The sequence below is a fragment of the Lysobacter panacisoli genome, assembly GCF_009765165.1.
In the GTDB taxonomy this organism is placed as follows: domain Bacteria; phylum Pseudomonadota; class Gammaproteobacteria; order Xanthomonadales; family Xanthomonadaceae; genus Lysobacter_J; species Lysobacter_J panacisoli.
The window spans coordinates 2,724,671-2,780,855 of sequence record NZ_VLNU01000001.1; the positions used below are offsets into that span (position 1 = coordinate 2,724,671).

Genomic DNA, 56,185 nt, shown 5'->3' on the forward strand with positions numbered 1-56,185 from the left:
GGCCCAGTCGGCGCCCGCGGCGGCGGCCTGGAAGCTCTGCGCGTTGGGCTGCACCCAGTTGCCCGCGGCGTTCTGCAGCGATGCGTAGGCCATCTTGTTCTGCAGCGCGTAGGCCAGTTCGACGTAACCGACCGAACCCTTGATCTGCTTCACGTACGAAGCCACGCCTTCGTTGCCCTTGCCGCCGACGCCGCCCGGCCACTGCACCGACGTGCCTTCGCCGACCTTCGCCTTCCAGTCGGCGCTGACCTTGGACAGGTAGTTGGTGAAGTTGAACGTCGTGCCCGAACCGTCGGAGCGATGCACGATGTTGATCTTGGTCGACGGCAGCGCCACGCCCGGATTCACCGCGGCGATGGCGGCGTCGTTCCAGGTGGTGACCTTGCCCATGAAGATGTCGGCCAGCAGCGGACCGGTGAGGCGCAGCTTGCCCGCCTCGATGCCTTCCACGTTGATCACCGGCACCACGCCGCCGATCGCGGACGGGAACTGGCCCAGGCCCGCGCTCGCCAGCTCGTCGGACGGCAGCGGCTTGTCGGAGGAACCGAAGTCGACCGTGCCGGCCTTGATCTGCGCGATGCCGCCGCCGGAACCGATCGACTGGTAGTTGACCTTGGCGCCGGTGGCCTTGTTGTAGTCGTCCGACCACTTCGAGATCAGCGGATAGATGAACGTCGCGCCGGCGCCGGTGATCTGCGCGGCGACCTTGTCGCCGGCCGGAGCGGCAGCGGTGGACGCGGTGTCGCCTGCGGGCGCCTGTGCGTTTTCGCCTGCAGGCTTGCAGGCGGCGACACTCAAGGCGATGGCGAAGGCGAGGGCGGCGATACGGGCCGTCGGGTTCATGCGCAACTCCGGTGGGAGACGTGTGTGGGGATCCAGGCTCGCGGCCCGGGCTGCGCCATTTGATGATCTTTTTGTTACAGCCCAATGACATCTGGCCGTCACATTTCTGTAGCTATCGACGTGCGGGGCTCTTCCGCGCGCCCAGTTATGATGCGAAGGCCTCGTAGCCCGGGTAAGCGAAGCGCACCCGGGAGCCGCCGCCGCTGTTCCCGGGTGCGGCCTGCGGCCTTACCTGGGCTACGGGGCGGGAATCCGGGCGCCACGCTCGATGCTCCGGGCCCGGAGCCCGGCGATCCGTATACCGAGCCCGGTCTTTGGCGTGTCCAGCTCGACATTCCGGGCGCCTGGACTCGGCGTTCCGAGCTCTAAGCCCGGTGAGCCGAGCAATGAGCCCGGCGCTCCGGGTTCCATGCTCGACGCTTCGGACGTCGTGCCCCGCGCTCCGCGCTGCGGGCCCGGTGCCCGGAGCACCGGAACTCGACACGCCGAGCACATGGCTCGGCGATCCGGCCTACGCGCGCGGTGCTCCGGGCTTCCGATGCCGCGTCCGGAGTCCCCGAGCCCGAGGCTCCGAGCGTTGCGCCCGACGCGTCGGGCCGCAGGCGTGACGGGTGGCGTTCCGAGCCCGGCGAACGGCGCGCCCAAACGAAAAAGGCGGGCCCGGAGGCCCGCCTTTCGTAAGACGCGATCCGCGGAGGGATCAGTACTTCATGTTCGCCGACCAGTAGGTCTCGATCTGCTGCACCAGCGCGTCCGGCAGCGGGACGTAGTCCAGCGCCTTGGCCTGCGTGTCGCCGTTGGTGTAGACCCAGCGGAAGAAGTCCTTGGCGTTCTTGGCGCCGGTGGCGTCCTTGGGCTGCTTGTACATCAGGATGAAGTTGGTGGCGGTGATCGGCCACGAATTCGCACCCGGAGCGTTGGTCATCACCAGGTAGAAGTCCTTGGCGTTGGCCCAGTCGGCGCTGGCGGCGGCGGCCGAGAAGCTCTCGTCGGACGGCAGCACGAAGTTGCCGGCGGCGTTCTTCAGGCGCGAGTAGGCCATCTTGTTCTGCAGCGCGTAGGACAGCTCGACGTAGCCGATGCCGCCGACGATCTGCTTGACGTACGCGGCGACGCCTTCGTTGCCCTTGCCACCGATGCCGACCGGCCACTTCACGGCGGTGCCTTCACCGACCTTGGTCTTCCACTCCGGGCTGACCTTCGAGAGGTAGTTGACGAAGTTGAAGGTGGTGCCCGAACCGTCCGAACGGTGCACGACGGTGATCTTGCGCTCCGGCAGCTTCACGCCGCCGTTGAGGGCGACGATCGCCGGGTCGTTCCACATCTTGATCTTGCCGAGGAAGATGTTGGCGAGCGTGTCGCCGTCCAGCTTCAGCGCGCCCGAGGCCACGCCCGGCACGTTGACGACCGGCACCACGCCGCCGATCACCGACGGGAACTGGGCCAGGCCGTGCTGGGCCAGCTCTTCCGGCTTCAGCGGGGCGTCGGACGAACCGAAGTCCACCGTCGCGGCCTTGATCTGGGCGATGCCGCCGCCGGAACCGATCGACTGGTAGTTGACCTTCTTGCCGTTGGCCTTGGCGTAATCGGCCGACCACTTCGACATCACGGGATAGACGAACGACGCGCCGGCGCCGGTGACGTCGGCGGCCTGCGCGTTGACCGCGAAGGCGCCGGCCAGCGCGATCGTGGCGAGGCGGAACTGGATGGACTTGAACACGTTGCTCTCCTGGAGTGACGACGGGCCTGGCCCGTACGCCGGGCATTTGATAACCGTTGGATGACAGCGCCGGGACGGATACATGACAGCGGTGTTACGGCGCAGGGCTTCGGACGGGCGGCAGGTAAAAAAATGGGCGCGACCTGGTGGTCGCGCCCGAGGGGGGAGGAAGCGGATGCAGCGTCGCGATTACCAGTACAGCTGGACGCGGGCTTCGATGATGTTCGGGTTGTCGTCGACCTTGCGGTTGACCAGCACGTTGTTGTTGGCCGGGTTGTCCGCGTACGGCGCGGCCGGGGTGCGCACGAAGTAGCGCGAGCTGTCGACCATCACGTAGTTCAGCATGAACTTGAAGTTCGAGCGCCAGTACCAGTTCACGCCCACCGTCCATGCATCCATCTGGCCGCCAAGCGCACCGTCCACGGCCGAAGCGGCGATCGGGGTCGCGCCCGGGATGACGGTGCCGTCGTCCAGGTCGATCGAGTCGAAGCGCGCACCGACCTGCCACAGGCCGCTGGCGGGCTGGTCGGGGAGCGGGGTGGTCGGCACGCCGTCCTTGTAGCCCCAGGTCTCGCCGGTGATGTTCCACAGGCCGCTGACGTACCAGGCGCTGCTGTCGAAGTCCTTCGACTGGCGCGGGTTGCCGTTGTTATAGCGGTCGAGCGAGTTCTGCATGTACTCGCCCTGCAGCTTGAACGGACCGGTGACCCACATCACTTCGCCGCCGATGGTCTGCTGGCGATCGACGTTGGTCATGTTGCCGGCATCGACGATGCGCTGGCCGGCCAGGTCGGCCTGCGGACGGGCGCGCACGCGCACCGTGTCCTGGAAGGTGTCGAAGTCCATGTACGACAGGCCGAAGTGCAGGATGCTGCCCTTGTCGTTGATCGGCGCCCAGTTGCCGCGCACACCGAAGCCCGGGCCGTGCGGCGTCGGAGCCGGATGCTCGGTCAGCTCATGGGTGAAGTAGCTGGCGGTCAGGCCCCAGTCGTTGGTGCCGTAGTGGTAGGCCGCGCCGAGGCGACGTGCCACGCCGTAGGTGTTGGTGACGGCGGCCTTGGAGATGAAGTCGTTGTTCTTGGTCGACGACAGCTCTTCCAGGCTGTTGGGCTGCTTGAACTGGCCCAGCTGGAAGTAGTGGTTCGCATCGCCGCCCAGCTTGTACTTGGCGTTGACGTCCAGCCACTTGTCGGCCTTGGCGTCGTAACCGACGACCCAGTCGATGTTGCCCGGGCCCTTGCCCTTCAGCACCAGCTCGGCGCGGCGCAGCTCGTTGTCGCTGTCCTGGCCGTCCGGCAGATCGGAGTTGAGGTTGGCGAAGTCGCTGTCGAAGTAGTTGTAGTCGGCCTGGACCAGGCCTTCGAACGAAACCTCGGAGTTGCCGATCACATCGAGGGCGATTTCGGCATGCGCGGCGGGCGCGACGAGAGCGGCGAGCAGCGCGACGGAAAGGGTGCTGCGGGACAGTTTCATGGACATAGCCCTGAGGCAGTGAGAAGACGCTGCGCAGGCTATGGTGTGAAGGTTGCGTAAATGTGACAGCGCTGACTTATTTCTGCCCGATGACGCAAACGTGACGCTGCTCCGACGAACGGTCACATGGCGACGGGTTCGGGTTCGCCGGGCGTCTTGTCGGGAAAACGGCACAGGTCGCGCAGCACGCAGTGGGGGCAATCGGGCTTGCGCGCCTTGCACACGTAGCGGCCGTGCAGGATCAGCCAGTGGTGGGCGTCGTGCAGGTAGGCCGGTGGAACCACCCGCAGCAGTTCGTCCTCGACCGCCCGCACCGTCTTGCCCGGGGCCAGTCCGGTCCGGTTGGCGACACGGAAGATATGCGTGTCCACCGCCATCGTCGGTTCGCCGAAGGCGGTGTTGAGGACCACGTTGGCGGTCTTGCGGCCGACGCCGGGGAGGGCTTCGAGCGCTTCGCGGTCGCGCGGGACCTCGCCGCCGTGATGTTCGATCAGCTGTTGCGCCATCGCCACCACGTTGGCGGCCTTGGTGTTGTACAGGCCGATCGTCGAGATGTAGGGCTTGAGTCCCTCCACGCCGAGTTTGGCGATCGCCTGTGGCGTGTTGGCGACGGGAAAGAGTTTGCGCGTGGCCTTGTTGACGCCGACGTCGGTCGCCTGCGCGGACAGCGTCACTGCGACGAGCAGTTCGTACGGCGTGCGGTATTCCAGTTCGGTGACCGGCTTTGGATTGAGCGCCTTGAGCCGCGCGAACATCGTCTCGACCTCGGCGGGCGTCAGGCGCGCGTTGCGACGCGTGCGCTTGGCCGCGGTCTTCTTCTTCGTCGTGGCGGTCATGGCTTGTGTCGTTCGGCCGCTTTCGCGCGTGCACGGGCGAGGGCGGCCGCAGCGGCCGAAGGCAAGGCCGGTGTAGCGGGAACGCTCGCGGAGGCGGCTGCCGGTGCGACCGGCGCGGCGCGTTGTGCGGAGCGTTCCTCCGCACGACGTTGCAGTCGCGCATTGCGATGGCGGTAGCGTTCGCGTGCGTCGAGCGCGCGCTGGCGCTGGTCGCGCGCGGCATGCACGAAGGCGCGGCATTCGTCCGTGCACTGCGCGCATTCGTGTGCATCGAACAGGCCGCGTTCGATCGCCGCATCGATGTCGTCGCGCATCAACGCGCCGACGACGACATGCACGGGCGCATCCGCGTTGCATGCGCAACGCGGGCAGGGCGTGGTCACGACAGGCGCGCTCATGCGGTGTTGCGGGATCAGGCGCCGGTGAACTGCGGCTTGCGGCGTTCGAGGAACGCGCCGGTGCCTTCGCGCATGTCGTCGGTGGAGAACATCAGGCCGAACTGCGCGGTCTCGTACTCCAGTCCTTCCTCGATGCCGCACTCGCCGCCGACGTTGACGCAATCGAGGATGCCGCGCAGCGCGAGCGGCGCGGAATTCGCCAGTTGCTCGGCGAGCTTCATCGTTTCCGCTTCCAGTTCGGCCGCCGGCACGACGCGATTGACGACGCCGAGTTCGCGCGCACGCGCGGCGTCGATCGGCGAACCGACCAGGCACAGCTCCATCGTCGCGGCGCGGCCGGCCAGGCGCAGCAGGCGCTGGGTGCCGCCGAAGCCGGGGATGAGGCCGAGGTTGATTTCCGGCTGGCCGACCTTCGCGGTATCGGCGGCGATGCGCAGGTGGCAGCCCATCGCCAGTTCCAGGCCGCCGCCGAGGGCGAAGCCGTTGATCATGCCGATCACGGGCTTGGGCATCTTCTCGACGCGACGCATCAGCTTCTGGCCGCGCAGCGAGAAGTCGCGACCCTGCACCGGTGTCAGTCCGTTCATCTCCGCGATGTCGGCGCCGGCGACGAATGCCTTCGGTCCGGCACCGGTCAGGACCACGCAGCGCACCGCCGGATCGGCGGCGGCCGCCTCGAAAGCCACCAGCAGCGCGTCCAGGGTCGCCGCGTTGAGCGCATTCAGCTTGTCGGGCCGGTTCACGGTGATCAGGCGGACCGCGCCGCGGTCGGCGGTCAGGACGGGCGTTTCGGACATGGGCGGGCGATCCGGGAAGGGGGTTGAGGGTAGAAAAAGGGTGGGTCCGGGCCACGGAACTTCGGTGCGGACAGGGTGTCTGAGCGTGAACGGCGTTCAGTGGCGATCAGGCACCGGCACCGTTATCCTAGCGCGTCCATCCGGGTCCATTCGACCGGTGCGGGCTTTACCTAAGGAGCGGTAGTCCCGCCCCGATCCATCACGGAGATTCCACCGAATGAAGTTGCGTTTGATCGCTGCCGCCGTCGCGGCCCTGGCTCTGACCGCCGGCAACGCCGTCGCGCAGGACACTTCGACCGAGAAGGGCAAGCTCAGCTACGCCCTCGGCTACGACCTGGGCCGCAACGCCGTGGAGAGCGGCGAGCAGGTCGATGTGAACACCATCATCAAGGGCCTGCAGGACGGCTACGGCAAGAAGGCGCCGACCGTGCCGGTCGACCAGCTGCGTACTGCCGTGCAGAACATGCAGCAGCGCCAGCAGGCGAAGGCCAAGGCCGCGTGGGACAAGGCCGCCGCCGAGAACAAGACCAAGAGCGACCAGTTCCTGGCTGCCAACAAGGCCAAGGCCGGCGTGAAGTCGCTGCCCAGCGGCGTCCAGTACCGCGAGATCGAGAAGGGCACCGGCGCCAAGCCGACGCAGGCCAGCACGGTTGCGCTGGAAGTCGCCGGTCCGTACGGCTGGGGTGAGCGTCCGGCGCAGGCGCGTCCGGCGCAGAACATCCAGGCCATCAAGGTCAGCGAGATCGAAATGCCGGCGATGCGCGAAGCGCTGCTGCAGATGCAGGCCGGTTCGAAGTGGGAAGTCACCCTGCCGCCGGACAAGGCCTACGGTGCCGACCCGCGCACGCCGTTCCCGCCGAACGTCGCCGTGCAGTTCGAAGTCAAGCTCGTCAGCGTGAAGTGATCTGCGAATCGCTCGCGCATCGCGCGAGCGGTTTCGCAAGCGTCATCACCGCGAATGCAACACCGTCGAGCCGGCCCTGCCGGCTCGATCTTTTTGCGCGACCGCCACGCAGAACGCGCAGCGGTCGGTTGAAACCCCTGCAGGCCCGCTTTACGGTTGTGCTTCGATGAACACCTTCTTTCGCGCCGTGCTCAGTCCCTGCATCGGCGTTTGCGCTCTGGACGACAACGGCCTGTGCCGCGGCTGCTACCGCACCGGCGCCGAGATCGCACGCTGGCCGCAGATGAACGACGACGAGCGTCTGCGCATGATGGAAACCGTCCTGCCCGAACGCGAGTCGCAACTGCGGTGAACCCGCCGCTCGCCCGGCCTGCGTTGCGCGATTGCCCCGGCCTGGAGGATGCGCTGTATCCGCTGGCCACGCCGCCGCAGGGGCCCGGGTGGAACCTCGCCGAACTGCATGACCTGGTCCCCGACGTCGCCGCATCCGTGCCGGCCGCGGTGCTGGTGCCGCTGGTGCCGCGCGCGCAGGGCACGCAGGTGCTGCTCACGCGCCGCACCGACGCGCTGCGCCAGCACGCGGGGCAGGTGAGTTTCCCCGGCGGGCGCATCGAACTCGACGACATCGACGCGGTCGCCGCCGCATTGCGCGAAACCCACGAGGAGATCGGACTGGGCCTGCGCCAGATCCAGCCGCTCGGCTTCCTCGATCCGCTCGCGACGATCACCGGTTATCGCGTGCAGCCCGTGGTCGCACTGCTCGAGGTCGACTACGTCGCGCATCCCGATCCGAACGAAGTCGCGGATGTGTTCGAAGTGCCGCTGTCGTTCCTGCTCGATCCGGCCAACCTGGCCACGCACACGCTCGACTTCCGCGGACGCCCGCGCGAAGTGTTCGAGTTCCGATACCCCGCGCAACGCATCTGGGGCGCGACCGCCTCGATGCTGTTCAACCTGCGCCAGCGCCTGGAGGCGATCCGATGAGCGATACCAAGTCCTGGACCACGCTGGTGTTGGCGGAGGAACTCGCCGGCGCGCTCGGTCGCGACGATCTGGTCGTGTTCGACACGCGCCACAGCCTTGCCGAGCCCGAAGCGGGCGAGGCGGCATGGCGCAAGGCGCACATCCCCGGTGCGTTCTACGCGCACCTGGATCGTGAACTGTCGGACCATCGCAAGGCGCATGCCGGGCGCCATCCGTGGCCGGACGCGGAGGACTTCACCGCGGCGCTCGGACGCTGGGGCGTGACGCCACAGCATCAGGTGGTCGTCTACGACGCCGCCGATGGCGCACTCGCCGCCGCGCGCCTGTGGTACATGCTGCGCACGCTGGGCCATACCCGCGTCGCGGTGCTCGATGGCGGCCTGCAGCGCTGGCAGGCGCTCGGCCTGCCGCTCGATGCGAACGATCCCGTCGCCGTGCCCGCGCCGTCGTACCCGGCGACGTTCGACGCGCATCGCCTGCTCGATGCGCGCCAGGTGCAGGCGCATGTCGCGGCGGGTGGCGTGCTGCTCGATGCGCGTGCGGCCGAACGCTTCCGTGGCGACATCGAACCGATCGACCGCGTCGCCGGGCACGTGCCCGGCGCGCGCAATCGTCCGTATGCGTCGAGCATGCGCGACGGCGTGTTCCGTCCGGCCGGCGAGTTGGCGGACGAGTTCGCCCCGCTGATCCAGGGCCACGCGGGCGGCGACGTCGTGGCGATGTGCGGCTCCGGCGTGACCGCCTGCCACCTGCTGCTCGCGCTGGAACACGCCGGCGTGGACGGCGCACGACTGTTCACCGGGTCGTGGAGCGGCTGGATCGACGACCCGTCGAGACCCATCGTCCGCGGCGACTGATGTGCCGCATCGGCCGGCTGCGACGCCAGATGACAAAGCCGCGCCGACCGTAACCATTCCGTCATCCACGACCCCGATCCTTGCGCCATTTCGCATAGGGGGCGTGCGCGATGTCACGCGTCGTTGGTTTCATCCTGTCATTTGGCCTGTTGCTCGCGTGCACGCAGGCGAAAGCACAAGTGGACGCCGAGCGCGTCCGCATCCACGGTTCGCAGACGATGGCGGCACGGCTGGTGCCCGCCGTCGCGGAGTCCTGGCTCAAGGACATCGGCTACGAAGGCATCCGCCGGGTGCAGGCCGGACCTTCGACCACGGAGATCCACGCCAGCCGCGACGGCCAGCCGCTGATCGTGGAGATCGTCGGCAACAGTTCCGCGCAGGGATTCCAGGATCTCGTCGACGGCAACGCGCACATCGCGATGATGACGCGCAGGCCGGATGCGGCCGAACTCGACGCCGGCTGGCAGCTCGGCGACCTGGCCTCGCACGACCAGGAGTTCGTGCTCGCGCTCGACGGCGTGGCGGTGGTGGTGAATCGCGAGAACCCGCTCGCGCGCATGGACCTGCGCCAGCTGCGTCGCGTGTTGTCGGGACAGGTGCGCGACTGGCGCGAGGTCGGAGGGCGCGGCGCGGTGCACCTGCACGCGGTGGCCGGTCCGAATTCGGCGCGCGACATGATCGACGAACGCGTCATGCAGGGCACGCCGCACGCGATCGCGCAGATGCATCCCGATGGGACTTCGCTGGTGCGCGCGATCGCGAACGATCCGGGTGGCATCGGCTTCGTCACGCTGCGCCAGCCCTGGGGCGCGAACGTGCGTCCGCTCGCGCTCGCCGACGGCGGTCGTGCGGTTGCGCCGACACGTTTGGCCGTGCAGAGCGAGGACTATCCGCTGGCACGCCGCTTCACGATGTACGGCAGCCAGATGATGGGCGCGCTGAGCCGCAGCTTCGCGCTGTACGCGATGGGCCAGCGCGGACAGGACGCTGTCACGCAGGCGGGACACGCCGCGGTGACGCTGCGTCCCGGCTATGCGCCGTCGAGCGTGCTCGGTCCGCGCGAATACCGCGAGCTGGTGGCCAACGCATCGCGCCTGCCGCTGAGCCTGCGCTTCAACTTCAACAGCAACAACGACAGTGGCGTCGCCAGCAGCGTGTACGACAGCCGCGCGGTGCGCGATCTCGATCGCCTCGAAGCGTTCATGCGCCTGCCGGTGAACCGCGGCCGGCGGTTGCTGGTGGTCGGCTTCGCCGACGTCGCCGCGGGCAGTTCGGTCGCTGCGACGATGATGAGCAACGACCGCGCCGACCTCGTCGCGCACGAGTTGATGGCGCGCGGCCTGCCGGTCATGCACGCGCGCGGCATGGGTTCGCAGGTGCCGCTCGCGCCGACGGGTGCGGCGGGAGCGCGCTACCGTAATGAGCGTGTCGAGATCTGGATGCTGTGATCGCGACGGCGCGGCTTACTTGCCCAGCCGCGCCAACAGCGCCTGCAGGGCCGCCTGCGTGGACGGATCGCTCCACGCATCGATGAAACGTGGCAGCTGGATCTGTTCCGGCTGCATCGCCGCGATCACGTCGGCGCGCGCGATCGCGCGCGTCTGGCGCATCACCGGCTGTGGCAGGCGCAGCAACTGCGACAGCCATTCGCGTGCGCGCGCGCTGACGTGTTCGGCGTCGACCAGTTCGTCGACCAGGCCGATGCGCTCGGCGCGTTCGGCTTCGACCATGTCGCCCGCGACGACCAGCCGTTCGGCGCGGTACACGCCGACCACGCGCTGCATCAGGCGCAGGATGCCGATCGGCACGACCAGTCCGACCTGGGTTTCGTTGAGGCCGATGCGGTACGGCTTGGCCGGATCCTCGCTGCGCGCCATCACGCGGTAATCGCAGCACAGCGCAAGCACGCAGCCGCCGGCGGGCGCATGGCCGCCGATCGCGGCCACCACCGGCACCGGCGATTCGGCGATCGCGAGTGCGGCGTTGAAGAACGCTTCCCATGCGGCCATCAGCGCGGCGCGGTCGTCGCCGAGCGAGACCAGGTAGGGCACGTCCAGTCCGGCCGAGAACACCTTGGTGCCGCCACTGAGCACGATGCCCTGCGCGCCGCCCGCGATCGCGGCCGCGAGCGCCGTGCGCAGGTCGCCGCACAGCGCCGGATTGAGCGCGTTGACCGGCGCGCGCGCCAGCTTCAGTTCGACGATGCCGTCGGCGGCGTGGGTTTCGACAAGGCTCATGGCGTCGGTCCTGTAGGAATGGTGAGGCGCGTGGCGCCGGTCGGCTGGCGTTCGGCGATCCGCACGGTGTCGGGCGTTATCATAGGCCCATGAACATCCAACGCATCCGAGTGGGCCTTGCCATCGCGCTGATGGCCGCATCGTCCGTGGCGCTGGCCGGCGAGTGCAGGCCGCAGGTGCGCGAAGGCTGGGTACGCATGCCGCCCGGCAGCATGCCGATGATGGCCGGCTTCGGCCGCATCGAGAATCCCTGCGGCACGCCCGTCACCATCGTCGGCGCGAGCAGCCCGGCGTTCGGCGACGTGTCGGTGCATGAAACGCGCATCGTCGACGGCGTGAGCCGCATGCGCGCCATGCCGGAACTGCGTATCGCGCCGGGCCAGAGCGCCACGCTCAAGCCCGGTGGTCTGCACCTGATGCTGATGCAGCCTCATTCCGCGCTGCAGTCCGGCAGCAAGGTCGCCATCCAGTTCAAGCTCAAGGACGGCGGCACCGCACTGGGCGAGTTCGTGGTGCGCAAGGCCGGCGAGTAAGCGTCCAGGCCGCACGCGAAAGACCCACAAAAAAAGAGCGACGCTTCAGGCGTCGCTCTTTTCGTTTGTGCGGTCGCGATGCGTCAGGTGCAGGCGCTGCGTACGGCTTCCGGCAATTGCGCGGCGCGGCCGTTGACCCGGTCGATCCACACCATCACCACGTTGCCGTCGCAGAACAGCACGTCCGCGTCCTTCGCATCGACGATGCGATGGCCGATGGTCACGCTGGTGTTGCCGAGGCGTTCGACGAACAGCTCGATCTCGACTTCTGCCGGCCATTCGATCGGTCGGCGATAGTTGAGGTTGGCCGCCGCGACCACCGGCGCGACATCGTCGTCGAGGCCCTGTCCGGGCACGCTCAACATCCAGCGCAGGCGCGCTTCCTCGAGATAGCTGAGGTACTTCGAGTTGTTGACGTGGTTGAACGCGTCGAGGTCGCGCCAGCGCACGGACAGCGGCACTCGGATCAGCGCGACGGGCGAACCTGTCTCGATAGTGGCTGCCGCCTGCGCCGGTGCGTCCTGCTTCGTCGCGGGCTTGCGCCTGCGTACCGGGGTCTTGCGTGCCTTCGGTGCTGCGGTGTCGCTCATGCGGCGGACTTCTTCTTGCTGGTCGTCTTGCTGGCGGTCTTGGTCGCCGGGACCTTGCCCTTGCGCGCCGGCGTCGCGACCGGCGTGCCGAGCAGCGGCGCGAGGAAGCGGCCGGTGTGCGAGTGCGTCAGCGCGGCGATTTCCTCCGGCGTGCCGCAGGCGAGGATGGTGCCGCCACGATGGCCGCCTTCCGGGCCCAGGTCGATGACCCAGTCGGCCGTCTTGATGACATCCAGGTTGTGCTCGATCACCACCACGGTGTTGCCGTCGTCGCGCAGGCGATGCAGCACGGCGAGCAGGTGTTCGATGTCGTGGAAGTGCAGGCCGGTGGTCGGCTCGTCCAGGATATACAGCGTGCGCCCGGTGTCGCGGCGCGAGAGTTCCTTGGACAGCTTCACGCGCTGCGCTTCGCCGCCGGACAGCGTGGTCGCGCTCTGGCCGAGCTTGATGTAGCTCAGGCCGACGTCCATCAGCGTTTCCAGCTTGCGCGAGATCGCCGGGATGTTCTCGAACAGCGACAGCGCATCCTCGACGGTCATCTCCAGCACGTCGTTGATGTTGTAGCCCTTGTAGAGGATCTCCAGCGTCTCGCGGTTGTAGCGCTTGCCGCCGCAGACGTCGCAGGGCACGTACACGTCCGGCAGGAAGTGCATCTCGACCTTGATCAGGCCATCGCCCTGGCACGCCTCGCAACGTCCGCCGCGCACGTTGAAGCTGAAACGGCCCGGCGAATAGCCGCGCGATCGCGCTTCCGGCACCTGCGCGAACAGCTCGCGCAGCGGCGTGAACAGGCCGGTGTATGTCGCCGGGTTCGAACGCGGCGTGCGACCGATCGGCGACTGGTCGATGTCGACGACCTTGTCCCACAGCTCGATGTTCTCGTACTCGCGGTGCGGCGCCGGCGTGTGCGAAGCGCCGTTGAGCTCGTTGGCCGCGATCGCGAACAGCGTGTCGTTGATCAGCGTCGACTTGCCCGAACCCGACACGCCGGTGATCGCAGTGAACAGGCCGCTCGGGATCGCCAGGTCGACGTCCTTGAGGTTGTTGCCGGTCGCGCCGCGCAGGTGGAAGGTCGTCTTCGCATCCGGCTTGTGGCGCTTGGACGGGATCTCGATGCGCTTCTTGCCGCTCAGGTACTGGCCGGTGAGCGAGCGCGGCGCCTTGAGCACGTCGTCGAGCTGGCCGTGCGCGATCACTTCGCCGCCATGCACGCCCGCGCCCGGGCCGATGTCGACGATGTAGTCGGCGAGGCGGATCGCATCCTCGTCGTGTTCGACGACGATGACCGTGTTGCCCAGGTCGCGCAGGCGCGTGAGCGTGCCCAGCAGGCGTTCGTTGTCGCGCTGGTGCAGGCCGATGGAGGGCTCGTCGAGCACGTACATCACGCCGACCAGGCCCGCGCCGATCTGCGAAGCCAGGCGGATACGCTGCGCCTCGCCGCCGGACAGCGAGTCGGCCTTGCGTTCCAGGGTGAGGTAGTCGAGGCCGACATCCACGAGGAAACGCAGGCGGTCGGTGATTTCCTTGACGATCTTGGTCGCGATCTCGCCGCGCCAGCCGGGCAGGTTGAGCGCCTTGAAGAACGCGAGCGCCTCGTCGACCGGCAGCACGACGATCTGCGGCAGCGGACGGTCCGCGACGAACACGCTGCGCGCGGCGCGGTTGAGGCGCGCGCCGCCGCAGTCGGTGCACGCGCGCTCGCTGATGTACTTGGCCAGTTCCTCGCGCACCGCGGCCGATTCGGTCTCGCGGTAACGGCGTTCGAGGTTCGGCACGATGCCTTCGAAACGGTGCTTGCGCTGGCTGCGCCCGCCGCTTTCGGTGAGGTAGGTGAACGTGATCAGCTCATCGCCGCTGCCGAACAGCACCGCATCGCGCACGTTCGCCGGCAGCGACTGCCACGGCGCATCGACGTCGAACTTGTAGTGCTTGGCCAGCGACTGGATCAATTGGAAGTAGTACGCGTTGCGGCGATCCCAGCCGCGCACCGCGCCGGCGGAAAGCGACAGCTCCGGATGCACGACCACGCGGCCCGGATCGAAGAACTGCGCCACGCCCAGGCCGTCGCAGGTCGGGCATGCGCCGATGGGCGAATTGAACGAGAACAGGCGCGGTTCGAGTTCCGGAAGCGAGTAGTCGCAGACCGGGCAGCTGTACTTGGAGGAGAACAGCAACGGTGCGGCCTCCGCATCGTCCAGCGACATGACCTGGGCCATGCCGTCGCCGAGTTTGAGCGCAGTCTCGAACGACTCCGCCAGGCGCTGCTTGATGTCCTCGCGCGGTTTGAAGCGGTCCACGACCGCTTCGATTGTGTGCTTGACGCGCAGCGCGAGTGGCGGCACCGCGTCGATTTCGTACAGCTGGCCGTCCACGCGCACACGCACATAGCCCTGTGCGCGCAGTTGTTCGAACACCTGTGCGTGCTCGCCCTTGCGTTCGCGGACGACCGGCGCCAGCAGCATGTAGCGGTGCTCGCGGCCTTCGTCGGTGGCGCCCAGCGCGACGACCTGGTCGACCATCTGGCTGACCGTCTGCGCTTCCAGCGGGTACCCGTGGTCCGGGCAGCGCGGCGTGCCGACGCGCGCGTACAGCAGGCGCAGGTAGTCGTAGATCTCGGTGATCGTGCCGACGGTCGATCGCGGGTTGTGCGAGGTCGACTTCTGCTCGATCGAGATCGCCGGCGACAGGCCCTCGATGTGGTCGACGTCCGGCTTCTCCATCACCGACAGGAACTGCCGCGCGTACGCGGACAGCGACTCGACGTAGCGGCGCTGCCCTTCGGCGTAGATGGTGTCGAAGGCGAGCGAGGACTTGCCCGAGCCCGACAGGCCCGTAATCACGATCAGCTTGTCGCGCGGCAGGTCGAGATCGACGTTCTTGAGGTTGTGCGTCCGCGCGCCGCGGATGCGGATGTAATCCAGCGCCATCGGTTGCCTGTCTGGGAGGGGGCGCCATCGCGGAGCGCGAGGGCGAACAGAAGAGCGTATCGAGTGGCGGAGATGGGGGCAAATCGCCGGAACCAAAGGTCGGCGGGGCGCGTCGGAACGGGACGGAGGCGGGGTTGCGGACCGCCTTGCGCGGCCGCGTTGCGCGGGGCGCAGGCTAGCGCCCCGCGGACCGGATGAATGGCGTTACGGCAGGAGCCTGAACCGCGCGGCGTCGCCGTTGACCGCCTGGCGCGCGGTCTCGATCAGCGCAGGGTTGACGCCATTGATGATCAGCTGGACCTTGATCGCCTCGGCGCGCTGCTGCGACAGCGACGGGTCCTCGCCGGTCGGTCCGGCGACTTCCAGCCGGGTCTGCGTGCCCGCGGCCTGGATCACCTGCGCCGCCTTGCTGAGCAGGGCGAGGCTGTCCGGCGAGACGCGCGCGCTGCCGGGTTCGAAGCGGATCGGGGTTTCGGCCACGGCCTCGTTCAGGGCGTCGACCAGGGCATTGCCGGACGTGCCGGGCTTCACGTTGGCGAGGACCGCATCGGCGCCGTCGCCGGCGTCGTCGCCGATGCCCTTGAACAGGCCGGCATAGGCATAGCCCGGATACAGCAGTTCCGCCCGCGCGAGCAGCGCCTTGCGGTCTGCGTCGCTGGCGTGGCCGCTCAGCTCGATCCGGCGGCCTTCGAACGACACGGCGGCGCCGGGTTGCGTGAAGGCGGCGAGGAACTGCGGAAGCGCGGCCTGCCACGGTGCCGGGCGGGCGCCGCGATCGACTGCGACGTGGCCGGAGACGCGCTCGGTGCCGTACGCGCGGGTCAGCGCGGCGACGATGGCATCGCGGGTGGTGGTGCTGTCGACGGTGCCGTCGAAACGCACCTGTCCGTTGTTGTTGACCAGGTTCAGGCGCGCGTCGAACTGTGCGACGGGCGCGGCGTCGGTCGCGACTTCGGCGGGCGGCGCGGCATCGCGCTGGCAGGCGGACGTCGCGGCGAGCGCGGCGATCGCCAGCGGAAGCAGGACGGGGCGGACGAAGGAACGGGTGGGGCGGGCTGCGGTCATGGACACTCCAGCGGCGATCGCGGGTTCGGCGAGGGGAGAAGGAAGGGCCCGGCGACGCCGGGCCCTTCGGTTGCTGCGGGTGTTGCGTCAGCGGTGCGACTCGTACTCGATCTCCACCGGATCCGCGCATTCCTGCGTACCGTTGTTGCAGAGCTTGTAGCTCATGGTGCCGCTGCCGATGATGCGGAACGTATCGGTCGCGGTGCCCTTGTTCTTCACGGTCTTGAGGATGGCGCCGTTGCGGTAGATGTCGATGTTCTTCTTGCCGTGCGTCCAGTCGAGCGTGACCTGGGTGCGATGGTTGGCGAGCTGGATCGCTTCGGCCTCGACCGAACGCGGCCAGTTGGCGTCGACGAAGCTGGGATACAGCGACACGCCCGTGGCGTTGCTGAAGCCGCGGACCCACACGTACCAGGTGCCGCCCTGCGGTGCCGGGAAGAAGCAGTTCTCGTTGTTGCCGGCCGTGAACGGACGGCAGTCGTACGAGGTCAGGGTCGGTTCGGCGCCGCGACGCACGTAGATGTCCGCATCGCCCGTGCCGCCGTACATGGCGAACAGCAGGTTCGACGCGCCGTTGGGCACGAGCAGCTGATAGCGGATGGTGTCGCCGGCCAGCACCTGGATGCCGGTCACGGTGATGCCGTTCTGCAGCTGGATCGCCGGCGGCGGTTCCGGAGCCGGCGGGACGTCCGGCGGCAGCGCTTCGGTGCCGGCAGCGACGGCCACTGCGTAACGCGCGTCGATGATGCCCGCGCCGCAGTACTTGTTGTAGCTGCAGCCGGTCGGGAATCCGCCCGATGCGTACGCGGTGTTCTCCAGGATCTTCTTGATCTGGTCCGGCGTCTTCGGCGTCGGCGCGGCCGACTGCATCAGTGCGATCACGCCCGAGACGTGCGGTGCCGACATCGAGGTGCCGGCGTACCAGGCATAGCCTTCGCCTTCCTGACCCTGCAGGCCGAGGTTCAGCGTGGACAGGATGTTGTCCGCCGCCGGCGCGACTCCCGAGCCGCCCGGTGCGGCGACATCGACGACGTTGCCGTAGTTCGAGAAGCCCGACAGCGCGCCGGTCGGACCGACGGACGAGACGGTGATGACGTCATTGCAGCTCGCCGGCGAGAAGTTGGCCGCATCCGCCGAGGAATTGCCGGCCGAAACCACGACCGTGGTGCCGCGTCCCTTCGCCGCGGTGTAAGCCGCCTGCTCGGCCACGCTGCACGCGCCGCTTCCACCGAGGCTGAGGTTGATCACCTCGGCCGGCGTCGCGTTGGCGGGCACGCCGGCGACGGTGCCGCCGGAGGCCCAGGTCACTGCGTCGATGATGTCGGACTCGTAGCCGCCGCACTTGCCGAGCACGCGCACCGGCTGCACCTTCGCGCCGAACGCCACGCCCGCCACGCCGGCGTTGTTGTTGGTCGCCGCCGCCACCGTGCCGGCCACGTGCGTGCCGTGCCAGCTGCTGTCCTCGGGGATGCCGAAGATGTTGCATTCGCCGTCGTGCCAGTCGCCCGGATCGTTCGGATCCGCATCGCGACCGTCGCCGTCGACGCTGACTTCGGTGTCGATGATGAAGTCGTAGCCCGCCACGTACTGGCTGTTCAATTCCGAATGCGGCGTGCTGCCGGTGTCGAGCACCGCCACCACCACGCCATCGCCGGTGCTCAGGTCCCATGCCGGTTCGGCGTTGATGCCACCGGGGCCGTTCTTGTAGTGCCACTGCTGCGCGTAGAGCGGATCGTTGGGCACCATCAGCGGCTTGCGCAGGCGATCGGGTTCGACCGCGAGCACGCTCGGATCCTTCATCAGCTCGATCATCAGCGCCTTGGTCGCGGCGCTGTCGAGCTTGCGGTCGGTGCGGATCAGCGCGCTGCCGGTGGACAGCGTGCGCATCGGCGCGATGCCCATGCTCAGGTTCTTGGCTGCCGTGGCGAGCTGCTGGTTCGCCGCCGCCGCACTCAGGCGCTTGGCCTCGGAGCGGTAGGTGATGATGAAGCGGTCGTACTGCTGCGGCTGCTGCTTCGCGGCCTTGGCGGCCTGCGGAGAGAGGGTGGATACCTTGACCTTGTTGGCGATCGGCAACTTGCCGCCGGAATAGGCCGAGGGTGCGGCGAGGATCGCGGTGGCGATGGCGAGAGCGGTCCATTTCAACGTGCGTGCTTTGCGAGTCATGACAACGTCCTTTGTTGGCTGCTGCAGGAACGCCCGGCGCCTCCCCCTGTGGCGCCGGGTGCTGGTCAGCGACGACGGAATCCGCGTCGCGCGACAGGGTGTGTGCCGCATGCGCGGACAACGCCGCGTCGCACGTGGGCACGTGGGAACAAAGTGGAGAAGTGGGCCGTGGAAACGTGGACGACGGAGACGCAGGTGCGCATCGCGCGGCCGTTACGGCGCGGAGCAGGGCGGGCGTGGGAAGTCGGGCAGGACGCGCCGTGGGCGCATGGGCCCGCGCTGGAGCGGGCAGTGGGACGGAATCCGTTCGACACAGGGCCTCCTTGGTCGCGCCGAGTGCCCCCGGGGTCCATGCGATGCATGGGCCTGGTGGCGTTCTGCGGTGGCGCGAGCGACGCCCTGTAGCCGCTCACTGCGAGCGAACGTAGTCCAAGAAAAATGACGCTGCAAGGGCCTGCAAATCCTTGCTGCGGCGCTCACGAACCTGAATGCGGGCCGAATCGTGCGGGATTAAGCGCTTTCCTGTGGCCGATGCCGGGCCCGCGGACCCGTCGCGGGGAAGTGGGCGGACTTGCTCCAAGCCCCTGATCCCCCTACAATTCCGCTTCTGTCCGCCCGCTTCGGGTGCGGCAGGCGACCAAAATAACTACAGAGGAATCTGGTCATGTACGCAGTAGTAGTCACCGGCGGTAAGCAGTACCGCGTGATGCAGGGCGAAACCCTGCGCGTCGAGCTGCTCGATGTCGAAGTCGGCAGCGAGATCAAGCTGGACAACGTCCTGATGCTGGGCGGCAGCGATGGCGTGAAGGTTGGCGATGCTCTCAAGGGCGCCACCGTTTCCGCCAAGGTGATCGGCCACGGCCGCGCCGACAAGGTGCGCATCGTGAAGTTCCGTCGCCGCAAGCACCATCGCAAGCAGATGGGCCACCGTCAGCATTACACCGAAATCGAAATCACCGGCATCGCCGGCTAAGAAGGAGAAGCAGCCATGGCACACAAAAAGGGCGTAGGTTCCACCCGTAACGGCCGCGACTCCAACCCGAAGTACCTCGGCGTGAAGATGTACGGCGGCCAGGCCATCGAGGCCGGCAACATCATCGTCCGCCAGCGCGGCACCCAGTTCCATCCGGGCGCCGGCGTCGGTCTCGGCCGCGATCACACCCTGTTCGCGCTGGTCGACGGCAAGGTCGAGTTCTCGACCAAGGGTCCGAAGAAGCGCCGCACCGTCAGCGTCGTCGCCGAGTAAACCGGCCACGCGCTGCACGCGAGGAGCCCCGCTTCGGCGGGGCTTTTCGTTTCAAGCGTCGGAACTGGTGTGGGATTCGGGATTCGCAAAAGCGCCCCTTTCCTGTGCTTCGCTAGAGTTCCGCTGCTCCTGCTTCATCGAATCTCCATCCCGCATCTCGAATCCCGGTCTTATGAAACTCGTCGACGAAGCCGAAATCCAGGTAAGCGCAGGCAACGGCGGCAACGGCTGCGTCGGATTCCGCCGCGAGAAGTTCATTCCGCTCGGCGGTCCCGACGGCGGTGACGGCGGCGATGGCGGCAGCGTGTGGCTGCTCGCCGACGAGAACCTCAACACGCTTGTCGACTTCCGCCACCAGCGGCAGTTCCGCGCCAAGCGCGGCGAGAACGGCATGGGTAGGCAGATGTACGGCAAGGCCGGCGACGATCTGGTCATCACCGTGCCGGTCGGCACCGTGATCCTCAACGTCGAGACCGATGAAGTCATCGGCGACCTCACCCGCCACGGCGAACGCCTGCTGGTCGCGAAGGGCGGCAAGGGCGGTCTGGGCAACATGCATTTCAAGAGTTCGGTGAACCGCTCGCCGCGCAAGGCGCTGCCCGGTTTGCCGGGCGAAGAGCGCGTGCTCAAGCTTGAGCTGAAGCTGCTGGCCGACGTCGGCCTGCTGGGCTTCCCGAACGCCGGCAAGAGCACGCTGATCCGCGCCGTCTCGGCAGCGACGCCGAAGGTCGCGGACTATCCGTTCACCACGCTGTATCCCAACCTGGGCGTCGTCAGTGTCGAAGCGCATCGGAGCTTCGTCATCGCCGACATCCCGGGCCTGATCGAAGGCGCGGCCGAAGGCGCGGGCCTGGGCACGCAGTTCCTCAAGCACCTGCAGCGCACGCGCCTGCTGCTGCACCTGGTGGATATCGCGCCGATGGAAGGCGGCGTGGAGGGCGTGAGCCCGGCCGAGCAGGTGCGCGCGATCGAGCACGAGCTGGAGAAGCACGATCCCGAGCTGCTGGACAAGCCGCGCTGGCTGGTGCTCAACAAGGCCGACCTGCTGCTGGAGGAAGAGCAGCAGGCCGCGGCCAAGGCCATCATCGACGAGCTTGGCTGGAAGGACCGCTGGTACATGGTCTCGGCCATCAGCCGCGAAGGCACCTGGCCGATCATGCTGGACGTGATGGCCTTCTTCGATCGCCAGCGCGAGGACGCACTGGAGCGCGCTCGTGCGGAAGACGGCCATGCGGCACTCTGAGCCGAGTGCGCAGGCAACAAAAAACCCGGCATTCGCCGGGTTTTTGTTTGCTGCCGCGCTGGACGGGGAGGGCGCCGCGAGGCGACGCTCCGTCCGCGCGACCGCCGGATCAGGCAGCCTTGAGCGCCTTGATGCGGGCGTTCAGGCGAGCCTTGTGACGGGCGGCCTTGTTCTTGTGGATGAGACCACGCGAGCTGAAGCGATCGAGGATCGGCTGAGCGACGGCGAAGGCGGTCTCGGCGCCGGCGGCGTCGTTCTCGCCCAGGGCCTTGAGCACCTTCTTCACAGCGGTACGCAGCATCGAACGCTGGCTGGCGTTGCGGGCATTGCGGACGACGGTCTGCTTGGCGCGCTTTTTGGCGGACTTGATGTTTGCCACGGCGAATTCCTGAAAACTAGTAGGGTAAGAGAATTGGAGCTGGGGACAGTCAGACAGGAAAGTATGGAGGATTCAGTGGGTTGCGTCAACTGCAAGGGTTCGAGGGGGCAAGCGTGACCGCGCCGAGGATGCTCAGGGGGCTGCTGTCCTTCAGCAGCATGACAATGGTCTCGCGGGTGCTGGGCCTGGTCCGGGACATCGCCATCAATCAGGCCTTCGGCGCCAATGCCGGCACCGACGCCTTCTGGGTTGCGTTCCGGATCCCCAACTTCATGCGGCGCCTGTTCGCGGAAGGGTCGTTTTCGACGGCGTTCGTTCCGGTTTTCACGGAGATCAAGGAAACCCGCGCGCACGAGGACCTCAAGGAACTGGTCGCCCGCGTATCCGGCACGCTCGGCGGCATCCTGCTGGTCGTCACCGCGCTGGGGTTGATCTTCACACCGCAGATCGCCGCGGTCTTCAGCCCGGGCGCGCTCGACAACCCGCAGAAGTTCGGCCTGACCGTCGACCTGCTGCGGCTGACGTTCCCCTTCATCCTGTTCGTGTCGCTGACCGCGCTGGCGGGCGGTGCGTTAAACAGCTTCCATCGATTCGGCCTGCCGGCGTTCACGCCGGTGATCCTCAACCTTTTCATGATCGCCGGCGCGTTGTGGCTCGCGCCGCACCTGGACGTGCCGATCCTCGCGCTGGGCTGGGCGGTGCTGCTGGGCGGCATCGCGCAGCTGGTGTTCCAGTTGCCGGCGCTGCGCAAGCTCAACCTGCTGACGCTGCCGAAGTGGGGTTGGAGCCACCCGGACGTGCGCAAGGTGATGAAGCTGATGGTGCCGACGCTGTTCGGTTCCTCGGTCGCGCAGATCAACCTGCTGCTGGACACGGTGATCGCCTCGCTGCTGTTCGTCGGTTCGCAGACGTGGCTCTCGCAGGCGGACCGCTTCCTCGAATTGCCGCTGGGCGTGTTCGGCGTCGCGCTGGGTACGGTGATCCTGCCGGTGCTGTCGCGGCACCACGTCAAGACGGATCGCGAGGGCTTCTCGAAGGCGCTCGACTGGGGCCTGCGCACCACGCTGCTGATCGCCGTGCCGGCGATGCTGGGCCTGATGTTCCTCGCCGAGCCGCTCGTGGCGACGCTGTTCCAGCGCGGCAAGTTCACCGCGTTCGACACGCAGATGGCGGCCATGTCGGTGTTCGGCCTGAGCTTCGGCCTGCCGGCCTTCGCGCTGGTGAAGATCGTGCTGCCGGCGTTCTACGCACGTCAGGACACGCGCACGCCGGTGCGTGCGGGCATCGCCTCGCTGATCGCGAACATGATCCTCAACGTCGTGTTCCTGTGGGTGCTGTACCTGCTGTGGACGACGCCGGAAGCGCGTGGGCGCGGGGTGATGTGGGCGCTGGAACACACGCCGGGCCTGCACATGGCACTGGGTTTCGCCAGCGCGGCGGCGAGTTACCTCAACCTCGCGCTGCTGTGGCACTGGCTGCGCAAGGCCGGTGTCTACGAACGCCAGCCCGGCTGGATGCGTTACCTGGTCCGCCTGTTCGTGGCCTGCGTGGCGATGACCGCGGCACTGCTGGCGGGCCTGCACTGGGCGCCGGAGTTCACCGCGATCGGGCAATGGGCCCGGATCGGCTATCTCGCGGTGCTGGTGTGCGGCGGCGGACTGGTCTACCTGGTGGCGCTGGCCGCGATGGGATTCCGTCCTCGCGACCTGCGCGAGCACTGAGGATGAGGGACGCTGCCTTGGCAACGGACCTTCACGGCTATACTTCAAACCGATGAGCAGGCTGTTTCGAGACGTCGAGGGCGGGCCCCGGAGCCCGCACGGCAGTGTGGTCTGCATCGGCGCATTCGACGGCCTGCACCTTGGGCACCAGGCGCTGGTGCGCCACACCCTTGCGCGTGCCCGCGCGATTGGTGTTCCTTCGATCGCGCTGAGCTTCGAGCCGTTGCCGCGAGAGTTCTTTGCGCCGTCGGAACCGCCGCCGCGCCTGCTGCTGCCGCGTGGCAAGGCCGAGGGACTGTTCGCGCTGGGCGTGGACCAGGTCGGCCTGCTGCGTTTCGATCGTCGCTTCGCCAGTCTGTCGGCGCAGGAGTTCGTCGAACGCGTGCTGGTCGGGCGGTTGCGCGCAAGCGAAGTGTGGGTCGGTCCGGAGTTCCGTTTCGGCAAGGCGCGTTCCGGCGACATCGGCGTGCTGCACGCGCTGGGCGCGACGCACGGCTTCGTCGCAGGCGAGATCGAACCGGTGCTGCTCGACGGCGAACGCGTGTCGGCCACCCGCATCCGCGAAGCGTTGCGCGCGGGCGATTTCGCCACCGCGACGCGCTTCCTCGGCCGACCGTACGCGATCGGCGGGCATGTCGTGCAGGGCAAGCAGCTGGGACGCACGCTGGGTTTTCCCACGGCGAACCTGCGTTTCGGCGGACGCACGCCGGCGCTGTCGGGCATCTATGCGACCTGGGTGCACGGTGTCGGCGATCGACCGCGCGCATCGGTGTCGAGCCTGGGAACGCGGCCCACGGTCGACGGCGTGGAGCCGCTGCTCGAAGCGCACCTGTTCGACTTCGACGGCGACCTCTACGGGCGCCGCATCCAGGTCGAGTTCGTCGCCAAGCTGCGCGATGAACTCAAGTTTTCCGATCTGCCGGCGCTGACCGCGCAGATGCATCGCGATGCCGAACAGGCGCGCGGGATCCTTTCGAACCACGCGACCCAACGACAAAACGCCTTCGCCTGAGTGACGCTGTGACCACCCAAGACACGAACCAGTACAAAGCCACCCTGCATCTTCCCGCGACGGAATTCCCGATGCGCGGCGATCTGCCCAAGCGCGAACCGGAAACGCTGGCTCGCTGGGAAAGCGAAGGCCTGTATCAGCGAATCCGCGAGAACGTGTCGAACCGCGAGCGCAGTTTCGTGCTGCACGACGGTCCGCCGTACGCCAACGGCGTGATCCACCTTGGTCACGCGGTCAACAAGGTGCTCAAGGACATCGTGGTGAAGTCGAAGCTGCTTGCCGGCTTCGACGCGCCCTACGTGCCGGGCTGGGACTGCCACGGCCTGCCGATCGAACACCAGGTCGAGAAGAAGTTCGGCAAGGTCGGCGAGAAGCTCGACGCGAGCCAGTTCCGCGAGAAGTGCCGCGAGTACGCCGCCGAGCAGATCGAACTGCAGCGTCGCGACTTCAAGCGCCTGGGCGTCGTCGGCGACTGGGACAACCCGTACCGCACGATGGATTTCCGCTACGAGGCGGACATCATGCGTTCGCTGGCGAAGATCGTGGAGCGCGGCCACCTCGTGCGCGGCGCCAAGCCGGTGCACTGGTGCTTCGAATGCGGCTCGGCGCTGGCCGAGGCGGAAATCGAATACGCCGACAAGGAATCGCCCGCGATCGACGTCGCCTACGATGCGCGCGATCCGCATGCGCTGGCGCGCGTGTTCGGCACGAGCGTCGATGACGGCGTGCGCGTTGCGATGCCGATCTGGACGACCACGCCGTGGACGCTGCCGGCGAGCCTGGCGATCAGCGTCGGTCCCGACCTCGACTATGTGCTGGTCGAAGGTCCGCGCACGGCGGACGGTGGACGTCGCCTGCTCGTGTTGGCCGAAGCGCTGGCCGGCAAGGCGCTGTCGCGTTACGGCGTCGATGAGGTCGTCGTGCTTGGCCGCGCGCTGGGCAGTGGTCTCGAAAACCAGGTCATGCAGCATCCGTTCTACCCCGAGCGCGACATCCCGGTGCTCGTCGGCGACCACGTGTCGGCCGAGGACGGCACCGGCATGGTCCACACCGCGCCGGGCCACGGCCAGGAAGACTATGCGGTCGGTCTGAAGTACGGCCTGATGGACCGCTACACCGCCGCGCAGATCAACCCGGTCGATGCGCACGGCCTGTACCTGCCGTCGACGCCGCCGGCGGACGGCATCGTGCTGGCCGGACTGCACATCTGGAAGGCCAACGACGTGCTGGTCGACGTGCTGCGCGCGAGCGGCCACCTGCTTGCCGCGCACAAGCTCAAGCACAGCTATCCGCACTGCTGGCGCCACAAGAAGCCGGTGGTGTTCCGCGCCACGCCGCAGTGGTTCATCTCGATGGAACAGGCCAACCTGCGCGCCGATGCGCTGCGCGAGATCGGCCAGGTGAGCTGGGTGCCGGAGTGGGGCGAAGCGCGCATCTACAACATGATCGAAGGTCGTCCGGACTGGACGATCTCGCGCCAGCGTTTCTGGGGCGTGCCGATCGCGCTGTTCTTCCATCGCGAGACGGGCGAGGTGCATCCGCGCTCTCCGGAACTGATGCGCAAGGTCGCCGATCGCGTAGAGCAGGCCGGCGCCGATGCTTGGTACGCGATGACCGCCGAGGAACTGCTAGGCGACGAGGCCGCGCAGTACGAGAAGGTCACCGACATCCTCGACGTCTGGTTCGATTCCGGCGTCAGCCACGAATGCGTGCTCGCCGCGCGTCCGCAGGACGGCCTGCACAAGCCGGCCGACCTGTACCTGGAAGGCTCCGACCAGCATCGCGGCTGGTTCCACAGCTCGCTGCTGACCGGCGTGGCGATGGACGGCGTCGCGCCGTACCGGCAGGTGCTCACCCACGGTTTCACCGTGGACGAGCAGGGCAAGAAGATGTCGAAGTCGCTCGGCAACACCGTCGAGCCGCAGAAGGTCATCAACGCGATGGGCGCCGACGTGCTGCGCCTGTGGATCGCCGCGACCGACTACCGCAACGAGATGTCGGTGTCGGACAACATCCTCAAGCGCACCTCAGACGTCTACCGTCGAGTGCGCAACACCGCGCGCTTCCTGCTCGCCAACCTCAACGGCTTCGAGCCGGCCACGCACCTGCGTCCGCTCGAGGACATGGTCGCGCTAGACCGCTGGATCGTGCATCGCGCAGCGTTGCTGCAGGACCGCATCGCCAGCGCGTACGAACGCTACGACTTCGCCGAGATCGTGCAGGCGCTGTCCAACTTCTGCAGCGTCGACCTGGGTTCGCTCTACCTCGACGTGACCAAGGACCGGCTCTACACGATGCCGGAAGATTCGCGCGGTCGCCGTTCGGCGCAGAGCGCGATGTACCGCATCGCCGAAGCGTTCGTGCGCTGGATCACGCCGATCCTGGCCTTCACCGCCGACGAGATGTGGCGCCATCTGCCAGCCACCACCGAGCGCGGTCCGCGCGAGGACAACGTGCTGTTCGCCACCTGGTACGACGGCCTGGCCGTGCTGCCGGAAGACGCGCCGCTGTCGGCGGAGGATTTCGACCGCCTGCTCGCGCTGCGCGAGGAAGTCAGCCGCACGCTGGAACCGATGCGCGCCGCGGGCGAGATCGGCGCCGCGCTGGAAGCGGAGATCAGCCTGAAGGCCGGAGTCGCCGACCAGAACTGGCTGGCCCCGTTCGCCGATGAGCTGCGCTTCCTGTTCATCAGCGGCGATGTCGAAGTGGTCGCCGACGATGCGATCAAGGACATCGCCGTACTGGCCACGCCGACCACCAAGACCAAGTGCGTGCGCTGCTGGCAGTACCGCGGCGACGTGGGCAGCGATGCCGCGCATCCGGAGCTGTGCGGCCGTTGCGTGGTCAACGTGACGGGCGAAGGCGAACATCGGGAGTGGTTCTGATGGCGCCGGTTCGCCCCAACGCGTTGTCGTGGCTGGCGTTGTCGCTGGCGGTGATCGTGCTCGACCAGATCACCAAGCAGTGGGTGCTCTCCTCGCTGCCCGAATACACGGCGATCCCTGTGATCGAAGGCTTCTGGAACTGGTACCGCACCTACAACACCGGCGCGGCGTTCAGTTTCCTCAGCGACGCCGGTGGCTGGCAGAAGTACTTCTTCATTTCGCTGGCGATCGGCATCTGCGGCCTGCTCGGCTTCTGGCTGTCGCGGACGCCGCGGCGCGACTGGAAGAGCGCGCTGCCGTATTCGCTGGTGATCGGCGGTGCGCTGGGCAACGTGATCGACCGCTTCCTGCACGGGCACGTGGTCGACTTCATCCAGTGGCACTGGCGCGACCACTATTGGCCCGCGTTCAACGTGGCCGACACGGCCATCGTCGGCGGCGCCATCGGCATCGCGCTGTTCGGCCTGTTCACCAAGCCCTCGGCTCCGGCCAGGTAAGCGGCAACCGCACGGTACAATGCCGAACATGGACATCCTGCTCGCCAATCCCCGTGGTTTCTGTGCCGGCGTCGATCGCGCGATCGAGATCGTCAAGCGCGCCATCGAAACCCTCGGCGCGCCCATCTACGTGCGCCACGAAGTCGTGCACAACCGCTTCGTGGTCGACGACCTCAAGCATCGCGGCGCGATCTTCGTCGAGGAACTCGACGAAGTGCCCGATGGCGCGACGGTGATCTTCAGCGCGCATGGCGTGTCCAAGGCCGTGCGCGACGAAGCCGAGCGGCGCGGGTTGAAGGTGTTCGATGCGACCTGCCCGCTGGTGACGAAGGTGCATCTGGAAGTCTCGCGCCATTGCCGCGCCGGCCGCGACGTTGTGCTGATCGGCCACGAAGGCCATCCCGAGGTCGAGGGCACGATGGGCCAGTGGCGCCGCGAAGCGGGCTCCGGCCGGATCTACCTCGTCGAGGACAACGACGACGTCGCCGCGCTGCAGATCGACCAGCCCGAGAACGTCGCCTACACGACCCAGACCACGCTGTCGGTGGACGACACGCGCGGCGTGATCGAAGCGCTGCGCGCGAAGTTCCCGGCGATCCAGGGCCCGAAGAACGACGACATCTGCTACGCCACGCAGAACCGCCAGGACGCCGTGCGCGAACTGGCCGCGCAATGCGACCTGGTGTTGGTGGTCGGTTCGGTGAACAGCTCCAACTCCAACCGCCTGCGTGAACTCGCCGAGCGCGAGGGCGTGGAGGCCTATCTCATCGACGGCGCGGTCGAGATCAACCCCGCATGGGTGCAGGGTCGCAAGCGGATCGGCGTGACCGCCGGTGCGTCCGCGCCTGAAGTGCTGGTACGTGGCGTGATCGAGCGCCTGCACGAACTCGGTGCCGGGCACGTGGGCGAGCTGTCCGGCGAACCCGAGGACATGGTGTTCGCGCTGCCGAAGGAACTGCGGCTGCGCCTGGTCGACTGACCGTTCCGCTGGCGCATCATGCGCAAGCGACGCGGGATTCCCGATGGAACCCCGCGCGCGACACTCGCATCAGTTGTTGCAGAACCCGCCGTTGAAGCCGTCCTGGCAGGTCGTCGTGCTCCGCACGGCGCCATCCGCCTTCTGCTTCTCCGCGCGCCGCTGCGCGACGGTCTTGCACACGCGCTCCGGACGGTTGCTGCCGAGCGGCTTTTCCCGCACGCAGACCATGCGCTCGTCCTCGGCCTTGTTCACGATCGCTTCGATCGCTTCCAGCGCGTTGAACGCGGCCAGCTTGTCGTTCTCCGGCAGGTTCGCCGTGCTGTCGACGCCTTGCAGGAGGCGAGTCACGGTGTCCTGGTGGTTGAACAGCACCGCGCGCTGTGCCTCGTTCATATCCTTGTAACGGCCCTTGCCGGCGAGCGCTTCGGCACGGATTTCCGCCTGCTGCGCCAGGATCGTCTTGGCGTCTTCGGTGGGTTTCACATCGCTGGAGAATGCCGGCAACGAGGCCAGCAGAAGGACAGCAAAAAGCACGGCACTGCGCATTTGATATCTCCCTGGGTGCGGATGGGGGCGGCCCCGGTATTCCCCGCGGGGCCTGGCGGCCGTTGATGAATGGCGCGCGCGTCATGGAGGGTAAGGGGCGTCGGCGCATAGGGCAAATCGCAACGCCAGATTCGGCAAAGTCCTGCATCGATTGACCGGTTCTCCCGGTCGCCCTACAATCTCGTCCCTTCGCCGGAATAGCTCAGTTGGTAGAGCGGCGCATTCGTAATGCGTAGGTCGTAGGTTCGATTCCTATTTCCGGCACCAGTTTTCTTTGAAGGCCCGCGAAAGCGGGTCTTTTTTTGCGCCTTCGCCGGGTCTGCGGGGGCCTTGATCGCCCTGTCGGTCGCGCGTCGTGCGGATGTTCCAACCGGGTCAGACCTGTCCCTGTCAGTTTTGCGTGCGCAAAGGGCGGAAGAGGGGCTACGCGACCGCCACGCATAACGTCGCCAGAAACACCCGCACTGAATATTTCATTCAGATGCAATCAGGCGTTCACCGTTCTTTAGCGGATGGATCGCCAACATGCCCGCCAGTTTTCCGTAGGGGTATCGACAAGGTGTTGACCATGCGAGTGGACGTCTTCGTGGTGGGGAAGGAAGAGGGTTTCGTGGTTGCGCCGAGCGGCGCACCTTTGCCGGATGAGGAAATGGGCGTGCTGGGCGACGTGCGGTTCGGCTGGACGGTCGACAGCGAAGTCGTCGTGCCGCGCCTGGACTGGCAGGGCATCGCCAAGGACATCGACGCTCGCGGCTATAGCATCGTTCCGCAGAACGATGTCAGCGGACTGCTCGGCGTGCCGGAGCAGGAGCTGCGCGCGTTCTATCCGGAATTCCACCTGCCCAACGCAGCCTGAGGGCTCGCGACCGGAGCAGCGGCGTCGCCCGCTGCTCGGTCTCGCACCGTGCGACGCCGGCCGGGTACAGTGCGGCATCGTTTCCGCGCCCGCCTCCATGTCCAAGCTCGCCAGCAAGACCGCCACCAAGGCCCGCACCGCCTACGTCTGCTCCGAATGCGGGGCCGATCACAACAAGTGGCAAGGGCAGTGCGCCGAATGCGGGGCCTGGAACACCCTGAGCGAGTTCGTCGTCGAGCCGGCCGCGAAGGGCGCCAGCGTTGCGGCGAGCCGTCGTGGCAGCTGGGCGGGCAAGGCCGACGCGCCGGCCGTCACCGCGCTCAAGGACGTGCGCCATACCGAGGAAGATCGCGTCAGCACCGGCATCGGCGAGTTCGACCGCGTGCTCGGCGGTGGCCTCGTGCACGGCTCGGTGGTGCTGGTCGGCGGCGATCCTGGCATCGGTAAATCCACGTTGTTGCTGCAGGCCATCAGCAGGATGGCGGGCACGCTGCCCGGGCTGTACGTCACTGGCGAGGAATCGCTGGCGCAGGTCGCCGGTCGCGCCTCGCGCCTGGGCGTTCCCGTCGATGGTGTCCACGCGCTCGCCGAAACCGGCGTGGAACGCGTGCTGGAACACGCCGCGAAGATGCGTCCCGGCCTGATCGTCGCCGACTCCATCCAGACGCTGTGGACGGAAGAACTCAGCGCCGCGCCGGGCTCGGTGAGCCAGGTGCGCGAGAGTGCCGCGCGACTGGTGCGCTACGCCAAGGAAACCGGCACCGCGGTGTTCCTGGTCGGCCACGTCACCAAGGAAGGCGGCATCGCCGGCCCGCGTGTGCTCGAACACATGGTCGATGCCGTGCTGTATTTCGAAGGCGAGAGCGGCAGCCGCTTCCGCGTGCTGCGCGCGTTCAAGAACCGCTTCGGCGCGGTCAACGAACTGGGCGTGTTCGCGATGGGCGAAAAGGGCCTGCGCGAAGTGCCGAATCCTTCGGCGATCTTCCTGTCCGGAAGCGAGCGCCCGCAGCCGGGCAGCTGCGTGATGGTCACGCGCGAAGGCACGCGTCCGCTGCTGGTGGAAGTGCAGGCGCTGGTCGATGCCTCGCCGCTCTCGAATCCGCGCCGCGTCGCGGTCGGCATGGAAAGCAACCGCCTCGCGATGCTGCTGGCCGTGCTGCATCGACACGGCGGCATCGGCGTTGGCGACCAGGACGTGTTCGTCAACGTGGTCGGCGGCATCCGCGTGCAGGAAACGGCGGCGGACCTGCCGGTGCTGCTGGCGGTGCTGTCGTCGCTGCGCGATCGTCCGCTGGCGGAGCAGACCGTGGCCTTCGGTGAGGTCGGACTCTCGGGCGAGATCCGTCCCGTGCCGAACGGCGAGGAGCGTTTGAAGGAAGCCGCCACGCACGGTTTCAAGCGCGCGATCGTGCCGAAGTCGAACGCGCCCAAGAGCGGGCGCGTCGGCGACATGGAGGTGATCGCGGTGGAGCGATTGGCGGACGCGCTGGAGCGCGCCTGACTCAAGCTTCGATCGCCTCGCCAAACGCGAGCATCTCCGCGCGCCGGTCGCCTTCGAGCGCGGTGCGCATGTGCGATTCGTCGAGCTCACGCACGTTCCAGCGTGGCGAGGGCGAGCGCGATTCCATGTCGACCCGACACACCGCGAGGAAGTAGCTCGGTCCCGGGCCACTCGCGTACCACAGCGAATCCCAGCCTTCCGGTCCTCCGCGCGGATGCAGCTCGGGCGATGCCTCGTCGAGCCGGTAGGCGATCTTCACCACGGTCAGCGTATCGCCGCTGACGCGGCCGACGGGTGTGTCGAAGAGCAGCGCGTCGAAGCCCTGCTGCAACCGCGTTGCGGTCTCCTGCGTGGTCAGGCGATGCCAGAGCACCACCCATCCCGCCACGGCCGTCGAGACGACGACCATGCCCAGCCAGATCAGTGGAATCCAGCGCGCCGCGGTCATGGCGCGAGCGTACGCTTGGCTGCGTGTCGATCGCGACAACGCGCGTTCATTCACACCGCGAACACCACCGTGCGGTGTCCGTTGAGCAGGATGCGGTCGTCGAGCCAGTAGCGCAGTGCCTGCGCGAGTACGCGGCGCTCGATGTCGCGGCCGATGCGGATCAGGTCGGCGGGCGTGTCGTGGTGGCTCACACGCTGCGTGTCCTGCTCGATGATCGGGCCTTCGTCGAGGTCGGCGGTGACGAAATGCGCGGTCGCGCCGATCAGCTTGACCCCGCGTGCGTGCGCCTGGTGGTACGGACGCGCGCCCTTGAAGCCGGGCAGGAACGAGTGGTGGATGTTGATGCAGCGTCCGGCGAGCTTCGTCGAAAGCTCCTTCGACAGCACCTGCATGTAGCGCGCGAGCACGACCAGCTCGGTGCCGGTGTGCTCGATCAGCGACCACAGTTGTGCTTCCTGCCCGACCTTGTCGCCTTTCTCGACAGGCAGGTGGTGGAACGGGATGCCGTCGAAGTCGAGATGCCGGTACGTTTCGCGCGGATGGTTGGCGACCACGGCGGTGATCTCCATCGGCAGCTCGCCGATGCGCCAGCGGTACAACACGTCGGCAAGACAATGATCGAACTTCGACGCCAGCAGCATGACCCGCCGCGGCGTACCGCGATCGCGCAGCGCCCAGCGCATGCGGAACGCCTTGGCGAGCCGGTCGAACTCGTTGTGTGCGTCGGCATGGGACTCCGGCGCCAGTGCGAACACGGTCCGCATGAAGAAGCGGTCCGTTTCCAGATCGTTGTACTGCTGCGCTTCGAGGATGTTGCCGTCGTAGCGCAGCAAGTGCCCGGTCACCGCGTTGACGATGCCGGGCCGATCGGGGCAGGAGAGGGTGAGGACGTAGTGGTTCATCGCGACGGGCGTGGCCGGATGATGTCTACAACGCGTTCTGTCCCGGGATGCGGCCCAGGGAGCGTGCTCGCCATCCCCGCGTGTGCGGGGACGGTGGATGCAGCTTCGGGGCTTGCTACGCGCTCAATGTCCGCCCGCTGCCGCCGCGCCGCCGCCCATCTTCGCCGCGAACGGCGGCCGGGCGAACCACACGAACACGATCACCACCAGGAACAGGATGCCGAGCAGGTGGAAGATCTCGTTGAAGCCGATCTGCGCCGCCTGCTGCGAGATCACCTGATTGAGCATCACCGCGCCACGTTGCAGGTCGCCCTGGCCGAGTGCGGCCACGGTCTGCTGCATGCTGGGATCGTACGCGCTGATGTTTTCGGTCAGGCGCGCGTGGTGCACCGTGGTGCGCTGGTTCCAGGCCCACGTCGTCAGCGACGCGGCGAAGCTGCCGCCGAGCGTGCGCACGAAGGTCGCCAGGCCCGAACCCGCGGCGATCTCGTGCGGTTCCAGGTCCGACAGCAGGATCGTCAGCACCGGCATGAAGAACAACGCCACGCCCAGTCCCTGCCACAGCTGCACTTCGGCCACGCGCTGGAAATCCACGTCGAGGTTGAAGCCGGAACGGTAGAAGCTGGTGCTCGCCATCACCACGAAGGCGAAGGTCGCCAGCATGCGCAGATCGAACTTCGAGGCGTACTTGCCCACCAGCGGCGTGAGCAGCACCGGCAGGATGCCGATGGGCGCGCTGGCGAAGCCGGCCCAGATCGGCGTGTAGCCGAGGTTGCGTTGCAGCCACAACGGCACCAGCAGGCCCACGCTGAAGAACGCCGAGTACGCCATCACCATCGCCAGCGTGCCGCTGGCGAAATTACGGTGGCGGAACAGGCGCAGGTTGACGATCGGGTCCTTCTCGGTGAGTTCCCAGATCACGAACACCGCCAGCGCGATCACCGCGACAACGGTCAGCCACACGATCTTGGTCGAGTTGAACCAGTCCTCGTCGTTGCCCAGGTCGAGCATGATCTGCAGCGCGCCCACGCCCAGCACCAGCGTCGCCAGGCCGATGTAGTCCATCTTCGGCTTCTCCAGCCGCTCTGGTCGGCCCTTGAGTTGCCGTCCGACCACGATGCTGGAGAAGATGCCGATGGGCACGTTGATGAAGAAGATCCACTCCCAGCTGTAGTTGTCGGTGATCCAGCCACCGAGGATGGGGCCGGCGATGGGCGCGACGACCGTCACCATCGCCAGCAGCGCGATGGCCTGCCCGCGTTTGTGCGGTGGATAGATCGAGATCAGCAGTGCCTGCGTGACCGGATACATCGGTCCGCACACGAAACCCTGCAGCGCGCGCGCGGCGACCAGCAGGCCCATGCTGTTGGCCAGGCCGCACAGCAGCGAGGCGATGACGAAGGCGAGCGTCGCCCAGGTGAACAGCGTGCGTTCGCCGAAGCGACGGGTAAGGAAGCCCGTCAGCGGCAGCGCGATCGCGTTGCTCACCGCGAAGGAGGTGATGACCCACGTCGCCTGGTTGGCGCTGGCGCCGAGGTTGCCGGAGATGGTCGGCAACGACACGTTGGCGATGGTGGTGTCGAGCACCTGCATGAACGACGCCAGCGCAAGGCCTATCGTCGTCAATGCCATGTTCGGTGGACGGAACGCCGCCTGCGGCTTCGGCTCCGGCGTGACCGGCAGTCCGAATTCCTCTTCCTGTTGCGCGATGGTGTTCGACATGGGGACTTGGAAACGCGGACGGACGCCGCCTGGAAGAGAGAGCCGTCATTCCCGCGCGAGCGGGACTCCTGCGCCTTGGGGGAGGGAAGTCGCTGGATCCCCGCGCGTGCGGGGATGACGGCAAAGAGAGAAAACGGGCGTATCAGCCGTGGCGCGTGCCGGGCAGGTTTTCGCGGATGACCTTGTCGATCAGCGCGTTCGCATCGGCGAGCTGCTTCTCGTACGCGGCGGTGGCGAACAGCGGTTTGTCGTCCTTGCGCGCGGCGGCGAGCACCGGGCCGGCCTGGTCGCGGATGGCGACGTCGGCGTGCATCGACAGACCCAGGCGCAGCGGGTGTTCGGCCAGCTGCTTCGGCTCAATCTCGATGCGCACCGGCACGCGCTGCACGATCTTGATCCAGTTGCCGCTGGCGTTCTGCGCCGGCAGCAGCGAGAACGCGCTGCCCGTGCCCATGCCGAGGCTGGCGACCTTGCCGTCGTATTCGACATCACCGCCGTACAGATCGGCGTGCACCTTCACCGGCTGGCCGATGCGCATCTTCGCCAACTGCGTTTCCTTGAAGTTCGCTTCGATCCACAGCTGTTCCAGCGGGACGATGGTCATCAGGTTGGCGCCCGGCTGCACACGCTGGCCGAGCTGCACCTGGCGCTTGGCGATGTAACCCGACACCGGTGCGACGATCGCGGTGCGCTGCAGGTTGAGATAGGCCTGGCGCACCTGCGAGGCGGCGGCTTCGACCTGCGGCTGGTTGCTCACCGTGGTCGCATCGACCAGCGCGCGGTTGCGCGACAGGTTACCGCTGGACGCGCGCAGGCCGGCTTCGAGCACGGCCAGTTCGTTGCGCGCATGCGCGAGTTCTTCCGCCGACACCGCGCCGTTGCCGACGAGTCCTTCGCGACGCTTGAGGTCGGCACGTGCACGCGCGACCTGCGCTTCGCGCGCGGAAAGGTCGGCCGCACCGGCATCGACCGCGTCGTACAGGCCGCGCACCTGGCGCACGGTGTTGGCGAGGTTGGCGACGGCCTGGTCGTAGGCCACGCGCGCGTCGTTCGGATCGAGGTGGACCAGCGGCTGGCCGGCTTCGACCTTCATGCCGTCGTCGGCGTCGATGCTGACCACCGTGCCCATCGTCTGCGGCACGATGCTGACGACGTTGCCCTGCACGTAGGCGTCGTCGGTGTCTTCGTGGAAGCGCGCGACGAGCAGGTACCACGCGGCCCAGCTCAGGCCGCCCACGGCGACCACGGCGGCGAGGATCGACAGCGCCTTCTTGCGCTTGCCGTTGGTCTGCGGCGCGGCCGCCTTGGCGTTGGGATTGGGTTCGGTGGTCATGGCGTGGCGGCCTTGGCGATGTTTTCGGAATTCGGAGCGTTGAGGACCAGACCGCCGCCGAGCGCGCGGTCGAGGTCGATGGAAGCGGCGAGTCGCTGCGCGCGCAGCACGGTGAGCTGGCGATCGAGTTCGAGCAGCGGACGCTGCGCGGCGAGCACGTCGAGCTGCGTGCCGAGGCCTGCGCGATAACGCGAAGTCGCGATGTCCCATGCGCTCTGCGCGGCGTCGCGTGCCTGCGTGGCGGAGACCATCTGGCCGTCGAGCGAACGCGCGGTGTGCAGTGCGTCGGCGACTTCGCGCAGGGCACCGACCAGCGACTGGTTGTAGGTCGCGACGGCGAGATCGTAGTCGGCGTCGCTCTTCATCAGCTGGTTGCGCAGGTGACCGCCGTCGAAGATCGGCAGGCTGATCGCCGGGCCGCCCTGCAACAGCAGCGCTTCGCTGCTGAACAGATCACCGAGGCTGCCCGCGGCGAGACCCGCCATCGCGCTGAGGTTGATGGTCGGATAGAACGCCGCCTTGCTCGCCTTGATGCCGTGCTGCGCGGCTTCCACGCGCCAGCGCGCGGCGACCACGTCGGGACGATGTCCGAGCAGTTCGCTCGGCAGCACCGACGGCACCTGCGGCGTCGGCGCGTCGAGCACGGCCGGGCGCGCGATGTCGCGACCGCGATCAGGGCCCTTGCCGAGCAGCGCGGCGATCGCGTTGCGCGTGGTCTCGACTTCGTGCTCGCTCGCCTGCATCTGCTGTTCGGCACTGGCGACTGAGGCTTCCGCATTGCGGATCTGCAGCTGGTTGTCGAGGCCGGCGGCGACGCGCTGGCGACCGAGGTCGAGCAACTGCTTGGCGCGCTCGTGGTCGGCCTTGGCGACATCGTTCGCGGCGAAGGCCTGTGCGAGTGCGACGTAGGCGCGCGCGATGTTCGACGACAGCGTCAGGCGTGCGGCCTGCGCATCGACTTCCGCAGCGCGGGCCTGGCCGACGGCGGCCTGCCAGCGTGCTTTCTCGCCGCCCCACAGATCAAAGGTGTACTTGAAGTTGAGGCTCAGCAGTCCGATGCCCTGGTACGAACCGCCGAACGGATCGGGTGCGACGGTCTCGGGGATCTGCACGCCGGAGTACTGCGCGCTTGCGCCGAGCGTCGGCTTGCGCGCGGCATCGGCCAGTCCGGACTGCGCGATCGCCTGGCGCACGCGCGCGTCGGCGGCGTCGAGGCTCGGCGTGCCCTGCAGCGCTTCGGCGATAAGCGCATCGAGCTGCGCATCACCGAGCGTCTTCCACCAGTCCTGCGACGGGAAGGCCGCGTCGGACGCGGCGCCTGCGGACAGGCTGCGTTGCGCCTGCAGGCTGTCGGCCTCGAGTGGCCGGCCTTCGGGCGCCAGACCGCGCGAGCTGGCGCAGGCGGTGAGGATCAGTGCCGCCGCCAGCGCGGAGAGCACGGGCTTCAGCCCGCTGTGCGGGCCGGTGATGGTGTGGGACATGATCAGGCGTCGGTAAAGGAAAGGTTGTCGCGCACCTGCTCGAGCAGGCGCGTGAGTTGATCGCGTTCGGCATCGCTCATGCCGTGCATCGCGCGCTCGCGCACACGCTGCCCGCACTGGTTGACGTCCTGCCACATCGCCACGCCGGCATCCGTGAGGTGGATGTTCAGCGCGCGACGATCGGCGGGATCGGCGACGCGTGCGACCAGACCGCGCGCTTCGAGCTTGTCGAGCAGGCGGGTCATCGCACCGGGGTTCAGTTCGGCCGCGCGGGCGAGATCGGTGACGCCGTGCGGGCCGTCGGAGAGCTTCTTCAGCGCGATGTACTGGCTGAAGGTCAGCTCGTGGCCGGCATCGGCGAGCTCGCGCTCCATGCGCGCCCACATGGCGTCGCGGACCTGCCGGAACAGGAGGCCGAGGGTGGAACCGCTACAGGCGGGGCGGGGGAGGCTCATGGGGGCGAAATATTCTTCGCCCGGACAATATTTGTCAAGGCAAATATTGTTGCGGCAACGGATGCCCGCGAAGCGCGGGCTGAATGGCGGTCAGGTGCGGCCCAGGACCAGCTCGAGCACGGCCCGGCTGCCGAAGAAGGCCAGCATCAGGAAGGCCATCGCCGTGAGCGTCCAGCGGACCGCGGTGGCGCCACGCCAGCCGTAGCGCCAGCGGCCGAGCAGCAGGCCGCCGAACAGCAGCCACGACAGCACGCTCAGGACGGTCTTGTGGACCAGGTGCTGGGCGAACAGGTTCTCGACGAACAGCACGCCGGTCAGCAGCGTGCCGGTCAGCAGCGCGAAACCGACGCCGATCGTCCGGAACATCAGCGTTTCGAGTTCGACCAGCGGCGGCAGAGCGCGCAGCCAGCGGTGGAACTCGCGACGGCGCAGGGCGCGTTCCTGCAGCCACAGCATCACCGCCAGCAGCGCGGCGATGGCCAGGGTCGCATAGGCGAGCAGGGCCATCCACGCGTGCAGCTGCAGGCGCCAGTCGAGCTGATCCCCCGGCACGTGCCCGTGCTGGTGATAGCCCGACAGGGTCAGCGCCGCCAGCGGGAAGACCACCACGCCCAGGGCGGGCATGCGTCCGCCGGCGCCCACGAAGGTGGTGAGCGTCGCCATGCCGAGGCCGACCAGCGACATCGCCGCGAAGAAGTGCATCTCGGCGCCGCCGGTTTCGTTCCATCCCATCAGGTGTGCCGCCGCGTGCATCAGCACCGCAGCCGCTGCCGGCAACAGCCAGGCCCGCGAAATGCGCTGGCGCTGCACGTCGGTGACGAGCAGCGCGGCTGCGACCAGATACAGGACGACGGCGATGAGAACGATTGTCATCAGGGCAGTGTCGCACAGCGGCGAGACGAACCGCAGGGGCGCACGACACGGACGCGGTCATGGGGGCGGGGCTATACTTCGCGCCCCGTTTTCCGCTTCCCCTCCAGGTCGCACCGCATGTTCGAATCCCTGACCCAGCGCCTCTCCGGCACCATCGAGCGCCTGCGCGGCCGCGGTCGCCTGACCGAGGAGAACATCCGCGAGTCGCTGCGCGAGGTGCGCATCGCGCTGCTCGAGGCCGACGTCGCCCTGCCGGTGGTGCAGGCGCTGATCGAGCGCATCAAGGTGCGCGCGGTCGGCCAGGAAGTGCTGAAGTCGCTGACCCCGGGCCAGGCGCTGATCAAGGTCGTGCGCGACGAGATGACGGCGGTGATGGGCTCGCAGGCCGCCGACCTCAACCTCAACGTGCCGGCGCCGGCGGTGATCCTGATGGCCGGCCTGCAGGGCGCGGGCAAGACCACCACGGTCGCCAAGCTCGCCAAGCACCTGAAGGAAAAGCGCAAGAAGAAGGTGATGGTGGTGTCGGCCGACGTCTATCGTCCGGCCGCGATCGAACAGCTGAAGACGCTGGCGCAGCAGGTCGACGTGCTGTTCTTCCCGTCCAGCGCCGACCAGAAGCCGGAGGACATCGTCCGCGCCGCGATCGACGACGCCCGCAAGTCGTTCGTCGACGTGCTGCTGGTCGACACCGCCGGCCGCACCAGCATCGACGAAGCGATGATGGCCGAGATCAAGGCGTTGCACGCGGCGGTGAAGCCGGTGGAGACGCTGTTCGTGGTCGATTCGATGACCGGCCAGGACGCCGCCGTCACCGCCAAGCACTTCGGTGAGGCGCTGCCGCTGACCGGCGTGGTGCTCACCAAGACCGATGGCGACGCGCGTGGCGGCGCAGCGCTGAGCGTGCGCTACATCACCCAGCGCCCGATCAAGTTCATCGGCGTGGGCGAGAAGCCCGACGGCCTCGACGTGTTCCACCCGGACCGCATCGCCAGCCGCATCCTCGACATGGGCGACGTGCTGTCGCTGGTCGAGCAGGTCGAGCAGCAGGTCGACAAGGACAAGGCGCAGAAGCTCGCCGAGAAGGTCGCCAAGGGCAAGAAGTTCGACCTCAACGACATGAAGGACCAGCTCGAGCAGATGCAGAACATGGGCGGCCTGCACGGCCTCATGGACAAGCTGCCGGGCATGGGCCAGATCCCGGACACGGTGAAGAACCAGGTCACGGGCAAGGAAGTGCCGCGCATGGTCGCCATCATCAATTCGATGACGAAGAAGGAGCGCCGCAATCCGGGGCTGCTGAACGGCTCGCGCCGCGCCCGCATCGCCAAGGGCGCCGGCCTGACTCCGGCCGACGTCAACAAGCTGATGAAGCAGTACCAGCAGATGGAAAAGATGATGTCCAAGCTGTCCGGCGGCGGCCTCAAGGGCCTGATGCGCGGGATGAAGGGCATGATGGGCGCGCGGGGCGGTATGCCGTTCCGCTGACGGCCCTCTCCAGACGGCTCCAGCCTCTCCCTTCTCCCCTCGCGGGAGAAGGTGCCCCGAAGGGGTGGAAGAGGGGGCGCCGGCCCCGTCTGAACATGGCGCATTACGGGGTTTCCCCACCCCGATCAATGGCTTATACTTGCCGGCTTACCCTGCCATCCCGGCAGCTGGGCAACACAGGAAACACCGAACCATGGTCAAGATTCGTCTGGCTCGCGGCGGCGCCAAGAAGCGTCCGTTCTACCACGTCATCGTCACCGACAGCCGCAACGCCCGTGACGGCCGCAACATCGAGCGCGTGGGCTACTACAACCCGGTCGCCCAGGGCGCCGAGAAGCGCGTCGAGCTCGACGTCGAGCGCGTCCAGCACTGGATCAAGAACGGCGCACAGCTGACCGACAAGGTCGCCGTGATCTACAAGGAAGCGGCCAAGGCCGCGACCGCCGCCTGATCCGCGGGCCGCGCCCTGTGCGCGGCCACGATCACATGACGGGCGACTCCACGGAGCGCACCGGATCCCGAGAGCGCCGGATCCTGCTAGGCAGGATTTCCGGCGCTTTTGGCATCAAGGGCGAAGCCAAACTCGAGTCCTGGACGGAACCGCGCAGCGCGATCTTCCGCTACCAGCCCTGGATCCTGCGCGACGCGCAGGGCAACGAGCGCGAAGTGCGCGGCGTGCGCGGCAAGGAAAGCGGCAAGTACACCGTTGCGACCTTCCCGGACGTCACCGACCGCGACGCCATCGAGGCGATGCGCGGCACCGAGATCTATGCCCCGCGTTCGGCGCTGCCGCCGCCGAGCGAAGGCGAGTACTACTGGGTCGACCTGGAAGGCCTGCGCGTCGTCACCGTCGACGGCACGCCTCTGGGCACGGTGTCGCATCTGTTCGCGACCGGCGCCAACGACGTCCTCGTCGCCCGCGACGACGAACGCGAGCGCATGATTCCGTTCGTCCAGCCGCAGTACGTCGTGTCCGTCGATTTCGACGGCGGCGTGGTGACGGTGGACTGGGATCCGGACTTCTGATTTCCCGTTTCCGTGCGCTCGCACGGAACGTCATAGCGAGTCGCCCATGCGCATCGACATCGTCAGCCTGTTCCCGGACTTCGTCGCGCAGTGCGCGGCATTCGGCGTGGTCGGCCGTGCGGTGGAGCGGGGCCTGCTGTCCGTGCACGGCTGGAACCCGCGCGACTACGCCGAAGGCAACTATCGCCGCGTCGACGACCGTCCCTTCGGCGGCGGGCCGGGCATGGTGATGCTCGTCGATCCGCTGCGCGCCAGCCTGCGTGCGGCGCGCGAAGCGGGCGAGGGTACGGCCAGGGTCGTCTACATGAGTCCGCAGGGCGCGCCGCTGACCCAGGCCAAGGTCCGCGAACTGGCCGGCCATGAGCGCCTGATCCTGCTCTGCGGCCGCTACGAAGGCATCGACGAGCGCCTGATCCGGGCCGAGGTCGACGAGGAACTCTCGATCGGCGACTACGTGCTGTCCGGCGGCGAACTGGCCGCGGCGGTGGTCGTCGATGCGGTCGCCCGGCTCCGCGAGGGCGTCCTGGGCGACGCCGAGTCCGCCGTGCAGGACAGCTTCGAGGACGGTCTGCTGGACTGCCCGCATTACACCCGGCCGGTCGAGCACGAGCTGGGGACGGTCCCGGAGGTGCTGATGTCCGGGAACCACGCCGAAATCGCCAAGTGGCGGCGGATGCAGTCGCTCGGCCGGACCTGGGAGCGGCGACCGGACCTGCTCGACGAGTCCGCCCTGTCCAAGGCCGACCGAAAGCTGCTGGCCGCCTACCGGGCCCAGCTGAACAGCCGGTCCGGGGGCGAAGGCCCGGCCGACCCGATTGCCGGGGCTTCCGGGACGTAACCGCTAGCCCCGTAAGGAAAAATGCCGCTATAATGCGCGGCTTCGCGTCACCTCCTTAAGCTTCACCCATGCCAGACGCGGGTCCACGTGCACTCGCGCTACAACGACTCCAACAGGCCAAAGCCATGAACAAGCCCTCCATCCACACGCTCGTCCAGAACTTCGAAGCCGAGCAGATCCAGCGCCAGCTTCCCGACTTCAGCCAGGGCGACACCGTCGTCGTCAACGTGAAGGTCAAGGAAGGCAACCGCGAGCGCGTCCAGGCCTACGAAGGCGTGGTCATCGCGATCAAGAGCGCCGGCCTGAACTCCTCGTTCACCGTGCGCAAGATCTCGCACGGCTACGGCGTCGAGCGCGTGTTCCAGACCCACAGCGCCACCATCGCGTCGGTCGACGTGAAGCGCCGCGGCAAGGTCCGCGCCGGCAAGCTGTACTACCTGCGTGGTCTGCAGGGCAAGAAGGCGCGCATCAAGGAAGATCTGTCGGCCTACGCCAAGTCCGAGTAATTTCGCGCGGGGCTTCGCCCCTGCAGCGCTTCAACGGCCGCCTCAGGGCGGCCGTTGTCGTTTCTGGCGTCCGCATCTTGCCGCGACGCCCACGCATGGCGGCGTAGGCTCGAACGGAACCTGCGCATGGAGTCATCGTGGCGAGCGTGCTGCGCCAGTGCGAATTCCGCTTCTACGAAGAGCTCGGCGACTTCCTTCCACCGGAGCGTCGCAAGCGCAGCTTCCACCATGCCTTCGATGGCACGCCTTCGGTCAAGGACCGCATCCAGTCGCTCGGCGTGCCGCACACCGAAGTCGACCTGATCCTCGTCGATGGCACACCGGTGCCGTTCACCCATCGCCTCACCGGCGGTGAGCGCGTCGCGGTGTATCCGATGTTCGAACGCTTCGACGTGGCCGAAACCAGTCGCTTGCGTCCGCGACCGCTGCGCGAGCCGCGTTTCGTGCTGGACGTGCACCTGGGACGGCTGGCCTCGTACTTGCGCCTGCTCGGTTTCGACACGCTCTACCGCAACGATTACGACGACGATGAGCTGACCGCGATTTCGCGCGCGCAGCGACGCATCCTGCTCAGTCGCGACACGGGCCTGCTCAAGCGTTCGGCAGTCACGCACGGCGCGTTCCTGCACGCGACCGATCCACGCCGGCAGTTGCGCGAAGTGCTCGATCGCTTCCAGCTCGATGCGCGCATCGCGCCGTTCTCGCGCTGCGCGCGCTGCAATGGTGCGGTCGAATCTCTCGTAACCGACGAGCACGATCCGGATCGCGATGCGCCGAAGCAGGACGATCCCGGGCCGTCGCCGCCGAAGGAGCGCGATCCCGATCCGCGCGAACACGAACGTCGCGATCCGGACGAGGGCGACCCCGCACCGAGCGATCCCGGGCATGCGCCCAACATCCGCGACCCTGATCGTCCGCAACCCGGAAAGCTCGATCCGGGCAAGCTCGGCCGGCGCGCGATGCATGCCTTGCCGCCCGGCATCGATGTGCACGCGATCAGCCGTTGCCGCGATTGCCGCCAGGTCTATTGGCCCGGCAGCCACCTCGTCCGTTTGCGCCAGCGCCTGGCCGAAGTCGGCGTGGCGATCTGACGCTCAGCGCGCTGGCTGCTGCAATGCTTCGGCTTCGTCGTCGGGTTCCGCGCTGGGATCGGCGACGGGCGAGGGCGGGGTCGCCGGCACTTCCGCGGGCACGGCGACTTCGTGGCGATCGGGCGGCAGCATGCGCGCGCGCCGCCATCCGCCGTAGCGGTAATACGCCAGCGCCATCAGCATCGAGAACACCGCACTGACCGGGAAACTCCACCAGATCGCATCGACGCCCAGATGCGGTTGCAGGAACGTCGCGAACGGTACGCGCACGCCCCACAGCGCGGCGGCGAGGATCAGCAGCGGCGGCACTACCGCGCCGGTCGAGCGCACCACGCCGGACACCACGAACGTCACGCCGAAGAACAGGAACGACCACACCGAGATGTGGTTGAGGTGGCGCGCGACCTCCAGTGCGTCGCTGCCCTGCGGCAGGAACAGCGCCAGCGTCCAGCGGTCGAACACGATCAGCGGCACGATCAGCGCGCCGGTGAGCATGAAGTTCATCAGCACGCCGGCGCGTGCCGTGGCCGCCACGCGATCCCAGCGGTTCGCGCCGACGTTCTGCGCTGCCATCGACGAACACGCCGCGCCGACCGCCATCGCCGGCATCTGCACGTAAGTCCACAACTGCAGCGCCGCGCCGTAGGCCGCGGTGGTGTCGGTGCCGTGATGGTTGACCATCGTCATCATCGCGATCATCGCCAGCGAGATCAGCACCATCTGCAGGCCCATCGGCACGCCCTTGACGATGAGCGCGCGCAGGATGGTGGGATCGATGCGGAACAGGTGAGCGTCGCGCCGGCCCAGCCACAGCATGTGGCGCTTGTGGCGCAGATAGGCGAGCAGCGCCGTGAGCGTGACGACCTGCGAGACCAGCGTCGCCCACGCCGAACCGGCGATGCCCAGTTCCGGGAACGGTCCGATGCCGAAGATCAGCAGCGGGTTCATCACGATGTCCAGCAGCACCGCCACCAGCAGGAAGCGGAACGGCGTGCGCGAATCGCCGACGCCGCGCAGCGCTGCGGTGACGAAGGCGAACGCATACAGCGCCGGCATCGCGAGGAAGATCACCTGCAGGTAGTCCTCGGCCAGGTGCAGCGATGCCTCCGGCGTGCCCATCGCCGCCAGCAGGTGTCGCGACATCCACCAACCCAGCGCCGCGATCGCGGCCGACAGGCCGATGAAGAACGTCGCACTCGTGCCCATCACGCGCTTGGCCTGGCCGAGGTCGCGCGCACCGATGGCCTGCGCGATCAGGATCGTCGCCGCCATGCCGATGCCGAATACCGAGCCGATCAGGAAGAACATGATGTTGTTGGCGTTGGCGGTCGCCGTGAGCGCTTCTTCGCCCAGGAACCGCCCCACCCAGACCGCATTCACCGAGCCGTTGAGCGACTGCGCCGCGTTGCCGGCGAGGATCGGCAGGGCGAACGCGAACAGGTTGCGGCCGATGGGGCCTTCGGTGAGGTTGTGGGTGCGGGGCGCCATGCGGTGTCCGGGCCGGGAAAGACGCGCACCCTAGCACCCGCGATGCGAACGCGATGCCCTGACCGAAAGCACGCGCGGACATCCCCCAAGGCCTGCGATACTACGTTGGGATGAAAAGCAGGCGCGGGTGCGGAACGCGGTGAGCGAAGACCTCGGTACGGCAACGGCGGTGCGACTGGACCTGTGGCTGTGGGCCGCGCGGTTCTACAAGACGCGCTCGCTGGCCAAGCATGCGATCGAGACCGGCAAGGTCGATGTCGGCGGACAGCGCGCCAAGGCGTCGCGCGCCGTGCGCATCGGCGATGCGCTGCGCATCGCCCGCGCGGAGGAAGTGTTCGAGGTCGAAGTGCGCGGTCTCAGCGACACGCGCGGCCCGGCCAGCGTGGCGCAAAGTCTGTACGCCGAAAGCGAAGCCTCGCGGATCGCGCGCGAACAGGCGCGTGCGCTGCGTATCGCCGAGCGGACCGGCTACCGCGCGCCGGAAACCAAACCCGACAAGCGCGCGCGGCGCCTGATCCGCGCCCTCGGCGACATCGACGCGACCTGAATCGCGCAGGCGACGCCTGCGTCAGCGACGTCCGCCGCCCAGCACCGAGCCGGCGAGGCCGATCAGATCGGAGAAATCGGTGTCGCCGTCGCCGTCGCGATCGAGCACCGCACCCATCAGGCCGCCGCCGATGCCGCCCTGCTGCGCGATGCCCTGGCGTTCCTGCCCGAGGATATCGCCCAGCATCTGCGGTGACGCGCCCTGCTGGCTGGCCGCATTGCCGCCGCCGGAGAACATCTGCTTGGCGAGGTAGGCCATCACCAGCGGCGCGAGCATCTGCAACAGCCCACTCGCCTGGTTGCTGCCCAGACCGGTGACCGCACCCAGGCCCTGCGCGGCGCCCTGCTGGCGCGCGCCGAAGATGTGGCCGAGCATCGAGCCGCCCTGACCACCGCCACCGAGTACCGAACCCAGCACGCTGCCCATGTCGAGCCCGGTGTGATCGCGCTGCAGTGCGCCGAACAGCGCATCGGCGCCTTGCGGCTGGCTGGCGTTGCGGCCGAGCGCGCCCATCAGCAGCGGAAGCGCGGCGGCCACTGCGTTGGACGTCTGCGACGGGCTCAGGCCGAGCTGGCTGCCGATGTCGGCCAGTGGCTGTCCCTGCAGCTGGTTGAGGAGATCGTCGGTCAGCGGAGCGTTCATGGCGCGGCACTCGAAGTGGGGACTCGATGCTAGCGCCGCGACGTTCATTCGTCGTGATGGTGTGAAGACATCGACGCAAGAAAAAAGCCCGGCGACGACGCCGGGCTTTTTCAATTACTCGCGCGACGCGATCAGCCGGCTTCGACCGGATGGTCGACCGTGCCGCTGTGCACGTGGTTCGGGTCTCCGGCTTCCATCTTCAACGCCTTCGCCACACCCGCGCCATACGCCGGATCGGCCTTCGAGCAGTTGGCGATGTGGCGCTGCTTGATGAAGTCCGGCGCATCGCCCATCGCGCGCGCGGTGTTGTCGAACAGCACCTGCTGCTGCTCCGGCGTCATCAGGCGGAACAGATCGCCAGGCTGCTTGAAGTAGTCCGCGTCGTCCTCGCGGAAGTTCCAGAAGTCCGCGCTGCCGTTGATCTTCAGCGCCGGCTCGCGGTATTCCGGCTGCGCTTCCCATTGGCCGTAGCTGTTGGGCGTGTAGTGCAGGTTGTCGCCGTAGTTGCCGTCAACGCGCATCGCGCCATCGCGATGGTTGCTGTGCACCGGGCAACGCGCCGCATTCACCGGGATCTGGTGGTGGTTCACGCCCAGGCGATAGCGCTGCGCATCGGAGTACGCGAACAGCCGCGCCTGCAGCATCTTGTCCGGCGAGACGCTGATGCCGGGCACGAGGTTGTTCGGTGCGAACGCGCTCTGTTCGACGTCGGCGTAGAAGTTCTGCGGATTGCGGTTGAGCTCCATCACGCCGACTTCGATCATCGGGTAGTCCTTGTGCGGCCACACCTTGGTCAGGTCGAACGGGTGGTACGGCACCTTCTCAGCATCGGTTTCCGGCATCACCTGGATGTACATCGTCCACTTCGGGAATTCGCCGCGTTCGATCGCGTCGAACAGGTCGCGCTGGTGGCTTTCGCGGTCGCGTCCGATCAGGTCCTGCGCTTCGGCGTCGGTCAGGTTCTTGATGCCCTGCTGGGTGCGGATGTGGAACTTCACCCAGAAGCGTTCGCCCTTGTCGTTGTACAGGCTGTAGGTGTGCGAACCGAAACCGTGCATGTGGCGATAGCTCGCGGGGATGCCGCGATCGCTCATCACGATGGTCACCTGATGCAGCGCTTCGGGCAGGCTGGTCCAGAAGTCCCAGTTGTTGCGCGCGCTGCGCAGGTTGGTCTTCGGATCGCGCTTGACCGCCTTGTTGAGGTCGGGGAACTTGCGCGGATCGCGCACGAAGAACACCGGCGTGTTGTTGCCGACCAGGTCCCAATTGCCTTCCTCGGTGTAGAACTTCAGCGCGAAGCCGCGGATGTCGCGCTCGGCGTCGGCCGCACCGCGCTCGCCGGCGACAGTGGTGAAGCGGGCGAACATCTCGGTCTTCTTGCCGACCGCGGAGAAGATCTTCGCGCGGGTGTACTTGCTGATGTCGTTGGTGACGGTGAAGGTGCCGAACGCGCCGGAACCCTTCGCGTGCATGCGCCGCTCGGGAATGATCTCGCGGTTGAGGTTGGCGAGCTTCTCGATCAGCCACACGTCCTGCATCAGCAATGGCCCGCGCGGGCCGGCGGTGAGGCTGTTGTCGTTGTCGATGACCGGCGCGCCGAAGGCGGTGGTCAACGGAGTCTTGGCGGGCTTGTCGGACTTGTCGGACGGCTGGCTCATGGGGGACTCCCTTCTGTCGATGAGGACTTCAGACTAGGCACGGAGCGCGATTGGTGAAAATCGTTCATTGCGAACGATCCGATAGCGATGGGCTATCGCCTGCGAGCGCGCAGGGCTCAACGTACTCCCGGCGTGGGACCGTCGTGTTGCACGGACGTGCGGAATGGGCACGCCAAAGCGCGCCCAAAGCGGGGCGAGCGTGGCGCACCACGGGTTCTCGTCGATGTGAAGCGCGCACGCCGCGTGTGGCGGCGCGGCGCCCGGTCAGCCCAGCGATTTCAGCCGGTACAGCGCTTCCAGCGCCTGCTTCGGTGTGAGGTCGTCCGGATCGATCGAAGCCAACGCTTCCAGCGCGGCGGAGGAGGGCGCGAACAGGCCGAACTGCTGGGGCGCATCCAGCGCGACCGGTGCGAGCGACGGCATGGGTGCGTCGCGGCTTTGCTGTTCGAGCTCGGCCAGCCGTCCACGCGCCTGCTGCACGACGCTCTTCGGCAGGCCGGCCAATGCGGCGACCTGCAGGCCGAAGCTGCGATCCGCCGGACCGTCCTTCACCGCATGCATGAAGACCAGCTGGTCGCCATGTTCGACGGCGTCCAGGTGCACGTTGGCGATGCCACTGCCGGGTTCGGCCAGCGTGGTGAGTTCGAAGTAGTGCGTGGCGAACAGCGTGTACGCGCGATTGTGGTGCGCGAGGTGGCGCGCACAGGCTTCCGCCAGTGCGAGGCCGTCGTAGGTCGACGTGCCTCGGCCGATCTCGTCCATCAGCACCAGCGACTGCGCGGTTGCGTGGTGGAGGATGTAGCTGGTCTCGCTCATCTCGACCATGAAGGTCGACTGCCCGCGTGCGAGGTCGTCGCCGGCGCCGATGCGGGTGAGGATGCGGTCGATCGGGCCGATCACCGCGCGCGATGCCGGAACGAATCCGCCGATGTGCGCAAGCAGCACGATCAGCGCGTTCTGGCGCATGTAGGTCGATTTACCGCCCATGTTCGGGCCGGTGATGACCAGCATGCGGCGCGCATCGTCCAGGCGCAGGTCGTTGGGTTCGAACGGATCGTTGCGCACCGCTTCGACGACCGGATGGCGGCCGCGTTCGATGTGCAGGCCGGCGTCGTCGCTGAGGTGTGGCTGGGTCCAGTCCAGCGCCTGCGCGCGTTCGGCGAAGCAGCACAGCACGTCCAGCTCGCTCAGCGCGCCGGCGCAGCGCTTGAGCGGCTCCAGGCGTTCGTTGAGCGAATCGAGCAGCTGTTCGTACAGAAGACGTTCGCGCGAGAGCGAGCGTTCCCGCGCCGACAGCACCTTGTCCTCGAACTGCTTGAGTTCCTCGGTGATGTAACGCTCGGCGCCGGTCAGCGTCTGCCGGCGCGTGTAATGCGTCGGGGCCTTGTCCGACTGGCCCTTGCTGATCTCGATGTAGTAGCCGTGCACGCGGTTGTAGCCGACCTTCAGCGTCGGGATGCCGGTGGCGGCCTTCTCTCGCGCTTCCAGGTCGATCAGGAACTGGTCGGCATGCGTGGACAGCGTGCGCAGTTCGTCGAGTTCGGCATCGTAGCCTTCGGCGAACACGCCGCCGTCGCGCGCGAGTACCGGCGGCTGCGGCACGATCGCCGACGCCAGCAGGTGCGCGTGTTCGTCGTGCTCGCCGAGCTCGGCCGCCAGTTCCGCCAGTCGCGGCGAATCCAGCGGCGCCAGCGTCGCGCGCACCTGCGGCAGCATGCCCAGGCCGTCGCGCAGCGTGGACAGGTCGCGCGGACGCGCGCTGCGCAAGGCGATGCGCGAGAGGATGCGCTCGAGATCGCCGAGCGCGCGGAAGCGCTCGCGCACGTCGTCGCCGGCGCGCGAATCGATCAGCGTGGCGACGGCCTGCTGGCGCAGTCGCAGCGGCGCGCGGTCACGCAACGGCCGGTGCAGCCAGCGGCGCAACAGCCGCCCGCCCATCGGCGTCACGGTCGAATCGAGGACGCCGAGCAGGGTGTGGCGATGATCGCCGTCCAGGCGCGTGTCGAGTTCGAGGTGGCGGCGCGTGGCCGCGTTCATCGCGATCGCGCCGTCGCCGGATTCCACCGCGATCGAGGTCAGGTGCGGCAGGCGCTGCTTCTGGGTTTCCTCGACGTAGCCGAGCAACGCCGCGGCGGCGGCGATCGACAGCGGCTTGTCTTCCAGGCCGAAGCCGGACAGGTCGTGCAGGTTGAAGAAGCGCAGCAGCTGGCGACGGCCGCTGTCGGCGTCGAACAGCCACGGCGGACGGCGACGCAGGCCGGTGCGCTCGGCGACGAACGCCGGCCAGCCGTCCTCGTCGGCGACCAGTGTTTCGGCCGGTTCCAGGCGCGCGAGCTCAGCTTCCAGCGCGTCGTCGCTGGCGACTTCATTGACCAGGAAACGGCCGCCGGCGAGATCGGCCCAGGCGAGTCCATAGCCGTGCTTGCCGCGCGCGATGGTGAGCAGCAGCGTGTCGCGGCGCTCGTTCAGCAACGCCTCGTCGGTGACCGTGCCGGGCGTGACGATCCGCACCACCTTGCGGTCGACGATGCCCTTGGCCAGGGCCGGATCGCCGATCTGCTCGCAGATCGCCACCGATTCGCCCAGCGCCACCAGCCGCGCGAGATAGCCCTCGGCCGCATGGTGCGGCACGCCGGCCATCGGGATCGGCTGGCCGGCCGACTGGCCGCGCTGGGTCAGCGTGATGTCGAGCAGCCGCGCGGCCTTGCGCGCGTCGTCGTAGAACAGCTCGTAGAAGTCGCCCATGCGGAAGAACAGCAGCACGTCCGGATGTTCCGCCTTGGCGGCGAAATACTGCTTCATCAGGGGCGTGTGTTCTTGCGGCCGGTCGGCTGGACTCATGGATCGGATTCTGCGGGACGGATCGGCGCCGGCGGGCCGGCGATGGGAGGCCGATAGGCTAGCAGCCGGCGATGCTTTCGGCCCGGTTGCGGGCGCGGCGTTTCCATGATCCGGGGACGCCGGCCGCGCCGGGCCGCCCTGCTGCGCTGCGGCGTGGTGCCGCGCCGGAGGGGTGGTAGGTTCGACCGGCCGTACGCTGCCGCAGGGCCGCACGCATCGGAAGCGATCGCGAGGGGATGGGGCGACGGCATTCATTCGAGGGTAGAACAAAGAAAAAAACCGGACGGGCACCAGCGCGAGCGGATGCTCCGTCGTTCGTCATAACAACATCGTTCGAAGGGGAGGGGATGCCATGCTGTCGTGCAAGCCAGCCGTGCCCGTTTCGAGAAAGTCGCGTCGCAGGAAGATCCTCACGCTCGCCGTTGCGGCCACGCTGGGATCGATGTCGTTGCCGATGGTTCAAGCGCAGGAAACGCCCGAGCCCGCCGCATCGGAAGAAGCGCGCAAGCGCAGGCCGAACGAGACCACGAACGATGAACCGACCACGCTCGCCGCGCTCACCGTGACCGCGCAGAAGCGCGAGGAAGCGCTGCAGGACGTACCGATCGTGGTCACCGCGCTGGACGACCGGATCATCCAGGACACCGGCGTGCGCGACGTCAAGGATCTACAGGTGCTGGTTCCCGGCCTGACCGTCACCAGCACCCAGAGCGAAGTGCAGACCGTCGCGCGCATCCGCGGTATCGGCACGGTCGGCGACAACGCCGGCCTGGAATCGTCGGTCGGTGTGGTGATCGACGGCATCTACCGTCCGCGCAACGGCGTGGGTTTCGGCGACCTCGGCGAGATCGAACGCATCGAAGTGCTCAAGGGACCGCAGGGCACGGTGTTCGGCAAGAACACCTCCGCCGGCGTGATCAACGTGATCACCAAGCGCCCGCATTACATCACCCAGGTCGAAGGCGAGATCACCGCGGGCAACTACAACGCATTGGGCGTGTCCGGGTCGCTCAATACGCCGCTCAGCGACAACGCCGCGTTCCGCGTGTATGCCGCCAAGCGCAAGCGTGACGGCTACCTCGACGTGCACACGGGCGCCGGTCCACGCGTCGAGGACGAGGATTCCGACCAGAACTTCCATTCGCTGCGCGGCCAGTTGCTGTTCGAGCCCACCGACACGCTCGACATCAACTTCATCGCCGACTTCACAAGTCGCGAGGAAAACTGCTGCGCCGGCGTGACCACCGTGCGCGGCCCGACCGCCGCGATCATCGACGCGTTGGCCACCGACGAAGGCGTGTCGCCGAGCGCCGATCCGTTCGCACGCGAGGTGTGGAGCAATCGCAGCACGTCGCAGGACATCAAGGACAAGGGCGTGGCGATGCAGGTCGACTGGACCACGCCGTGGTTCGGTGGCGCGGAGCTGACCTCGATCACCGGCTGGCGCGACTGGCAGGCCATCAACGGCCTGGACTTCGATTTCTCCAGCGCCGACCTGCTGTACCGCGAGGCCGATCCGGACGAATCGCTGACCGCGTTCGAAACGCTGAGCCAGGAGTTCCGCCTGACCGGCTCGACCGATCGCGTGGACTGGATGGTCGGCCTGTTCTATTCCGACGAGGACCTGACCCGCCACGATTCCTATCGCATCGGTGCGGGCTACGAGCCGTACCTGTCGACCGCGGTGCTGGGCCAGGTGGCCTCGCGCTTCCCGGCGGGCATGGTGAACATGGCCAACGCGGCGACGTTCTTCTCGCAGGCCACCGGGCGTCCGTTCGGCACCAGCTTCGCCGGCCTCGGTGCCGACGACGACTACGAACAGAACGCCAAGAGCACGGCGATCTTCACCAACAACACCTGGCACGCGACCGACGCGCTCGACCTCACGCTGGGCCTGCGCTACACGCGCGAAGAGAAGACGCTCGACTCGATCTACAGCAATCCCAACGGAGGCCCGGGCTGCGCGGCGCTGCTGTCCAATCCGTCGCGTGTCGGCGCAGCGCTGGTCGCGCGTGGCGTCCCGGCGGCGGCGGTGCCGGCGCTGGTGCCGCAGGTGATCGGCTTCGGCTGCCTGCCGTGGGCGAACGTGCAGCACAACGGGCGCAACACGCACCAGGAGCGCGAAGAGAAGGAGTGGTCGGGCACGCTCAAGGCCGCGTACCGTTTCAACGAAACGGTGATGGTCTACGCCTCGGCCGCGCGCGGCTACAAGGCCGGTGGCTTCAACCTCGACCGCGTGCAGTCGTCGAACGGCCTGTCGAGCGGCACCGCGGGCATCGTGCCGGTGAGCGATACCTCGTTCCCGGGGGAGTTCGTCGACAGCTACGAGCTGGGCAGCAAGACCACCTGGGCCGACGGCAACCTGCTGCTCAACGCCACGCTGTTCCACCAGACCTACGACGACTTCCAGCTCAACAGCTTCCTCGGGACCAGCTTCGTGGTGCGCTCGATTCCCGAAGTGATCTCCAAGGGCATCGACACCGAAGTGCTGTGGCAGACCCGTCTGGATGGCCTGAGCCTGCAGGGCGGCGTGGTCTACGCCGACACGCGATACGGCGACGATCCACTGCCCGATGCGGACCTGGCACGCCTGCCGGGCAGTCGCGCCAGCTTCGCGCCGTACTGGTCCGCAAGTGCCTCGGTGAGCTACGAGTGGGACTTCACCGATACGCTGATCGGGCGCTTCAACATCGGCGCCAAGTACATGTCCGACTACAACACCGGCTCCGACCTCGATCCGGAAAAGGCACAGGACGCCTATACGGTGGGCAACGCGCGCTTCATCGTCGGCGCCAGCAACCAGCGCTGGTCGGTCGAGGCGTGGGCGCTGAACTTCACCGACGAGGAGTACATGCAGGTCGGTTTCGACGCACCGTTGCAGACCGGTTCGTGGAACGCCTTCCTCGGCGCGCCGCGCACCTACGGCCTGACCCTGCGCGTGATGTACTGACCCGACGCTCCGGCCCCTCCGCGGGAGGGGCCGGAGTCCACGTCGCGGGGCGGTATAGTTCGCGCATGAAGAACGACGTCACCGATGCCGCCCTGCTGCGCCTCGCCGAGCAGGTAGCCGAAGCCGCCCGCTCCCATCGACAGACCCTGGTCACCGCCGAAAGCTGCACCGGCGGCTGGATCGCCAAGACCCTTACCGACATTCCCGGTTCCTCGAACTGGTTCGAGTGCGGCATGGCGGCCTACAGCTACGAGGCCAAGCAGGCGCTGCTGGGCGTGCGTCCGCAGACCCTGGAACAGCACGGCGCGGTCAGCCGCGAGACGGTGATCGAGATGGTCTCCGGCGCGCTGGTGCATTCCGGCGCGACCCTGGCCGTCGCAGTGACCGGCATCGCCGGCCCGGGCGGCGGCACCGACGACAAGCCGGTCGGCACCGTGTGGATCGCGTGGAAGCGGCGCGGCGGCTATCCGACCGCGGTGACCTTCCACTTCGACGGGGACCGCGATGCCGTTCGCCGCCAGACCGTCGCCGCGGCCCTTCACGGCCTGGCCGAACTGATGTCCTGACGGACGGCCCGCCGGGCGGGTTGACGCCCCGAAAAGTCTGTTAGTAGTATTGCTACTAATGGATATCACCGACACCCAGCGCGCCATCCTCGCCCTGATCGCGGACCGCATCGAGGCCGACGGCGTGCCGCCGTCGCAGACCGAGATCGCCCGCGCGATGGGGTTCAGCAGCGTGCGCGCGGCCCAGTACCACCTCGAGGCGCTGGAACAGGCCGGTGCCATACAGCGCATGCCCGGCCGCGCCCGCGCGATCCGCCTGTGCGCGGTGCCGGAGGTGTCGGGCATCGAGTTGCCGGTGAAGCACGTCGAAGCGGCCGATGCGCCCGACCATGCGCTGCGCCTGCCGGTGCTCGGCCAGGTCGCCGCCGGCCGGCCGATCGGCGCCGACATCGGCTCGGACGACTTCGTCCTGCTCGACCGCGTGTTCTTCTCGCCCACGCCCGACTACCTGCTCAAGGTGAAGGGCGACTCGATGCGCGACGAGGGCATCTTCAGTGGCGACCTGATCGGCGTGCACCGCACGCGCGATGCGCGCTCGGGCCAGATCGTGGTCGCGCGCATCGACGACGAGATCACCGTCAAGCTGCTGAAGATCGGCAAGGACCGGATCCGCCTGCTCCCGCGCAATCCCGACTATCCGCCGATCGAGGTCGAGCCCGACCAGGACTTCGCGATAGAAGGCCTGTACTGCGGCCTCGTAAGGCCCAACCGATGAATCCCGACAGCGTCAGTGGCGTTCCGGGGCAGGGTGGTGCGGAGAATTCCCACCCCCTGTCCCGGGCACCCCTCCTGCCGCGCCGCTGTCCGCTCGACCACATTCGCAATCGGGGCGATGGCGTCTCAGCCCGTGCGATACGCGCCGGCTAGATTGCCTCCCACGCAACGACCTCCAAGCCACTGACAAGGAATCCACGATGGACGACAACAAGAAGCGCGCCCTTTCGGCCGCCCTGGGCCAGATCGAAAAGCAGTTCGGCAAGGGCTCGGTGATGCGCATGGGCGACCGCACGATCGAGGCGACGGAGGTCATCGGCACCGGCTCGCTGATGCTCGACATCGCGCTGGGTATCGGCGGCCTGCCCAAGGGGCGCGTCGTGGAGATCTACGGTCCGGAATCCTCGGGCAAGACCACGCTCACCCTGCAGACCATCGCCGAATGCCAGAAGCAGGGCGGCACCTGCGCCTTCATCGACGCCGAGCACGCACTCGACCCGATCTACGCCGCCAAGCTCGGCGTCAACGTCGACGACCTGCTGGTCAGCCAGCCCGACACCGGCGAGCAGGCACTGGAAATCGCCGACATGCTGGTGCGCTCGAACGCCGTCGACATGGTCGTGGTCGACTCGGTCGCGGCGCTGACCCCCAAGGCCGAAATCGAAGGCGAGATGGGCGACCAGCTCCCGGGCCTGCAGGCCCGCCTGATGAGCCAGGCGCTGCGCAAGCTGACCGGCAACATCAAGCGTTCCAACTGCATGGTGTTCTTCATCAACCAGCTGCGCATGAAGATCGGCGTGATGATGCCGGGCCAGAGCCCGGAAACCACGACCGGCGGCAACGCGCTCAAGTTCTACGCCTCGGTGCGCCTGGACATCCGCCGCATCGGCGCGATCAAGAAGGGCGACGAGATCATCGGCAACCAGACCCGCATCAAGGTCGTGAAGAACAAGCTGGCGCCTCCATTCAAGCAGGTGGTCACCGAAATCCTCTACGGCGAGGGCATCTCGCGCGAAGGCGAGCTGATCGACATGGGCGTTGAGGCCAAGCTGGTCGAGAAATCCGGCGCCTGGTACGGCTACGACGGCGAGCGCATCGGCCAGGGCAAGGAAAACGCCCGCCAGTACCTGAAGGACAACCCTGCGGTTGCGGCCAAGCTCGAAGCTGCCCTGCGCGAGAAGTTCGTCGCCGCCGAAGCGCGCCGCGACGAGGACGATGCCGCCGGTCTGGACGACTGATGATTCCGGTTTCGCACGATGCATGACGCTCCCACCGGCGGTTCCGGCGATGGCGCAGGCCGTCGCCGCCGGAGTCGCGAACAGACCCCGGTGCAGCGCGCTCTGGGGCTGCTCGCGCGGCGGGAGCACTCGCGCAAGGAGCTGAGCCGCAAGCTGACGTCGCGCGGTCTGGACGCCGGTGAGGTG

At 67.6% G+C, this 56,185-nt stretch carries 50 protein-coding genes, 1 tRNA gene and 1 pseudogene (2 of these 52 cut by a window edge); 28 read left to right on the plus strand and 24 right to left on the minus strand.

Going from position 1 to position 56,185, the window contains the following annotated elements; genetic code table 11:
• The 6 genes from pstS (FOF45_RS12670) to FOF45_RS12695 all read right to left on the minus strand — a co-directional run.
• A protein-coding gene (gene pstS, locus FOF45_RS12670) for a phosphate ABC transporter substrate-binding protein PstS (protein ID WP_425481923.1) crosses the window boundary here: on the minus strand, window positions 1-843 show its 5' portion. It extends 246 nt beyond the left edge of the window; the window shows 843 of its 1,089 coding nt (coding positions 1-843); its start codon is at window positions 841-843; its stop codon lies off the left edge, out of view.
• Between the two features lie 700 nt (window positions 844-1,543).
• Window positions 1,544-2,647 carry a phosphate ABC transporter substrate-binding protein PstS gene (pstS, locus tag FOF45_RS12675; protein ID WP_158985418.1) on the minus strand — a complete coding sequence of 368 codons (1,104 nt, stop codon included), beginning with the start codon at window positions 2,645-2,647 and terminating at the stop codon, window positions 1,544-1,546.
• 105 nt (window positions 2,648-2,752) lie between these two features.
• Window positions 2,753-4,036, minus strand: coding sequence for an OprO/OprP family phosphate-selective porin (locus FOF45_RS12680; RefSeq protein WP_158985420.1), 1,284 nt, complete (start codon window positions 4,034-4,036; stop codon window positions 2,753-2,755).
• Between the two features lie 122 nt (window positions 4,037-4,158).
• Complete coding sequence (nth, locus tag FOF45_RS12685; RefSeq protein WP_233264229.1) at window positions 4,159-4,791, minus strand: endonuclease III; 633 nt, start codon at window positions 4,789-4,791, stop codon at window positions 4,159-4,161.
• A 77-nt stretch (window positions 4,792-4,868) separates the two neighbouring features.
• On the minus strand, window positions 4,869-5,270 hold the full coding sequence (locus FOF45_RS18485; protein WP_325063856.1) for a hypothetical protein: 402 nt from the start codon (window positions 5,268-5,270) through the stop codon (window positions 4,869-4,871).
• 14 nt (window positions 5,271-5,284) lie between these two features.
• Complete coding sequence (locus FOF45_RS12695; protein ID WP_158985424.1) at window positions 5,285-6,067, minus strand: enoyl-CoA hydratase/isomerase family protein; 783 nt, start codon at window positions 6,065-6,067, stop codon at window positions 5,285-5,287.
• A 217-nt stretch (window positions 6,068-6,284) separates the two neighbouring features.
• Between FOF45_RS12695 and FOF45_RS12700 the strand changes: the two genes are divergently transcribed.
• The 4 genes and pseudogenes from FOF45_RS12700 to FOF45_RS12715 all read left to right on the plus strand — a co-directional run bounded on the left by FOF45_RS12700 (window position 6,285) and on the right by FOF45_RS12715 (window position 10,260).
• Window positions 6,285-6,971, plus strand: coding sequence for an FKBP-type peptidyl-prolyl cis-trans isomerase N-terminal domain-containing protein (locus tag FOF45_RS12700; RefSeq protein ID WP_158985426.1), 687 nt, complete (start codon window positions 6,285-6,287; stop codon window positions 6,969-6,971).
• Between the two features lie 166 nt (window positions 6,972-7,137).
• Window positions 7,138-7,955, plus strand: a pseudogene (locus FOF45_RS12705) (CoA pyrophosphatase).
• Window positions 7,952-8,812 (plus strand): sulfurtransferase, encoded by an 861-nt coding sequence (locus FOF45_RS12710; protein ID WP_158985428.1) that lies wholly within the window; start codon window positions 7,952-7,954, stop codon window positions 8,810-8,812. The pseudogene FOF45_RS12705 and the gene FOF45_RS12710 overlap by 4 nt, the downstream one beginning before the upstream one ends.
• Window positions 8,813-8,922: 110 nt before the next feature.
• A complete protein-coding gene (locus FOF45_RS12715) occupies window positions 8,923-10,260 on the plus strand; it encodes a substrate-binding domain-containing protein (RefSeq protein WP_158985429.1) in 1,338 nt (445 codons plus the stop codon).
• A gap of 15 nt (window positions 10,261-10,275) precedes the next feature.
• Here FOF45_RS12715 and FOF45_RS12720 read toward each other — a convergent pair whose 3' ends face one another.
• A complete protein-coding gene (locus FOF45_RS12720) occupies window positions 10,276-11,049 on the minus strand; it encodes an enoyl-CoA hydratase/isomerase family protein (RefSeq protein WP_158985431.1) in 774 nt (257 codons plus the stop codon).
• Between the two features lie 89 nt (window positions 11,050-11,138).
• On the opposite strand from FOF45_RS12720, the gene FOF45_RS12725 reads away from it, so the two are divergent.
• Entirely contained in the window at window positions 11,139-11,582 is a 444-nt protein-coding gene (locus tag FOF45_RS12725; RefSeq protein WP_158985433.1) for a copper chaperone PCu(A)C, read from the plus strand.
• An 83-nt stretch (window positions 11,583-11,665) separates the two neighbouring features.
• Here FOF45_RS12725 and FOF45_RS12730 read toward each other — a convergent pair whose 3' ends face one another.
• From FOF45_RS12730 to FOF45_RS12745, 4 genes are all read right to left on the minus strand, one after another.
• Complete coding sequence (locus FOF45_RS12730) at window positions 11,666-12,172, minus strand: acyl-CoA thioesterase (protein WP_158985435.1); 507 nt, start codon at window positions 12,170-12,172, stop codon at window positions 11,666-11,668.
• Window positions 12,169-15,099 carry an excinuclease ABC subunit UvrA gene (uvrA, locus tag FOF45_RS12735; RefSeq protein WP_158985437.1) on the minus strand — a complete coding sequence of 977 codons (2,931 nt, stop codon included), beginning with the start codon at window positions 15,097-15,099 and terminating at the stop codon, window positions 12,169-12,171. The genes FOF45_RS12730 and uvrA overlap by 4 nt, the downstream gene beginning before the upstream one ends.
• Window positions 15,100-15,303: 204 nt before the next feature.
• Complete coding sequence (locus FOF45_RS12740) at window positions 15,304-16,164, minus strand: OmpA family protein (protein WP_158985439.1); 861 nt, start codon at window positions 16,162-16,164, stop codon at window positions 15,304-15,306.
• Between the two features lie 87 nt (window positions 16,165-16,251).
• Window positions 16,252-18,330 carry a S8 family peptidase gene (locus tag FOF45_RS12745; protein ID WP_158985441.1) on the minus strand — a complete coding sequence of 693 codons (2,079 nt, stop codon included), beginning with the start codon at window positions 18,328-18,330 and terminating at the stop codon, window positions 16,252-16,254.
• 664 nt (window positions 18,331-18,994) lie between these two features.
• On the opposite strand from FOF45_RS12745, the gene rplU reads away from it, so the two are divergent.
• From rplU to obgE, 3 genes are all read left to right on the plus strand, one after another.
• Window positions 18,995-19,303: a 50S ribosomal protein L21 gene (rplU, locus tag FOF45_RS12750; protein WP_137833398.1), complete on the plus strand. Its 309-nt coding sequence runs from the start codon at window positions 18,995-18,997 to the stop codon at window positions 19,301-19,303.
• 15 nt (window positions 19,304-19,318) lie between these two features.
• Window positions 19,319-19,576: a 50S ribosomal protein L27 gene (gene rpmA / locus FOF45_RS12755; RefSeq protein WP_158985443.1), complete on the plus strand. Its 258-nt coding sequence runs from the start codon at window positions 19,319-19,321 to the stop codon at window positions 19,574-19,576.
• A gap of 172 nt (window positions 19,577-19,748) precedes the next feature.
• Window positions 19,749-20,819, plus strand: coding sequence for a GTPase ObgE (obgE, locus tag FOF45_RS12760; RefSeq protein WP_158985445.1), 1,071 nt, complete (start codon window positions 19,749-19,751; stop codon window positions 20,817-20,819).
• 109 nt (window positions 20,820-20,928) lie between these two features.
• Here the strand turns inward: obgE and rpsT are convergent, their stop codons facing one another.
• Window positions 20,929-21,198 carry a 30S ribosomal protein S20 gene (gene rpsT, locus FOF45_RS12765; protein WP_137833401.1) on the minus strand — a complete coding sequence of 90 codons (270 nt, stop codon included), beginning with the start codon at window positions 21,196-21,198 and terminating at the stop codon, window positions 20,929-20,931.
• A 128-nt stretch (window positions 21,199-21,326) separates the two neighbouring features.
• Here rpsT and murJ point away from each other — a divergent pair, with 128 nt between their 5' ends.
• From murJ to ispH, 5 genes are all read left to right on the plus strand, one after another.
• Window positions 21,327-22,919: a murein biosynthesis integral membrane protein MurJ gene (gene murJ / locus FOF45_RS12770; protein ID WP_158987491.1), complete on the plus strand. Its 1,593-nt coding sequence runs from the start codon at window positions 21,327-21,329 to the stop codon at window positions 22,917-22,919.
• 52 nt (window positions 22,920-22,971) lie between these two features.
• Window positions 22,972-23,931, plus strand: coding sequence for a bifunctional riboflavin kinase/FAD synthetase (locus FOF45_RS12775; RefSeq protein WP_158985447.1), 960 nt, complete (start codon window positions 22,972-22,974; stop codon window positions 23,929-23,931).
• A gap of 71 nt (window positions 23,932-24,002) precedes the next feature.
• Window positions 24,003-26,816, plus strand: a complete 2,814-nt coding sequence (gene ileS, locus FOF45_RS12780; RefSeq protein ID WP_233264230.1) for an isoleucine--tRNA ligase — start codon at window positions 24,003-24,005, stop codon at window positions 26,814-26,816.
• A complete protein-coding gene (lspA, locus tag FOF45_RS12785) occupies window positions 26,816-27,313 on the plus strand; it encodes a signal peptidase II (protein WP_158985450.1) in 498 nt (165 codons plus the stop codon). The genes ileS and lspA overlap by 1 nt, the downstream gene beginning before the upstream one ends.
• A gap of 28 nt (window positions 27,314-27,341) precedes the next feature.
• On the plus strand, window positions 27,342-28,292 hold the full coding sequence (gene ispH, locus FOF45_RS12790) for a 4-hydroxy-3-methylbut-2-enyl diphosphate reductase (RefSeq protein WP_158985452.1): 951 nt from the start codon (window positions 27,342-27,344) through the stop codon (window positions 28,290-28,292).
• Window positions 28,293-28,361: 69 nt separating this feature from the next.
• On the opposite strand, the gene FOF45_RS12795 is transcribed toward ispH, so the two are convergent.
• A complete protein-coding gene (locus FOF45_RS12795) occupies window positions 28,362-28,838 on the minus strand; it encodes a hypothetical protein (protein WP_158985454.1) in 477 nt (158 codons plus the stop codon).
• Window positions 28,839-29,029: 191 nt separating this feature from the next.
• Between FOF45_RS12795 and FOF45_RS12800 the strand changes: the two genes are divergently transcribed.
• From FOF45_RS12800 to radA, 3 genes are all read left to right on the plus strand, one after another.
• Window positions 29,030-29,105, plus strand: a tRNA-Thr gene (locus FOF45_RS12800).
• 301 nt (window positions 29,106-29,406) lie between these two features.
• Entirely contained in the window at window positions 29,407-29,694 is a 288-nt protein-coding gene (locus tag FOF45_RS12805; RefSeq protein WP_158985456.1) for a hypothetical protein, read from the plus strand.
• A 97-nt stretch (window positions 29,695-29,791) separates the two neighbouring features.
• Window positions 29,792-31,195 carry a DNA repair protein RadA gene (radA, locus tag FOF45_RS12810; protein ID WP_158985458.1) on the plus strand — a complete coding sequence of 468 codons (1,404 nt, stop codon included), beginning with the start codon at window positions 29,792-29,794 and terminating at the stop codon, window positions 31,193-31,195.
• Between the two features lies 1 nt (window position 31,196).
• Here radA and FOF45_RS12815 read toward each other — a convergent pair whose 3' ends face one another.
• The 7 genes from FOF45_RS12815 to FOF45_RS12845 form a co-directional block, all read right to left on the minus strand.
• Window positions 31,197-31,643: a hypothetical protein gene (locus tag FOF45_RS12815; RefSeq protein WP_158985460.1), complete on the minus strand. Its 447-nt coding sequence runs from the start codon at window positions 31,641-31,643 to the stop codon at window positions 31,197-31,199.
• Window positions 31,644-31,693: 50 nt separating this feature from the next.
• On the minus strand, window positions 31,694-32,545 hold the full coding sequence (gene purU, locus FOF45_RS12820) for a formyltetrahydrofolate deformylase (RefSeq protein ID WP_158985462.1): 852 nt from the start codon (window positions 32,543-32,545) through the stop codon (window positions 31,694-31,696).
• Window positions 32,546-32,668: 123 nt separating this feature from the next.
• Window positions 32,669-34,267, minus strand: coding sequence for a DHA2 family efflux MFS transporter permease subunit (locus tag FOF45_RS12825; protein WP_158985464.1), 1,599 nt, complete (start codon window positions 34,265-34,267; stop codon window positions 32,669-32,671).
• A gap of 142 nt (window positions 34,268-34,409) precedes the next feature.
• Window positions 34,410-35,600, minus strand: coding sequence for an HlyD/EmrA/EmrK family protein (locus FOF45_RS12830; RefSeq protein WP_158985466.1), 1,191 nt, complete (start codon window positions 35,598-35,600; stop codon window positions 34,410-34,412).
• Window positions 35,597-37,081, minus strand: a complete 1,485-nt coding sequence (locus FOF45_RS12835) for an efflux transporter outer membrane subunit (protein ID WP_158985467.1) — start codon at window positions 37,079-37,081, stop codon at window positions 35,597-35,599. Before FOF45_RS12835 ends, FOF45_RS12830 begins: the two co-directional genes overlap by 4 nt.
• A 2-nt stretch (window positions 37,082-37,083) precedes the next feature.
• Entirely contained in the window at window positions 37,084-37,536 is a 453-nt protein-coding gene (locus tag FOF45_RS12840) for a MarR family winged helix-turn-helix transcriptional regulator (RefSeq protein WP_158985468.1), read from the minus strand.
• A 90-nt stretch (window positions 37,537-37,626) separates the two neighbouring features.
• A complete protein-coding gene (locus tag FOF45_RS12845; protein WP_158985469.1) occupies window positions 37,627-38,409 on the minus strand; it encodes a cytochrome C assembly family protein in 783 nt (260 codons plus the stop codon).
• A gap of 117 nt (window positions 38,410-38,526) precedes the next feature.
• Between FOF45_RS12845 and ffh the strand changes: the two genes are divergently transcribed.
• The 6 genes from ffh (at window position 38,527) to FOF45_RS12875 (ending at window position 43,355) form a co-directional block, all read left to right on the plus strand.
• Window positions 38,527-39,894, plus strand: coding sequence for a signal recognition particle protein (ffh, locus tag FOF45_RS12850; protein ID WP_158985470.1), 1,368 nt, complete (start codon window positions 38,527-38,529; stop codon window positions 39,892-39,894).
• Window positions 39,895-40,087: 193 nt separating this feature from the next.
• Entirely contained in the window at window positions 40,088-40,345 is a 258-nt protein-coding gene (rpsP, locus tag FOF45_RS12855; protein ID WP_158985471.1) for a 30S ribosomal protein S16, read from the plus strand.
• A 35-nt stretch (window positions 40,346-40,380) separates the two neighbouring features.
• Complete coding sequence (gene rimM / locus FOF45_RS12860; RefSeq protein WP_158985472.1) at window positions 40,381-40,920, plus strand: ribosome maturation factor RimM; 540 nt, start codon at window positions 40,381-40,383, stop codon at window positions 40,918-40,920.
• Between the two features lie 46 nt (window positions 40,921-40,966).
• Entirely contained in the window at window positions 40,967-41,758 is a 792-nt protein-coding gene (gene trmD / locus FOF45_RS12865) for a tRNA (guanosine(37)-N1)-methyltransferase TrmD (RefSeq protein WP_158985473.1), read from the plus strand.
• Between the two features lie 125 nt (window positions 41,759-41,883).
• Window positions 41,884-42,264 (plus strand): 50S ribosomal protein L19, encoded by a 381-nt coding sequence (gene rplS, locus FOF45_RS12870; RefSeq protein WP_158985475.1) that lies wholly within the window; start codon window positions 41,884-41,886, stop codon window positions 42,262-42,264.
• Window positions 42,265-42,401: 137 nt separating this feature from the next.
• The gene (locus tag FOF45_RS12875; protein ID WP_158985477.1) at window positions 42,402-43,355 is read left to right on the plus strand and encodes a Mut7-C RNAse domain-containing protein; all 954 of its coding nucleotides are present in this window, start codon (window positions 42,402-42,404) and stop codon (window positions 43,353-43,355) included.
• Window positions 43,356-43,358: 3 nt separating this feature from the next.
• On the opposite strand, the gene FOF45_RS12880 is transcribed toward FOF45_RS12875, so the two are convergent.
• The gene (locus tag FOF45_RS12880) at window positions 43,359-44,843 is read right to left on the minus strand and encodes an MATE family efflux transporter (protein WP_158985479.1); all 1,485 of its coding nucleotides are present in this window, start codon (window positions 44,841-44,843) and stop codon (window positions 43,359-43,361) included.
• Between the two features lie 139 nt (window positions 44,844-44,982).
• Here FOF45_RS12880 and FOF45_RS12885 point away from each other — a divergent pair, with 139 nt between their 5' ends.
• A complete protein-coding gene (locus FOF45_RS12885) occupies window positions 44,983-45,390 on the plus strand; it encodes an RNA-binding S4 domain-containing protein (RefSeq protein ID WP_158985481.1) in 408 nt (135 codons plus the stop codon).
• A gap of 21 nt (window positions 45,391-45,411) precedes the next feature.
• Here FOF45_RS12885 and FOF45_RS12890 read toward each other — a convergent pair whose 3' ends face one another.
• The 3 genes from FOF45_RS12890 to mutS form a co-directional block, all read right to left on the minus strand.
• Window positions 45,412-46,032, minus strand: coding sequence for a DUF937 domain-containing protein (locus FOF45_RS12890; protein ID WP_158985483.1), 621 nt, complete (start codon window positions 46,030-46,032; stop codon window positions 45,412-45,414).
• Between the two features lie 131 nt (window positions 46,033-46,163).
• Window positions 46,164-47,690 carry a catalase gene (locus tag FOF45_RS12895; RefSeq protein ID WP_158985485.1) on the minus strand — a complete coding sequence of 509 codons (1,527 nt, stop codon included), beginning with the start codon at window positions 47,688-47,690 and terminating at the stop codon, window positions 46,164-46,166.
• Window positions 47,691-47,954: 264 nt separating this feature from the next.
• Window positions 47,955-50,531 (minus strand): DNA mismatch repair protein MutS, encoded by a 2,577-nt coding sequence (mutS, locus tag FOF45_RS12900; RefSeq protein ID WP_233264142.1) that lies wholly within the window; start codon window positions 50,529-50,531, stop codon window positions 47,955-47,957.
• 373 nt (window positions 50,532-50,904) lie between these two features.
• On the opposite strand from mutS, the gene FOF45_RS12905 reads away from it, so the two are divergent.
• The 5 genes from FOF45_RS12905 to recX all read left to right on the plus strand — a co-directional run.
• Window positions 50,905-53,481: a TonB-dependent receptor gene (locus tag FOF45_RS12905; protein ID WP_233264143.1), complete on the plus strand. Its 2,577-nt coding sequence runs from the start codon at window positions 50,905-50,907 to the stop codon at window positions 53,479-53,481.
• Window positions 53,482-53,546: 65 nt separating this feature from the next.
• Window positions 53,547-54,047, plus strand: a complete 501-nt coding sequence (locus tag FOF45_RS12910; RefSeq protein WP_158985487.1) for a CinA family protein — start codon at window positions 53,547-53,549, stop codon at window positions 54,045-54,047.
• Between the two features lie 58 nt (window positions 54,048-54,105).
• Complete coding sequence (lexA, locus tag FOF45_RS12915; protein WP_158985489.1) at window positions 54,106-54,762, plus strand: transcriptional repressor LexA; 657 nt, start codon at window positions 54,106-54,108, stop codon at window positions 54,760-54,762.
• Window positions 54,763-54,961: 199 nt separating this feature from the next.
• Window positions 54,962-55,999: a recombinase RecA gene (gene recA, locus FOF45_RS12920; protein ID WP_158985491.1), complete on the plus strand. Its 1,038-nt coding sequence runs from the start codon at window positions 54,962-54,964 to the stop codon at window positions 55,997-55,999.
• An 18-nt stretch (window positions 56,000-56,017) separates the two neighbouring features.
• Window positions 56,018-56,185, plus strand: partial view of a recombination regulator RecX gene (gene recX / locus FOF45_RS12925; protein WP_158985493.1) — the start only. It continues 333 nt past the right edge of the window; 168 of the gene's 501 nt are visible here — the first part of the coding sequence; it begins with the start codon at window positions 56,018-56,020; its stop codon lies off the right edge, out of view.

Coding starts and splice junctions, on each gene's coding strand:
- pstS (WP_158985418.1), bottom strand. CDS start 2,647: ATGTATCCGTCCCGGCGCTGTCATCCAACGGTTATCAAATGCCCGGCG.
- FOF45_RS12680 (WP_158985420.1), bottom strand. CDS start 4,036: ATGAAACTGTCCCGCAGCACCCTTTCCGTCGCGCTGCTCGCCGCTCTC.
- nth (WP_233264229.1), bottom strand. CDS start 4,791: ATGTTCGCGCGGCTCAAGGCGCTCAATCCAAAGCCGGTCACCGAACTG.
- FOF45_RS18485 (WP_325063856.1), bottom strand. CDS start 5,270: ATGAGCGCGCCTGTCGTGACCACGCCCTGCCCGCGTTGCGCATGCAAC.
- FOF45_RS12695 (WP_158985424.1), bottom strand. CDS start 6,067: ATGTCCGAAACGCCCGTCCTGACCGCCGACCGCGGCGCGGTCCGCCTG.
- FOF45_RS12700 (WP_158985426.1), top strand. CDS start 6,285: ATGAAGTTGCGTTTGATCGCTGCCGCCGTCGCGGCCCTGGCTCTGACC.
- FOF45_RS12710 (WP_158985428.1), top strand. CDS start 7,952: ATGAGCGATACCAAGTCCTGGACCACGCTGGTGTTGGCGGAGGAACTC.
- FOF45_RS12715 (WP_158985429.1), top strand. CDS start 8,923: ATGTCACGCGTCGTTGGTTTCATCCTGTCATTTGGCCTGTTGCTCGCG.
- FOF45_RS12720 (WP_158985431.1), bottom strand. CDS start 11,049: ATGAGCCTTGTCGAAACCCACGCCGCCGACGGCATCGTCGAACTGAAG.
- FOF45_RS12725 (WP_158985433.1), top strand. CDS start 11,139: ATGAACATCCAACGCATCCGAGTGGGCCTTGCCATCGCGCTGATGGCC.
- FOF45_RS12730 (WP_158985435.1), bottom strand. CDS start 12,172: ATGAGCGACACCGCAGCACCGAAGGCACGCAAGACCCCGGTACGCAGG.
- uvrA (WP_158985437.1), bottom strand. CDS start 15,099: ATGGCGCTGGATTACATCCGCATCCGCGGCGCGCGGACGCACAACCTC.
- FOF45_RS12740 (WP_158985439.1), bottom strand. CDS start 16,164: ATGACCGCAGCCCGCCCCACCCGTTCCTTCGTCCGCCCCGTCCTGCTT.
- FOF45_RS12745 (WP_158985441.1), bottom strand. CDS start 18,330: ATGACTCGCAAAGCACGCACGTTGAAATGGACCGCTCTCGCCATCGCC.
- rplU (WP_137833398.1), top strand. CDS start 18,995: ATGTACGCAGTAGTAGTCACCGGCGGTAAGCAGTACCGCGTGATGCAG.
- rpmA (WP_158985443.1), top strand. CDS start 19,319: ATGGCACACAAAAAGGGCGTAGGTTCCACCCGTAACGGCCGCGACTCC.
- obgE (WP_158985445.1), top strand. CDS start 19,749: ATGAAACTCGTCGACGAAGCCGAAATCCAGGTAAGCGCAGGCAACGGC.
- murJ (WP_158987491.1), top strand. CDS start 21,327: ATGCTCAGGGGGCTGCTGTCCTTCAGCAGCATGACAATGGTCTCGCGG.
- FOF45_RS12775 (WP_158985447.1), top strand. CDS start 22,972: ATGAGCAGGCTGTTTCGAGACGTCGAGGGCGGGCCCCGGAGCCCGCAC.
- ileS (WP_233264230.1), top strand. CDS start 24,003: ATGCGCGGCGATCTGCCCAAGCGCGAACCGGAAACGCTGGCTCGCTGG.
- lspA (WP_158985450.1), top strand. CDS start 26,816: ATGGCGCCGGTTCGCCCCAACGCGTTGTCGTGGCTGGCGTTGTCGCTG.
- ispH (WP_158985452.1), top strand. CDS start 27,342: ATGGACATCCTGCTCGCCAATCCCCGTGGTTTCTGTGCCGGCGTCGAT.
- FOF45_RS12795 (WP_158985454.1), bottom strand. CDS start 28,838: ATGCGCAGTGCCGTGCTTTTTGCTGTCCTTCTGCTGGCCTCGTTGCCG.
- FOF45_RS12805 (WP_158985456.1), top strand. CDS start 29,407: ATGCGAGTGGACGTCTTCGTGGTGGGGAAGGAAGAGGGTTTCGTGGTT.
- radA (WP_158985458.1), top strand. CDS start 29,792: ATGTCCAAGCTCGCCAGCAAGACCGCCACCAAGGCCCGCACCGCCTAC.
- FOF45_RS12815 (WP_158985460.1), bottom strand. CDS start 31,643: ATGACCGCGGCGCGCTGGATTCCACTGATCTGGCTGGGCATGGTCGTC.
- purU (WP_158985462.1), bottom strand. CDS start 32,545: ATGAACCACTACGTCCTCACCCTCTCCTGCCCCGATCGGCCCGGCATC.
- FOF45_RS12825 (WP_158985464.1), bottom strand. CDS start 34,267: ATGTCGAACACCATCGCGCAACAGGAAGAGGAATTCGGACTGCCGGTC.
- FOF45_RS12830 (WP_158985466.1), bottom strand. CDS start 35,600: ATGACCACCGAACCCAATCCCAACGCCAAGGCGGCCGCGCCGCAGACC.
- FOF45_RS12835 (WP_158985467.1), bottom strand. CDS start 37,081: ATGTCCCACACCATCACCGGCCCGCACAGCGGGCTGAAGCCCGTGCTC.
- FOF45_RS12840 (WP_158985468.1), bottom strand. CDS start 37,536: ATGAGCCTCCCCCGCCCCGCCTGTAGCGGTTCCACCCTCGGCCTCCTG.
- FOF45_RS12845 (WP_158985469.1), bottom strand. CDS start 38,409: ATGACAATCGTTCTCATCGCCGTCGTCCTGTATCTGGTCGCAGCCGCG.
- ffh (WP_158985470.1), top strand. CDS start 38,527: ATGTTCGAATCCCTGACCCAGCGCCTCTCCGGCACCATCGAGCGCCTG.
- rpsP (WP_158985471.1), top strand. CDS start 40,088: ATGGTCAAGATTCGTCTGGCTCGCGGCGGCGCCAAGAAGCGTCCGTTC.
- rimM (WP_158985472.1), top strand. CDS start 40,381: ATGACGGGCGACTCCACGGAGCGCACCGGATCCCGAGAGCGCCGGATC.
- trmD (WP_158985473.1), top strand. CDS start 40,967: ATGCGCATCGACATCGTCAGCCTGTTCCCGGACTTCGTCGCGCAGTGC.
- rplS (WP_158985475.1), top strand. CDS start 41,884: ATGAACAAGCCCTCCATCCACACGCTCGTCCAGAACTTCGAAGCCGAG.
- FOF45_RS12880 (WP_158985479.1), bottom strand. CDS start 44,843: ATGGCGCCCCGCACCCACAACCTCACCGAAGGCCCCATCGGCCGCAAC.
- FOF45_RS12890 (WP_158985483.1), bottom strand. CDS start 46,032: ATGAACGCTCCGCTGACCGACGATCTCCTCAACCAGCTGCAGGGACAG.
- FOF45_RS12895 (WP_158985485.1), bottom strand. CDS start 47,690: ATGAGCCAGCCGTCCGACAAGTCCGACAAGCCCGCCAAGACTCCGTTG.
- mutS (WP_233264142.1), bottom strand. CDS start 50,531: ATGAGTCCAGCCGACCGGCCGCAAGAACACACGCCCCTGATGAAGCAG.
- FOF45_RS12910 (WP_158985487.1), top strand. CDS start 53,547: ATGAAGAACGACGTCACCGATGCCGCCCTGCTGCGCCTCGCCGAGCAG.
- lexA (WP_158985489.1), top strand. CDS start 54,106: ATGGATATCACCGACACCCAGCGCGCCATCCTCGCCCTGATCGCGGAC.
- recA (WP_158985491.1), top strand. CDS start 54,962: ATGGACGACAACAAGAAGCGCGCCCTTTCGGCCGCCCTGGGCCAGATC.